General features: G+C 74.0%; 42 protein-coding genes and 1 pseudogene. 24 read left to right on the forward strand and 19 right to left on the reverse strand.

Annotated elements, in window-relative coordinates; all coding sequences use genetic code 11:
• The first annotated feature begins 166 nt into the window (after nucleotides 1-166).
• Nucleotides 167-610: a hypothetical protein gene (locus tag ACFOX0_RS26140; protein WP_377550719.1), complete on the forward strand. Its 444-nt coding sequence runs from the start codon at nucleotides 167-169 to the stop codon at nucleotides 608-610.
• 531 nt (nucleotides 611-1141) lie between these two features.
• On the opposite strand, the gene ACFOX0_RS26145 is transcribed toward ACFOX0_RS26140, so the two are convergent.
• Nucleotides 1142-1828: a response regulator gene (locus tag ACFOX0_RS26145; protein WP_377550858.1), complete on the reverse strand. Its 687-nt coding sequence runs from the start codon at nucleotides 1826-1828 to the stop codon at nucleotides 1142-1144.
• Nucleotides 1807-2985: a sensor histidine kinase gene (locus ACFOX0_RS26150; RefSeq protein WP_377550720.1), complete on the reverse strand. Its 1179-nt coding sequence runs from the start codon at nucleotides 2983-2985 to the stop codon at nucleotides 1807-1809. The genes ACFOX0_RS26145 and ACFOX0_RS26150 overlap by 22 nt, the downstream gene beginning before the upstream one ends.
• 210 nt (nucleotides 2986-3195) lie before the next feature.
• On the opposite strand from ACFOX0_RS26150, the gene ACFOX0_RS26155 reads away from it, so the two are divergent.
• The 3 genes from ACFOX0_RS26155 to ACFOX0_RS26165 all read left to right on the forward strand — a co-directional run bounded on the left by ACFOX0_RS26155 (nucleotide 3196) and on the right by ACFOX0_RS26165 (nucleotide 6340).
• Nucleotides 3196-3942 (forward strand): hypothetical protein, encoded by a 747-nt coding sequence (locus tag ACFOX0_RS26155; RefSeq protein WP_377550722.1) that lies wholly within the window; start codon nucleotides 3196-3198, stop codon nucleotides 3940-3942.
• A 150-nt stretch (nucleotides 3943-4092) separates the two neighbouring features.
• The gene (locus ACFOX0_RS26160) at nucleotides 4093-5238 is read left to right on the forward strand and encodes a LacI family DNA-binding transcriptional regulator (RefSeq protein ID WP_449288870.1); all 1146 of its coding nucleotides are present in this window, start codon (nucleotides 4093-4095) and stop codon (nucleotides 5236-5238) included.
• A gap of 79 nt (nucleotides 5239-5317) precedes the next feature.
• Nucleotides 5318-6340: a LacI family DNA-binding transcriptional regulator gene (locus ACFOX0_RS26165; RefSeq protein WP_377550724.1), complete on the forward strand. Its 1023-nt coding sequence runs from the start codon at nucleotides 5318-5320 to the stop codon at nucleotides 6338-6340.
• 121 nt (nucleotides 6341-6461) lie between these two features.
• On the opposite strand, the gene ACFOX0_RS26170 is transcribed toward ACFOX0_RS26165, so the two are convergent.
• Nucleotides 6462-9074, reverse strand: a complete 2613-nt coding sequence (locus ACFOX0_RS26170; protein ID WP_377550726.1) for a CHAT domain-containing protein — start codon at nucleotides 9072-9074, stop codon at nucleotides 6462-6464.
• Between the two features lie 300 nt (nucleotides 9075-9374).
• Between ACFOX0_RS26170 and ACFOX0_RS26175 the strand changes: the two genes are divergently transcribed.
• The 3 genes from ACFOX0_RS26175 to ACFOX0_RS26185 are packed head-to-tail and all read left to right on the forward strand — an operon-like array spanning nucleotide 9375 to nucleotide 11822.
• Nucleotides 9375-10685 carry a S8 family peptidase gene (locus ACFOX0_RS26175; RefSeq protein WP_377550728.1) on the forward strand — a complete coding sequence of 437 codons (1311 nt, stop codon included), beginning with the start codon at nucleotides 9375-9377 and terminating at the stop codon, nucleotides 10683-10685.
• Entirely contained in the window at nucleotides 10682-11383 is a 702-nt protein-coding gene (locus tag ACFOX0_RS26180) for an RNA polymerase sigma factor (RefSeq protein WP_377550730.1), read from the forward strand. The genes ACFOX0_RS26175 and ACFOX0_RS26180 overlap by 4 nt, the downstream gene beginning before the upstream one ends.
• Complete coding sequence (locus ACFOX0_RS26185) at nucleotides 11358-11822, forward strand: hypothetical protein (RefSeq protein WP_377550732.1); 465 nt, start codon at nucleotides 11358-11360, stop codon at nucleotides 11820-11822. Before ACFOX0_RS26180 ends, ACFOX0_RS26185 begins: the two co-directional genes overlap by 26 nt.
• Before the next feature lie 111 nt (nucleotides 11823-11933).
• Here the strand turns inward: ACFOX0_RS26185 and ACFOX0_RS26190 are convergent, their stop codons facing one another.
• Nucleotides 11934-12965 carry a hypothetical protein gene (locus ACFOX0_RS26190; protein ID WP_377550734.1) on the reverse strand — a complete coding sequence of 344 codons (1032 nt, stop codon included), beginning with the start codon at nucleotides 12963-12965 and terminating at the stop codon, nucleotides 11934-11936.
• A gap of 148 nt (nucleotides 12966-13113) precedes the next feature.
• The gene (locus tag ACFOX0_RS26195; RefSeq protein WP_377550736.1) at nucleotides 13114-13944 is read right to left on the reverse strand and encodes an SAM-dependent methyltransferase; all 831 of its coding nucleotides are present in this window, start codon (nucleotides 13942-13944) and stop codon (nucleotides 13114-13116) included.
• Nucleotides 13945-14320: 376 nt separating this feature from the next.
• Here ACFOX0_RS26195 and ACFOX0_RS26200 point away from each other — a divergent pair, with 376 nt between their 5' ends.
• The 4 genes and pseudogenes from ACFOX0_RS26200 to ACFOX0_RS26215 all read left to right on the forward strand — a co-directional run bounded on the left by ACFOX0_RS26200 (nucleotide 14321) and on the right by ACFOX0_RS26215 (nucleotide 17470).
• Entirely contained in the window at nucleotides 14321-15409 is a 1089-nt protein-coding gene (locus ACFOX0_RS26200; protein ID WP_377550862.1) for a DegT/DnrJ/EryC1/StrS family aminotransferase, read from the forward strand.
• A 1-nt stretch (nucleotide 15410) separates the two neighbouring features.
• Nucleotides 15411-16373, forward strand: coding sequence for a glycosyltransferase family 2 protein (locus tag ACFOX0_RS26205; RefSeq protein ID WP_377550737.1), 963 nt, complete (start codon nucleotides 15411-15413; stop codon nucleotides 16371-16373).
• 104 nt (nucleotides 16374-16477) lie between these two features.
• Nucleotides 16478-16897: pseudogene (locus ACFOX0_RS26210) on the forward strand (acyltransferase); the annotation flags it as partial.
• A gap of 51 nt (nucleotides 16898-16948) precedes the next feature.
• Complete coding sequence (locus tag ACFOX0_RS26215; protein WP_377550864.1) at nucleotides 16949-17470, forward strand: sugar 3,4-ketoisomerase; 522 nt, start codon at nucleotides 16949-16951, stop codon at nucleotides 17468-17470.
• Here ACFOX0_RS26215 and ACFOX0_RS26220 read toward each other — a convergent pair.
• Nucleotides 17459-18103: a class I SAM-dependent methyltransferase gene (locus ACFOX0_RS26220; RefSeq protein ID WP_377550739.1), complete on the reverse strand. Its 645-nt coding sequence runs from the start codon at nucleotides 18101-18103 to the stop codon at nucleotides 17459-17461. The two genes, ACFOX0_RS26215 and ACFOX0_RS26220, sit on opposite strands and share 12 nt — an antisense overlap.
• Nucleotides 18104-18344: 241 nt before the next feature.
• On the opposite strand from ACFOX0_RS26220, the gene ACFOX0_RS26225 reads away from it, so the two are divergent.
• Entirely contained in the window at nucleotides 18345-20597 is a 2253-nt protein-coding gene (locus ACFOX0_RS26225) for a hypothetical protein (protein WP_377550741.1), read from the forward strand.
• 89 nt (nucleotides 20598-20686) lie between these two features.
• Here ACFOX0_RS26225 and ACFOX0_RS26230 read toward each other — a convergent pair whose 3' ends face one another.
• From ACFOX0_RS26230 to ACFOX0_RS26240, 3 genes are all read right to left on the reverse strand, one after another.
• A complete protein-coding gene (locus tag ACFOX0_RS26230) occupies nucleotides 20687-21793 on the reverse strand; it encodes a hypothetical protein (RefSeq protein ID WP_377550743.1) in 1107 nt (368 codons plus the stop codon).
• A 149-nt stretch (nucleotides 21794-21942) separates the two neighbouring features.
• A complete protein-coding gene (locus ACFOX0_RS26235) occupies nucleotides 21943-22098 on the reverse strand; it encodes a hypothetical protein (RefSeq protein ID WP_377550745.1) in 156 nt (51 codons plus the stop codon).
• Between the two features lie 126 nt (nucleotides 22099-22224).
• Nucleotides 22225-23535, reverse strand: coding sequence for an extracellular catalytic domain type 1 short-chain-length polyhydroxyalkanoate depolymerase (locus ACFOX0_RS26240; RefSeq protein ID WP_377550866.1), 1311 nt, complete (start codon nucleotides 23533-23535; stop codon nucleotides 22225-22227).
• 239 nt (nucleotides 23536-23774) lie between these two features.
• On the opposite strand from ACFOX0_RS26240, the gene ACFOX0_RS26245 reads away from it, so the two are divergent.
• Entirely contained in the window at nucleotides 23775-24755 is a 981-nt protein-coding gene (locus ACFOX0_RS26245) for a PaaX family transcriptional regulator (protein ID WP_377550747.1), read from the forward strand.
• Nucleotides 24756-24811: 56 nt separating this feature from the next.
• Here the strand turns inward: ACFOX0_RS26245 and ACFOX0_RS26250 are convergent, their stop codons facing one another.
• A complete protein-coding gene (locus tag ACFOX0_RS26250; RefSeq protein ID WP_377550749.1) occupies nucleotides 24812-25675 on the reverse strand; it encodes a PaaX family transcriptional regulator in 864 nt (287 codons plus the stop codon).
• 110 nt (nucleotides 25676-25785) lie between these two features.
• Between ACFOX0_RS26250 and ACFOX0_RS26255 the strand changes: the two genes are divergently transcribed.
• Genes ACFOX0_RS26255 through ACFOX0_RS26290 form a run of 8 tightly spaced genes read left to right on the forward strand, consistent with a single transcriptional unit; the run spans nucleotide 25786 to nucleotide 34499 of the window.
• The gene (locus ACFOX0_RS26255; RefSeq protein ID WP_377550751.1) at nucleotides 25786-27405 is read left to right on the forward strand and encodes an ATP-binding cassette domain-containing protein; all 1620 of its coding nucleotides are present in this window, start codon (nucleotides 25786-25788) and stop codon (nucleotides 27403-27405) included.
• Nucleotides 27402-28295: a branched-chain amino acid ABC transporter permease gene (locus ACFOX0_RS26260; protein ID WP_377550752.1), complete on the forward strand. Its 894-nt coding sequence runs from the start codon at nucleotides 27402-27404 to the stop codon at nucleotides 28293-28295. Before ACFOX0_RS26255 ends, ACFOX0_RS26260 begins: the two co-directional genes overlap by 4 nt.
• On the forward strand, nucleotides 28288-29523 hold the full coding sequence (locus ACFOX0_RS26265; RefSeq protein WP_377550754.1) for a branched-chain amino acid ABC transporter permease: 1236 nt from the start codon (nucleotides 28288-28290) through the stop codon (nucleotides 29521-29523). The genes ACFOX0_RS26260 and ACFOX0_RS26265 overlap by 8 nt, the downstream gene beginning before the upstream one ends.
• Nucleotides 29432-30691: an ABC transporter substrate-binding protein gene (locus ACFOX0_RS26270; protein WP_377550756.1), complete on the forward strand. Its 1260-nt coding sequence runs from the start codon at nucleotides 29432-29434 to the stop codon at nucleotides 30689-30691. The genes ACFOX0_RS26265 and ACFOX0_RS26270 overlap by 92 nt, the downstream gene beginning before the upstream one ends.
• A 41-nt stretch (nucleotides 30692-30732) precedes the next feature.
• Nucleotides 30733-31659 (forward strand): SDR family oxidoreductase, encoded by a 927-nt coding sequence (locus tag ACFOX0_RS26275; protein WP_449288869.1) that lies wholly within the window; start codon nucleotides 30733-30735, stop codon nucleotides 31657-31659.
• A complete protein-coding gene (locus tag ACFOX0_RS26280; RefSeq protein WP_377550758.1) occupies nucleotides 31656-32537 on the forward strand; it encodes an amidohydrolase family protein in 882 nt (293 codons plus the stop codon). Before ACFOX0_RS26275 ends, ACFOX0_RS26280 begins: the two co-directional genes overlap by 4 nt.
• Nucleotides 32530-34047, forward strand: coding sequence for an acyl-CoA synthetase (locus ACFOX0_RS26285; protein WP_377550760.1), 1518 nt, complete (start codon nucleotides 32530-32532; stop codon nucleotides 34045-34047). Before ACFOX0_RS26280 ends, ACFOX0_RS26285 begins: the two co-directional genes overlap by 8 nt.
• A complete protein-coding gene (locus ACFOX0_RS26290) occupies nucleotides 34044-34499 on the forward strand; it encodes a MaoC family dehydratase (RefSeq protein WP_377550762.1) in 456 nt (151 codons plus the stop codon). Before ACFOX0_RS26285 ends, ACFOX0_RS26290 begins: the two co-directional genes overlap by 4 nt.
• A gap of 31 nt (nucleotides 34500-34530) precedes the next feature.
• On the opposite strand, the gene ACFOX0_RS26295 is transcribed toward ACFOX0_RS26290, so the two are convergent.
• The 6 genes from ACFOX0_RS26295 to ACFOX0_RS26320 all read right to left on the reverse strand — a co-directional run bounded on the left by ACFOX0_RS26295 (nucleotide 34531) and on the right by ACFOX0_RS26320 (nucleotide 42190).
• A complete protein-coding gene (locus ACFOX0_RS26295; RefSeq protein WP_377550764.1) occupies nucleotides 34531-35388 on the reverse strand; it encodes a MauE/DoxX family redox-associated membrane protein in 858 nt (285 codons plus the stop codon).
• 78 nt (nucleotides 35389-35466) lie between these two features.
• Entirely contained in the window at nucleotides 35467-36069 is a 603-nt protein-coding gene (locus ACFOX0_RS26300) for a cell wall protein (protein WP_377550766.1), read from the reverse strand.
• A gap of 14 nt (nucleotides 36070-36083) precedes the next feature.
• A complete protein-coding gene (locus ACFOX0_RS26305) occupies nucleotides 36084-36494 on the reverse strand; it encodes a hypothetical protein (protein WP_377550768.1) in 411 nt (136 codons plus the stop codon).
• A gap of 219 nt (nucleotides 36495-36713) precedes the next feature.
• Nucleotides 36714-39716 carry a hypothetical protein gene (locus ACFOX0_RS26310; protein ID WP_377550770.1) on the reverse strand — a complete coding sequence of 1001 codons (3003 nt, stop codon included), beginning with the start codon at nucleotides 39714-39716 and terminating at the stop codon, nucleotides 36714-36716.
• A 1-nt stretch (nucleotide 39717) separates the two neighbouring features.
• Entirely contained in the window at nucleotides 39718-41508 is a 1791-nt protein-coding gene (locus tag ACFOX0_RS26315) for an HSP90 family protein (protein ID WP_377550772.1), read from the reverse strand.
• A gap of 97 nt (nucleotides 41509-41605) precedes the next feature.
• Nucleotides 41606-42190 (reverse strand): helix-turn-helix domain-containing protein, encoded by a 585-nt coding sequence (locus ACFOX0_RS26320; protein WP_377550774.1) that lies wholly within the window; start codon nucleotides 42188-42190, stop codon nucleotides 41606-41608.
• Between the two features lie 96 nt (nucleotides 42191-42286).
• On the opposite strand from ACFOX0_RS26320, the gene ACFOX0_RS26325 reads away from it, so the two are divergent.
• Nucleotides 42287-43870: an FAD-dependent oxidoreductase gene (locus ACFOX0_RS26325; protein WP_377550776.1), complete on the forward strand. Its 1584-nt coding sequence runs from the start codon at nucleotides 42287-42289 to the stop codon at nucleotides 43868-43870.
• A 120-nt stretch (nucleotides 43871-43990) separates the two neighbouring features.
• Here ACFOX0_RS26325 and ACFOX0_RS26330 read toward each other — a convergent pair whose 3' ends face one another.
• The 3 genes from ACFOX0_RS26330 to ACFOX0_RS26340 all read right to left on the reverse strand — a co-directional run bounded on the left by ACFOX0_RS26330 (nucleotide 43991) and on the right by ACFOX0_RS26340 (nucleotide 48890).
• Nucleotides 43991-45232, reverse strand: a complete 1242-nt coding sequence (locus ACFOX0_RS26330; RefSeq protein ID WP_377550778.1) for an MFS transporter — start codon at nucleotides 45230-45232, stop codon at nucleotides 43991-43993.
• A gap of 122 nt (nucleotides 45233-45354) precedes the next feature.
• A complete protein-coding gene (locus tag ACFOX0_RS26335; RefSeq protein WP_377550780.1) occupies nucleotides 45355-47268 on the reverse strand; it encodes a hypothetical protein in 1914 nt (637 codons plus the stop codon).
• Between the two features lie 8 nt (nucleotides 47269-47276).
• The gene (locus tag ACFOX0_RS26340; RefSeq protein WP_377550782.1) at nucleotides 47277-48890 is read right to left on the reverse strand and encodes a ricin-type beta-trefoil lectin domain protein; all 1614 of its coding nucleotides are present in this window, start codon (nucleotides 48888-48890) and stop codon (nucleotides 47277-47279) included.
• 398 nt (nucleotides 48891-49288) lie between these two features.
• Here ACFOX0_RS26340 and ACFOX0_RS26345 point away from each other — a divergent pair, with 398 nt between their 5' ends.
• Together ACFOX0_RS26345 and ACFOX0_RS26350 are read left to right on the forward strand one after the other, a co-directional pair.
• Nucleotides 49289-49846, forward strand: a complete 558-nt coding sequence (locus ACFOX0_RS26345; protein ID WP_377550784.1) for a sigma-70 family RNA polymerase sigma factor — start codon at nucleotides 49289-49291, stop codon at nucleotides 49844-49846.
• Between the two features lie 72 nt (nucleotides 49847-49918).
• The coding region (locus ACFOX0_RS26350; protein ID WP_377550786.1) for a zf-HC2 domain-containing protein at nucleotides 49919-50273 on the forward strand (355 nt) is incomplete at its 3' end.

Genomic DNA, 50273 nt, shown 5'->3' on the forward strand with positions numbered 1-50273 from the left:
ATCCCGGCGAGCCTCGACCGCCAGCCGCGTCGCACGCTCACGCAACTCATCGTTGTACTTCTTCGGTGCCGGCATCGCTGCTGTTCCTCCCAGGTTTCGATATCTCCATCAAACCCGGTGCGGGACACACCGTCGCAGACCTTGACCGGCCCACACCGTGCGCGGAGTGGAACCTGGGCCGCTCTCCGGTGTGGGCGCCGCCATGCTGATAACCCGCTGGACGCCCGGACCAGCCGCCAGCACCGTGGGCCCGGTGCTGATCAGCGTCACCGACTTCCAAGCCAACCGGCTACGCGACCTGCCCGGCATCTACCAGGCCGGGCTTACCCTGCGCCGGGCCTGGCCCCACCTGCCGGGCGCAGTCGGCATGTGGCTGTGGACGAGCCCCCGGCAGGGCAGGTGCGGCTCGGTGTCGATCTGGCAGGACGAGGAGTCCCTGCACCGGTTCGTGGCCTGGCCGGACCACGTCACGATCATGCGACGTTATCGTGGGCGCGGACAGCTCAGGGCTACCACCTGGCCGGGCACCCACCCCGACCCCGCCGCCTGGGCCCAAGCCCGGTCGTACCTGTCCGGCAACAAACTCGGGAACAGCAACCCACGCCACTGAAGCGACCGGTCGGCCGCCAGCGCGGAACACACCCCACTCTGCGACAGATCCGCCTCAGTAGCGGCGCGACGAGCCAGACGAGAGAAAAGAGGACGAATGCGGGGGAACCAGTGACCGTGGCCGGCGGGCACGAAGTGCTGCGCGTCATAGCCGATCGAGTGCGCCGCGGCGGCCGTCCCGGCGAGCGCCAGGACGGTCTGCGGGTGGCACTGGCCATTGAGGGCGGCGGCATGCGCGGTACAGTCTCCGCCGGCATGGCCCTGGCCCTGCACGAGACCGGGGTGGCGCACGCCTTCGACGCCGTCTACGGAGCGTCCGATCACCCCTCCGTCCGGCGCCAGCCAGACCCGGGTCGAACCGGCAGTACTGTCCGTGCGCCCCGCACCTGACGCGCCGCACGTCGGGCGCCTCGCCCGCGACGGCAAGGTCCTCAAAGCCGCACTCGAAGCCGGCCGCGCGGCGGTCGAACGCGTACTACAAACCCTCAGACTCGAATGACCAACCGTGAACCACCCGGCCGACAGAAATCTCCTACCGCGGCAGTTCGGCGTCGTGCACGAGCAGCGCCACCTGGACCCGGTTGTTCAATCCCAGCTTGGTCAGCAGGCGGGACACGTGTCCCTTGACGGTCGGCACGCTCATCCCGAGTTCGGCGCCGATCTCGGCGTTCGACAGTCCGCGGCCGAGGGCGAGGGCCACCTCGCGTTCCCGGTCGGTGAGCGCGGCCAGGTGGCTGCGGGCGCGGGCCCGCCGGGGACCGGCCAGCGGATCGGCGACGTGGTCGATGAGCCGGCGGACGACCGTCGGGGACAGGGTCGCCGCGCCGGCCGCGACGGTCCGGACGGCCGCGATGATGTCGTGCGGCGGGGTGTCCTTCAGCAGGAAGCCGCTCGCCCCGCCGCGCAGCGCCTCCAGGACGTACTCGTCGGCGTCGAAGGTGGTCAGGACGATCACCTGCGGGGGCGACGGTCGGCAGCGGATGCGTCGGGTGGCGATCAGACCGTCGAGCCGGGGCATCCGGATGTCCATCAGGATCACGTCCGGCCAGTGGGCGTCGGCCAGCGACACCGCCGCCGCGCCGTCGGCCGCCTCGGCGACCACCTCGAGGTCGGGTGAGCCGCCCAGCAGGATCCGCAGCCCGGCCCGGACCAGCGGGTCGTCGTCGACGATTGCCAGCCGGATCGGCCGGTCCCGGGTCAGGTCGGCCACGGCAACCAGGCCCGCAGCCGGAAGAGGCCCCGGTCGACGCCGTACTCGACCCGGCCGCCGGCCAGGGCGACCCGCTCGCCGAGCCCGACCAGTCCCAGGCCCGCACCGGGGACGACCGGACGACCGGACCCACCGGTGCACGGGTTGGTGACGGTGACCCGCAGTTCCCGGCCGGCGGTGCCGTCCAGGTGCACCCGTACGGCGCTGCCGGGTGCGTGCTTGCGGGCGTTGGTGAGGCCCTCCTGCACCAGCCGGTACGCCGTGCGGCCGAGCAGCGGCGTCGGACCGTCCATCGGCACCCGGCAGGTGTAGCCGACCGTCATGCCCGTGGTGCGGGCGCTGTCCACCAGGTCGGGCAGGTCGCGCAGGCCCGGCTGCGGCGGCTCGGGCCGGCCGGGCTCGCGCAGCGCCCCGATGACGCCGCGCAGTTCGCGCAGGGCCTCGTGCGCGGTGGTCCGGATCGCCCCGGCCGCCAGGGCGGTCTCCTGCGGCCGGGCGTCGGTACGGATCTCCAGGGCTCCGGCGTGCAGGCTGATCAGGGAGAGGCGGTGCGCCAGGACGTCGTGCATCTCCCGGGCGATCCGGTTGCGTTCGGTCAGCCGCGCCTGCTCGACCCGCAGGCCCTGCTCGGCCTCCAGCCGGCGCGCGTGCTCGCGCAGCGACCGGGCCAGCCGCCGGTACGCCCGCACGAACAGTCCCCACCCGACGGCCGCGTAGCTGATCACCGCGCGCACCACCAGGTCGACCCAGAGCGGAAACGGCGGCCGCTCCTGCGCCAGGAAGTAGCCGACACAGGTGACGACGTTCCCGCCGGCGAGCAGCAACGCCACCCGCGCCCGGCAGCGGACCGCGACGGTGAACAGCGCGACGACCGCGGCACCGGTGGCCATCACCGACACCACGCCGAGCGGCAGCACCGCGAGCGCCACCCCGAGCGGCCGGTGCCGGCGTACCACCAGGGCGAGCGCGCACAGCGCGCCGAGACCGACGTCGACCGGCCACGGCACCGCGGACCCCGGCGCGGCCGCGTCGCCCAGCGGCACCAGCAGCGCGCCGTAGCCGACGGCGAGCGCCACGGCCAGGCCGTCGGCCAGCCGGTCGCGCCGCGCGGCCAGCCGGCCGTCCGCGGTCTCCGGTACCAGCAGGGCATGCAGCAGGGCCGGCATGGGCGCAGCCTACGAGGTTCGGCCGGCGGGCGGGACCTACCAAAGTCGTGGTCCGGGCCGGTTCCCCGGACGGGGGCCGGCCCGACCGTCGGCCGGTGCGCGGACCCGGGCGCCGGCGCCATCCTCGGTGCCTCACCACAGCCACCCGGGCCTCGTCGGCCGCCGGTCGACCCGGGCGGCGCGACCTTACGCACCGGAAGGACCACGACGATGCAACCTCGACGGGACAGCGCGAACCGCGCGGACGCGACGGCCACCGGCCCGGACGCCGCGACGATCGGCGCCCTGCGCCGGACCGTGGCCACCCGGCCCCGCCGGTGGTTGGCCATCAGCACCCTGCTGCTCGGGCTGCTGGCCGCCGTGGTGACGGCCGCGCTTGGTCGGCCGGACGACCGTACGTTCGCCGGGCTCGCGACGCCGGTCCAGTTGCTGATGTCGGTCACGGTGCCGTTCCTGGGTGTCCTGCTGGTCCATGACCTGCGACGGGCGGCGACGGCCCCGGTCGCCCGTACCGTGCTGGCGGCGGCCGTGCCGGCCGCCGCCGTCGGGGTGTTCGGCGCCGTGGTCTGTGCCGTCGCCCTCGCCCTCGCCCGCACCGCCCCGGGCCCGGCCGACGACCCGTGGCGGCACGCCGGAACCGTCGCGGCGGGCGGTGTGCTCGTCCAGGTCCTCGCCCAGTCGGTCGGTACCGGGCTGGGTCTGCTGCTGCGCCGGCCCGTCGTCGCGTGCCTGGCCACCATCGCGCTGCCGACTGGCCTGTGGCTGCTGCTGGGCGGGGTGGCGTCGCTGCGGCCCGCCCAGTCCTGGCTCACCCCGTACGCCGTCGCGTCGCCCCTGCTCGCCGGCGGGATGACCGGGCAGAACTGGGCACAGTGGCTCGTCGTCGTGGCACTGTGGGGCGTCGGCCTGAACGTCCTCGGCGCGGCCGTGGTCCACAGTCGACGGGCCGCGCGGTGACGACTGTCTTTGGGATGAATGTTGCCGAAAACGCTTTCGGCGTTCATTGTCTAAGGCCAGGACACCGTTGGAACCCATGACGGCGGGCGCGGCTCCTCGACGAGGCGGACCGGCCGTGCGTCGGCGATCCCGGAACGGGGACAGTTGGCTGTGTTCGAGGACGACGACCAGGTACCGGACGGCGCCGTGCGTACGCACGCCTCGGGTCGGGCCGACCGGAACGGCGGCTCCACCGACGGCTCGACCGGACGCCCCGGCTTCTCCGTCATGCGCGACGTCGCACGCCTCGCCGGTGTGTCCACCCAGACCGTCTCGCGGGTGGTGAACAAGCATCCACACGTCGCGGCGGAGACCCGGCAACGGGTGCTGACGGCGATGCGGGCGCTCAACTACCGGCAGAACCTGGTGGCCCGGGCGTTGGTGACCCAGCGCACCGGCACGATCGGGATCATCGCCTACGAGACCTCCCTGTACGGCCCGACGTCGATGCTGTACGCCATCGAGGGGGCGGCCCGGTCCGCCGGCTACTTCGTCAGCGTCGCCAGCGTCCGGCACCTCGACCGCCGCTCCGTCCTCGACGCGGTCGACTGGCTGCGCCGGCAGCAGGTCGAGGGGATCATCGCCATCGCGCCCGCCACCGCCGTGGCCAGCGCGCTGGCGGAGGTGGCCGGCGGAATGGCGACGATCAGCGTGGGCGGTGGCTACGACGAGGCGGTGCCGAGCGCGCAGATCGACAACGCCGCAGGTGCCCGGCAGGCCGCCCGGCACCTGCTGGAGCTGGGCCACGCCACCGTGCACCACGTCGCCGGACCGGCGGAGTGGCCGGAGGCGGGGGAGCGCACCGACGGTTGGCGGGAGGCGCTCTCCGCGGCGGCCCGGCCGGCCCCGCTGCCGCTGCGCGGCGACTGGAGTTCCCAGGCCGGCTACGAACAGGGCCGGCTGCTCGCCGAGGATCCGTCCGTCACGGCGGTGTTCTGCGCCAGCGACCAGTTGGCCCTCGGCGTGCTCCGGGCCCTGCACGAGGCCGGCCGGCGGGTACCGGAGGACGTCAGCGTGGTGGGCTTCGACGACACCCCGGACGCGGGGCACTACCTGCCGCCGCTGACCACCGTCCGCCAGGACTTCGCCGAGCTGGGCCGGCGCAGTCTCGGGCTGTTGCTCGCCCAGCTCGACCGGTCCGACCGGGAACCCGCCGCGCGGCGTACCGTGCAGGTGCCCCGGCTCATCGTCCGGTCCAGCACCGGCCCGCCGCCGGGCCGCTCAGCGACGCCGGCCACGGGTCTTCGGGCGCCTTGAATCGGCCGGATCCACTGCGTACGCTCAGCGCGCCGCGTTCTGCTCACCCTGGGCGAAAGGCGTACGGAAAGGCTTTGGGATGGGCCGGAAACGACCGCAGGTCGTCACGCTCAGCGACGTGGCCAAGCGCGCCGGCGTGTCGGTCTCGACGGCGTCGAAGGCGCTGAACGCCAAGCAGGAGGTCGCCGAGGCGACCCGTCGACGGGTCCAGCGCGCCGCCGCCGAGCTGGCCTTCCAGCCGAACATCCTGGCCCGTGGCCTGATCTCCGGCCGGGCCCGCATGATCGGCCTGTTGACCGACGAGCTGAGCGGCCGGTTCTCGATCCCGGTGCTGCTCGGGGTCGAGAACACGGTGGGCAACGAGGACGTGTCGGTGCTGCTGTGCGACGCGCGCGGGGACGCGATCCGGCGCCAGCACTACGTGCGGAGCCTGCTCGGTCGTCAGGTCGAGGGGTTCATCATCGTCGGCGCGAGCAACGACGTCGTGCCGACGCTGACCCGGGACATCCCGGTGCCGGTGGTCTACGCCTACGGCGAGTCCACCGATCCGGAGGATCTGTCGGTACTCGCGGACGACGCCGGCGGTGCGCGCCTCGCGGCCGAGCACCTGGTCTCGCTGGGACGGCGCCGGATCGGGCACATCACCGGACCGTCGAGCTACCGGGCGGCGCGGGACCGGGCGGCGGCGACCGTACGGGTGCTCGAGGAGGCCGGTCTGCGGCTGGCCGGCGGGATGCCGATGTACGGCGAGTGGTCCCGGCGATGGGGTCGGCGGGCCACCCGGATGCTGCTCACCGCCAATCCCGAGGTGGACGCGATCTTCTGCGGCAACGACCAGATCGCCAACGGGGCCTGCGACTCGCTGATGGACCAGGGTCGGCGCGTCCCGCAGGACGTGGCCGTGGTCGGCTACGACAACTGGGACGTCTACGCCGCGGACGGCCGGCCGGCGCTGACCACTGTCGACCTGAACCTCGAACTGCTCGGTGCGACGGCGGCGCACCACCTGCTCGCCGCGCTCGACGGCGCACGGCGCGGCGGCGTCATCCGCCAGCCCGGCTCCCTGGTCGTCCGCGAATCCACCGTCGCCACGCCGCGCTGACCCGCCCGACGGCCACCCGTCGCGCGGTCGGGCGGCGACCGAGACCGCGGGGGCGGGCCGGGTGGCCCACCCCCGCGCCGCGCACGGCTGGCCTGGACCGCGTACGGCCGCCGGGCCGCCGTCAGCCCGCACCGAGACAGACGAACGCCGCGGCGGTGGCCCGCGCGGTGCCGTCGCCGGACGCGACGAAGGCCCGCTGCGCGTCGGCGAGCGCCCGCGCCGGCCGGGCGCCGGCCCGCATCCGCCGGTGCAGGTCCACCATCAGCGCGATGGTCGGCTCGGCCGGCACCGGCAGCACGGTGGCGACCAGGCAGCGGGTGCCCAGGGCCAGCAACACCGCGGCGAAGCCCAGCACCTCGTCGCCGGGGCGTACCCCGGTCAATCCCGACTCGCAGGCGGACAGCACCACGCAGTCCGGCGGCCGGGCCACCCGCTCCCACTCGTAGGCGAACAGTGGACCGTCGGCGAGTTCCAGGGTGGAGAACTGCGGATTGTCGGCGCGGAACCGGCCGTGCGCGGCGATGTGCACCAGGCCGGCGCCGTCCAGCGCCTTGCTCAACGCCTCGGCCGTGGCGTCCGCCCCGGTCAGCAGCCGGGCGCCGGGCAGGACCCCGGCCAGCCGGTGGACCTCGGCCCAGCCGGCCGGCAACCGTGGCCCGGCGGCCAGCACGGCCGCCCCGGTGGGCGCCTCCCGCCGGTCCGCCGCCAACCAGGCGGTGCTCGACGGGGCCACCGTCACGGCCCGGCCGGCGCAGGTCGGCAGGCCGGACCAGGCGACCGCGTGCAACGCGCCGACCGGGACGACCACCAGGTCCCGGTCGGCCAACTGCCGGCGTACCGGGTCGAAGAGTTGCCGGTCGAGCGCGGCCGCCGCGTGCACGGCACCGGCCCGCGCGGCGGCGGTGTCGCCGGTGGTGACCAGCCGGCGCAGGCCGAACCGGTGCCACCGGGCCAGGTTCACCGCCTCGGCCAGCGGGCCCAGGTCGTGCAGGCTGGCCCGGCCGTCCCGGACCAGGACCGCCCGCAGCCGGTCGCCGTGCGCCACCAGTTCGATCAGCACCCGCGGGCCGAGCCGCTCGGCCAGCCGGCGCACGCCGGGCGGGCGTACCACGTCCGTGCCGCCGGGAGCGCGGCGGGACAGGTCGCGGATGCGCTGCTCGAGCCGGGCCTGCCGGCCGCGCAGGGCACCGGCCGGCCGGCCGGCCAGCACCGCGTCCTCCAGCAGGCTGCTGACCAGCCGCAGTTCGGTCAGCGCCGCCACCAGGTCCGGGTCGTCGGGCGGCAGCGCCGGGCGCATCCGCAACGCGTTGGCCCGCCACCGTTCCGCCCACGCCAGCACCCGGGCCGGCGCACCGGCCCGGACCGCGACGTCCAGCCCCTCGGCGGCCAGTTCCTGCCCGTACGCCCCGCTGTGCGCCCGCAGTTCGGTCGCGCCGAGCGAGGTCCGGTGCCGGTCCAGCACGGCCAGCCCCCGGCGCAGCGCCCGGTCCGCCCCCGGGTCGTCGCCGGCCAGTCGACGGGACAGCGCCAGGGCGTACCAGCCCTGGGCGCGTCGGGGGGCGGTGCCCCGGCGGCGGGCCCCGGCGGACGCCGCGAACAGGGCAGCGGCCCGGTCGGCCCGGCCGCAGGCGGCGGCCAGCAGGCCGGCCTCGATCCGGGTGGTCAGCGCCGGGTCCGGCCACCCGGTGGCGTCGAGCTGGTCGGCGGTACGGATCATCGCCGTGAGCAGCGCCGCCGACCGGGTGCCGCGGCGGAACTCCGCCCGCAGCTCGACGTGCCGGGCGAACGCGGCCCAGGTGCGCCGGCCCTGCCGCCGGAACCGGTCCCTGGCCTGCGCGGCGGCTCGGGTGGCGGTGTCCAGGTCGGCGGCGAGCAGCGCGGCCCGGGCCCGGGCGAGCAGGGCCTCCGCGAGGTCGGAGGCCATCCCGCGGCGCCGCAGTTCGTCGATCGCCACCGTGGCGACCTCGACCGCCTCGTCGACCAGGGGCACCGACAGCAGCAGCTCGAACCGGTCCAGCAGCAGCGCGGGCCGGGGCACGGCGAGCCGCCGGTACTCCTCGTCGACGTCGGCGAAGCAACGCAGGGCGCCGGCGATGTCGCCGCGTTGACCGGTTGCGATCCCCCCGTTCCAGCGGGCGTCGGCCGCCGCGAGGTCCAGGCCGAGCTGGTGGAACACCGCCGCCGCCCGGGACAGGTCGTCGTCGGTGCCCCCACCGGCGCGCCGGTGCGCGTTGAGCAGCCCGCGGTTGTTGCGGGCCCGCGCCTCCAGCAGCGGATCACCCTCGCGCTGGGCGATCTCGATGGCGCAGCCGTAGTCGCGTACCGCCTCGTCGTACCGTCCGCAGAAGTGCAGCACGACGCCGCGCTGCATCCGGGCCCGTCCCGCGTCGGCGCCGGTGAGCTGGGGGAGCGCGGCGGTCACGGCACCCAGCGCCGCCCCGGTACGCCCGGCGTTGGCCAGCACGTAGCCGAGGCTCATCTGGGCCAGCGCACGGGTGCGCGGCGTGCCCGCGACCCGTACCGCGCGGCGCAGGTGCCGCAGCGCGCCGGGCAGGTCGTTGAGTTCGCGCAGGGCCAGGCCGGTGGCCCGCTCGGCGGTGGAGCGCTCGTCGTCGTCGACCCGGTCGGCGGCAAGCACCCGGCGGGCGATCGTGATCGCCTCGCCCGGATCCCGTTGGACCGCGTCGAGGGCCGTCTGGGCCGCCCCGCCGCCGGGACCGGTGCTGTCGGGCATGTCCAGAGAGTCCACTGTGCCCGGCCGGCAGTCAATGAACCTTTTTCAACCTCCCCTTGCGCTCCGGCGTCGGCCGAGGTCGAAGACGCGGCTTGCGCACCGCGCGGTTCAGGTTGAAAAAGGTTCAATGTCATCGCCGTCGGCGTGGCGGGCGTGTCGGGCGGCGTGTCGGGACGCCGTGTGTCGGTATTCGGTCGGCTGATTGACACCTGTCGACCCTTTGGAAGAATCGGCGAGGTAGGGGGAGACCGGCACCCAACCCACGGTGGGCGGGTTCCCTCCCCGGCCCATGGAGGACCGGTGTCTGACCAACCCTTCGTGCCGCGCCCGGTCGGCCGGCTGTCCCGACGGCGCCTGCTCGCGGTGTCCGCACTGGCCGCGGCGGCGGTGCCGCTCGGTGCCGGGCCACGACCGGCGCCGGCGCTCGGCGACGACACCGACGACAGCGCCTACCAGAAGGTGTTCGACGACGCGCTCGCCGCCGACAAGGACGTCCGGCGTTACCAGGTGCGGGGTCGGGAGATCCTCTACCGGCCCCGGCAACTGCTCGCCGCGGACACCGACGTCAAACGGGTGGCCACCTGGCTGCGGGAGCAGGGCCTGCCGCCGACGGTGGAGGGCCGCTTCGCCGGCGTCACCCGGCTGCTGTTCGCGACCGAGGTCGACGTGCCCGGCATCGTCACGAAGCTGCGCGACCCGCGCCAGTGGCCCGGCCAGTCGGTGCCGGCGGTCCAACCGCACCACGTGCTGCTCGGCCTGGGCAACATCATGGGCAACCCCGGCGGGCCGCCCCGGGTGGCCGCCCCGCTGGCGGCGCCGGACCCGGCCCGCTCGGGCGAGGGCGCGGGCGTCACCGTCGGCATCTGCGACACCGGCATCTGGCGGCTGGCCGGGAGCTGGCACCCGCTCTGGCTCGGCGGGGCGTACCTGCCGGAGGTCGACGACGAGGACGCGCTCTACGTCTCCGCCGACCTGCTCGCACCGCAGGGCGGGCACGGCACCTTCGTCGCCGGCGTCGTCCGGCAGGCCGCCCCGGGCGTACGCGTCGACCCGGAGCAGGCGCTGAATCCCACCGGGATCGGCGACGAGTCGACGGTGGTGGCCGCCCTGGGCCGGCTCGGGCCGGACGTGTCCGTCATCAATCTGTCCCTCGGTGGGTTCACCCTCGACGACCTGCCGTCGTTGCCGCTGGCCAACGCCGTGGCCGCCCTGCCGAAGACCACCGCCGTGGTCGCCGCGGCCGGCAACGCGGGCATCTCCCGGCCGGTCTGGCCCGCGGCCCTGGACCGGGTGCTGGCGGTCGCCGCCGCCACCGCGGACAAGAACGGTGTCCGACCGGCGCCCTACAGTGGCTTCGGGCCGTGGGTCGACGCCTGCGCCCTCGGCGAGCGGGACAGCACGTACGTCGAGGGGGAACTGGTGCTGCCCGGCCGGCCGACCCGACTGTTCCACGGCTTCGCCACCTGGGCCGGCACCTCGTTCGCCACCGCACACGTCTCAGGGCGGCTCGCCGCCCTGATGACCAGCGGCGGTCTGAGCGCCGACGACGCCCGGCTGGCGCTGCTCGCCGCGCCGGTCTGGCAGCCCGGCTACGGCGTGCTGGTCCCGTGAGCGGCGGACCTGTCCGGCGGGGCGCCGAGCGGGACTCCGGTCCGGCGATCGACCCGGCGGTGACCGACCGGAGCACGACCAGCCTGGTCGCCGCCGCCGGGGGCGGGGACGAGTCGGCCTGGGCCGAGCTGGTCCGCCGCTACACCCCGCTGGTGTACTCGGTGATCCGGTCCTACGACCTGAGTCGCCCCGACGCGGCCGACGTCAACCAGACCGTCTGGTTACGCCTGGTCGAGCACCTCGACCAGGTACGCCAACCCGAGGCGCTGGCCGGGTGGCTGGCCGTCACCACCCGGCGGGAGTGCTACCGGATGTCCCGCCTCGGCCGGCGTACCCGGCCCGTCGACCCGTACGACGGCGCACTCGACGCGTACCACGGCTCGTGGGGCGCGGCGGACCCGGTCACGCCGGACGAGGAACTGCTCCGGGTGGAGCGGCAGCAGGCACTGCGCGAGGGCTTCGCCCAGCTCCCGTCGCGGTGCCAGGAACTGCTGGCCCTCTTGACGGCCGATCCGCCGGCGAGCTACCGGGAGGCGGCCGAGCGGCTGGGCGTACCGGTGGGTAGCATCGGACCGACCCAGGCCCGCTGCCTACGCCGGCTGCGCGACTGTCCCGCCCTGGCCGCCTACCGTGAGGTACGCCCGGCCGCCCGGACGAACGGGGGTGAGCGCGATGGAGCCGTGGCCGCCAACCGATGACTCCGCGCTGACCGCGGAGCTGGGCGCGGCGCTGTGGGGCGCCGGACCGGTTCCGGAGGAGTTCCTCACGGCGGCGCTGGCGGCGTTCACCTGGCGGACGGTGGACGCCGAGCTGGTCCTCGCCGAGCTGACCTTCGACTCGGCGTGCGACGCGGAACCCGCCGGGCTGACCCGCTCGGCCGGTGCCACCCGGACCCTGTCCTTCCGCGCCGGCCCGGTCGTCCTGGAGATCGAGGTGAGCGAGGCCGGCATCGTCGGCCAGCTGTTCCCGCCCGGCGGTGGTCGGGTCGACGCCCGGACGGCGGCCGGCAGTTACGACCAGGCGCCGGTCGACGAGGTGGGCTTCTTCTCGCTGGGGACCCCGCCGCCCGGCCCGGTCCAGATCCGGGCCCGGGCCGGCGGGTACGCGGTGGCCACCCCCTGGGTCAGCCTGCGCTGACCGGCGATCCGCCGGACGGCACACGCCGGACGGCACACGCCGGACGGCACGAGACGACGCCGGGTCGTGGACCCCCCTTCGGTCCGCGACCCGGCGCTCGTCAGCGGTTCGCTACTGGTCGTCCTTACCGGCGCTGATCAGGTACTGCACGCCGCCGAGGTCGGCCCGCTTCTCGCCGGTGCTGTCCGGCCCGAACTGGGTCACCTCGAACGCGATCTCCTTGTCGGTGGGCGCCTGGGCCGAGAAGACGATCGAGAACTCCAGCCGCTCACCGGGGTTCAGCAGCAGGTTGCCCAGGACCGCCTTGGACGGTTCCAGCAACTCCAACTGGGTCTCGCCGACCTGCCGGACCTCCGTGCCGACCTTCCCGCCGGCCTGCCAGCGCTCGAACAGGTCCTTGCCGAGGTCCACGATCACCCGGCCGCCGATGTCCTGCAACGGCTGCTGGGCGGTGAAGACCAGGTCGCTGAAGGCCCGTTCCTTGAGCGCGTTGCCGATGGCGAACGGTCGCACGACCGGCTTGCCCGGCACCAGCCGCACCGAATCGACGTTGCGCCAGGCGATGTTGTTGTTGTAGCGGGTGTTGACGTTGATGTCCGGCCCCTCGACGGTCATCGGGTCGGTGCCGGACACCCACCGGGCCAGCAGGCAGAAGTGTCCCGGTCCGGGGACCCCGGTCCACGGGATCGTCACCGTCGTGACACCGGGGTAGATCACGGCGCCCACCGCGCCGATCGCGGTCCAGTTCGTCGGCCAGATCGCCCCGCCACCCGGCGTCGTCCGGTACAACCGCAGCGTGCCGGTGCTCGGTCCCGAGCCGTACGGGCCGGGGTTGCGCAGCTTGACGAAGACGTAGTTCGTCACGCCGACGATCGGGTTCTGGCTGACGGCGCATTCGATGGCGGTCGGGCAGACCTTGATGTCCGGGCTGGCCCACAGCGGGTTGTACGAGTGCGGCTGGACGCCGGTGTCGGCGGCGACGTCCTTGATGTACACGTCGGTGCGGTCCGCGGCGATGCTCTTCTCCGACCGCGCGGTGGCGGGCGCCGCGGTGGCCGCGGTGATCGTCAGCAGGCCGACCAGCGCCGCACCCGTGAGCACGACGAACACCGTGCGCCGGACACGTTTTTCAAGATCGCCCATGGCGGGCTCCTCCCATCGGACAGGCGCCGAGCGGTACGGGTCCTGCGTACCGGGTCGGCGCGATGACGTCCTTCCAGAGCCGGCGACCGGGCCGGAAATACCGGCCACCGCACGCGGCTCCTTCAGATGACGAGAGAAGCGGCAAATATTATCGAATTCGCGCCACCGCGCCGTAGACGGCGGTGTCGGCCGCGCTGGGTCGGGGCTGCACCTCGTCGTCGGCACGCCACTGCGCCACCGACGTGATGCCCGGCGCGACGAGTTCCGTCCCGCGCAGGAACCGGGCGAACTCGTCCCGACCGCGGAACTGGAACGGCACCCGGGCCCGGTTGTCCGCGTCGTTCACCGCCGAACTGGTCTCCGGCGGCATGTGGTCGTTGGTGGCGTGGGTGACGGTGAGGTAGCTGCCGGCCGGCATGGCGGAGACCAGCTTCCCGACCGCGCCGTACGGATCGTCCGCGTCGGTGAGGAAGTGCAGGACCGCCACCAGCATCAGCGCCACCGGCTGGTCCAGATCGAGGGTGGCGTGCAGGTCGGGGTGGGCCAGGATCTTCTCCGGCTCCCGCAGGTCGGCGTCCAGATAGCTGGTCCGGCCCTGCGCCGTGCTGGTCAGCAACGCCCGGGCGTGCACGAGCACGATCGGGTCGTTGTCGACGTAGACGACGCGGGATTCCGGGGCGATCGCCTGCGCCACCTGGTGGGTGTTGTTCGCGGTGGGAATGCCGGTGCCGATGTCGAGGAACTGCCGGATGCCGGCCTCGCGGGTCAGATAGGTCACCGCCCGGCGCAGGAAACGCCGGTTCTCGATCGCGGCCGTGCGTACCGTCGGGAACGCGGCGGCCACGGCGTCACCGGACTCCCGGTCGGCGGCGAAGTTGTCCGCGCCGCCCAACCAGTAGTCGTACCGGCGGGCCGGATGGGCCACCGTCGTGTCGATCCGCGCCGTCGCCGCGGCCTTGGCCGGCTGATCCTCGATCACCAGGTCTCCCGTCCGTCGTCGGTCCCGACGGTCCGGCTCTCGACCCCGGTGGTGCCCGCCGTCGGACCGCCATCGTACGTCCGTCCGGGTAACGGGGATTCCCCGACCACGACCCGACCCGACCACGACCCGACCCGACCACGACCCGACCCGACCACGACCCGACCACGAGCCGGGCCGGGCCGTGCCGTCCGGTCCGCGACGGCGCCGGACGACACGGCGGGCGTCGCTGCGCCGGAATGGTCACCGGCCCAGCGTCACGGATCCGCGCCCGGCATCGTTGGACAAACCGTGATTGATCGCCGGGTATCAACGTGAGCGCGACATCGGCCCCGTTTCGCATCCGCCGTCACCCTGAGGCGCACCGGTGATCGCCATGAACGACCTGGCGGCGCAGGACCGGGAGGTCGCGGGTGAGCTCGCCGCCGCGCTGTCCCGGGTGCTGGACCGGGGCCGGTACGTCCTCGGCCCCGAGGTGTCCGCGTTCGAGCAGGAATTCGCCGCGTACTGCGGAACACCGCACGCGGTCGGCCTGGCCAGCGGTACCGACGCCCTGGCCCTGGCGCTGGCCGGGGTGGGCGTCGGACCGGGCGACCGGGTCGCCCTCGTCGCGAACGCCGGCGGGTACGGCACCGCCGCGGTCGACAGCCTCGGCGCGATGCCGGTGTACGCGGACGTCGACGGGGAGAGCCGGCTCATCGACCCGACCGACCTCGACCGGGTGCTCGCCGCCACCGGCGCGCGGGCGGTGATCGTGACCCACCTGTACGGCGCACTCGCCGACATGGCAACGGTGACAGGGCTGGCGGCCCGGCACGGGGTGAAGGTCGTCGAGGACTGCGCGCAGGCGCACGGTGCCGGTCGGGACGGCCGGCGGGCGGGATCGTTCGGCGACGCGGCGGCGTTCAGCTTCTATCCGACGAAGAACCTCGGCGCACTCGGCGACGCGGGCGCGGTCGTCACCGCCGACCCGACGATCGCCGAGCGGGTCACCCGGCTGCGCCAGTACGGCTGGGACCGCAAGTACCGGGTGGCGCTCCCGCACGGGCGTAACAGCCGTCTCGACGAGCTCCAGGCCGCCGTGTTGCGGGTCAAGCTCACCCGGCTCGACGCCGGCAACGCCCGCCGGTCGGCCCTGGCCCGACGGTACGGATCGGCGATCGCCCATCCGAAGGTGGAGTTGCCCGCGGTGACCGGGCCCGACCACGTGGCCCACCTCTACGCCGTGCTCACCGAGGACCGGGCCGGCCTGGCCGCCCACCTGCGCGCCCACGGCGTGGCCAGCGAGGCGCACTTTCCGATTCCCGACCACCGCCAACCGGCCGTGGGCGACCGGTACGCCGGCACGTCGCTCCCGGTGACGGAACGCCTGTGTCGCCAGGTGCTGTCGCTGCCCTGCCATCCCGGAATGTCCGACGCCGACGCCGATCGGGTGGCCGACGCCGTCAATTGTTGGGGGGCCTGACATGTACTCGCTGGTCGTCCCCGTCTACCGCAACGAGGACTCGATCCACGACCTGCTGGACACCGTCGCGGCCCTGGACGTCGAACTCGGCGGCGAGTTGGAGACGGTGTTCGTGGTCGACGGCAGCCCCGACAAGTGCGCCGACCTGCTCGTCTCGCTGCTGCCGCAGCGGCACTGCACGGCCCGGGTGGTGGTGCTGTCGCGCAACTTCGGCTCGTTCGCCGCGATCCGGGTCGGGCTCGAACACGCCACCGGCCGCTATTTCGCGGTCATGGCGGCGGATCTGCAGGAGCCTCCGGGGCTCGTCCTGGAGTTCTTCCGGATCCTCGCCGGGGGCGGCCATGACGTGGTGGTCGGCACCCGGGAGGCACGCGCCGATCCGTGGGGCAGCCGGGTGTCCGCGCGCCTGTTCTGGGGCGTCTACCGCCGCTTCGTCAACCGGGAGATGCCGCGCGGCGGTGTCGACGTCTTCGGTTGCACGACGGAGTTCCGTGACGTGCTGCTGTCCTGCGGCGAGTCCAACAGCTCGCTGGTGGCGCTGATCTACTGGCTCGGCTTCCGGCGCAAGGAGATCGCCTACACCCGTCTTCCCCGGGCCCGTGGTCGCTCCGGCTGGACGCTGGGCAAGAAGCTGGGCTACCTGTCCGACAGCGTCTTCGCGTTCACCGACCTGCCCTTGCGGGTGCTGATGCTGTTCGGCGCGGCCGGACTCGCCGTGTCCGTCCTGCTGGGCCTCGGCGTGCTCGGCGCCCGGATCGGTGGCCTCTTCGACGTGCCCGGCTACGCCGCGACGATCCTCGTCGTGCTCTTCTTCGGCGGCATCAACGCCCTCGGACTCGGCGTCGTCGGTTCGTACGCCTGGCGTGGCTACGAGAACACCAAACGGCGTCCCCTCGCCGTCGCGATGCGTTCGGTCGCCTTCCGTCCCCGTCGTCAGTTGCAGCAGGAGAAGGCCGACCAGTGACCCGGTTCCCACCCGAGCCCCGCGGCGCTCGCGTCCCACCGTCCCCCCGGCCCGTCGTCGGACCACGCGGGAAGAACGACGCCCGCTTCGTCCATCCCCAGGCCCTGTGCGAGAGTGCCGACGTCGGTCCGGGCACCCGCGTCTGGGCGTTCGCACACGTCCTGCCCGGCGCCCGCATCGGTGCCGACTGCAACCTGTGCGACGGCGTGTTCGTGGAGAACGACGTGGTGTTGGGCGACCGGGTCACCGTGAAGAGCGGGGTGCAGCTGTGGGACGGCGTGACGCTGGAGGACGACGTCTTCGTCGGGCCCAACGCCACGTTCACCAACGACCACATGCCCCGCAGCAAGCGGTACCCGGCGCAGTTCCTCCGTACCCGGGTCGAGGCCGGCGCGTCGATCGGCGCCAACGCGACCATCCTGCCCGGGGTGACGGTGGGGCGGTCCGCGATGGTCGGTGCGGGTGCGGTCGTGACCCGGTCCGTCCCGCCCTACGCGATCGTGGTCGGCAACCCGGCGCGACTCACCGGCTACGTCGACTCGTACCCGGCGCCGGCGCCGGCGTCGTCAGCGCCGGTGACCGCGGAACGCGTCAGCGGCACCAAGGTCGCCGGGGTGACGCTGCACCGCCTCGACTTCGTCCGGGACCTGCGCGGTGACCTGTCGGTCGGCGAGTTCGAGCGGGACGTGCCGTTCCCGGTGCGGCGGTACTTCGTGGTCCTGGACGTGCCGAGCGAGAAGGTCCGCGGGCAACACGCGCACCGGACCTGCCACCAGTTCCTCATCTGCGTGAAGGGGCAGTGCAGCGTGGTGGCCGACGACGGGGTGTCCCGTCACGAGTTTCTCCTGCGGGGCCCGGCGACCGGTCTTCATCTTCCACCCATGACCTGGGCCACCCAGTACCGCTACTCCGCCGACGCGACCCTGCTGGTCTTCGCGTCGCATTACTACGACCCGGACGACTACATCCGCGACTACGCCGAGTTCGTCGCCCTCGCCGACCGGTGCCGGGACGCCGGGTCGGACCGGCGGCCCGGGACGGATGCCCGGCCGCCGTCGCGGGGCGGACCCGCGACGGCGTCCGGGTCACTCGACTGACCGGTCCAGGTCGGGGCGGGGCAGCGGGTTCCCCATCCGCATCATCCAGAAGCTGTACGGGATTCGGGTGATCCCCCTGATCACCGTGCCGTCCACGGTCTTGAAGACCTTCTGCGCCAAGGCGACGAGCGACTCGGGCTCGCGTACGTGTTGGCCCCGGTCGTGGGCGGACATCCACCGGGCGACCCGGCCCTGTTCGGGCTCGAAGCAGTTGTCGACGCTGACCACCGTTCCCTCGGGCGCCAGCGCCCGGGCCGCCAGTTCCAGCAGGTCCTCCGCCTCGCGGTCGGACAGGTGGTGCAGGAGACCGACCATCATCACCGCGTTCACCGGGGGGAGCGTGGCCAGCTGCGCCTCGGTGAACGTCCCGTTGACGAACCGGGCCCGGTGCCCCCAGCGTCTGGTGGCGTAGTCGACGTACCGCGTCGAGATGTCGAAGCCCAGATACCGGACCCCCTCCGGCAGACGGTCCAGGTAGTACGCCGGCCCGCACCCGACATCGAGGAGCAGATCACCGGGTCCGAGGCCGAGGCTGTCCAGACATCGCTGGCACAGCCGGTCCGTGCCGATGCCCCGCTGGAGGGCGATGTACAGCGGCGGATAACCGAGCAGGTCTCTCAACTTGGTCAACATCACAGACATCCTTCGGAGAAGGTTCGAGACCGCACCTGGTGTCCGGTGCGGACGTGCTCCGAGGGGTGCCGCGGAAGCCGGCCGGTCGGGTACGTCGTCGGGTGTGGCGTGGGTGGGTGCCCGGACCGGCAGGTCGCGCCGGGGGTCAGATTGCCACACGCGGGCGCCGGGGACCAGTTTCCGCGCCATCGGAAGGTGGTGTCGGCAGTTGCCCGGTGCCGGTCCCGTTGGTTAGGAGGGTATGAGCGTCACGGTCGGTTCGGAGCCGCGAACCTCGCCGGCGGCCGGCCGGCCGGCGACCCGAAGCCGGATCACCGGTTGGCTACCCGCGTTCGTGCTGCTGGTCGCCCTGGTCGTGGTCCTGGTCGGGACGGGAACCTCGTGGGTCGACATCGCGCGGTACGTCGGCTACCTCGGTTGGTCGGTGCTGCTGCCCGGGACCCTGGTGTACCGGGCACTGCGGGGCCGGCCGCACAGTCTCGTCGACGACCTGACGATGGGTGCGGTGGTCGGTCTCGCGCTGGAGATCGTCGCGTACGTCGGGTTCTCGGTCGCGGACCTGCGTACCGTCCTCCCGGCCTGGCCGCTGCTGGTCGTCGTGCCCTTCGCCGCGGTGCCCCGGCTGCGCCGGCACTGGCTGCCCACGGGCTACCGGCCCGCGCCACCGGGCTGGTCGTGGTCGGTCGTCACCATCGCGCTGTTCCTGCTCGGTTACCTCACCGTCGCCTTCCTCGGCGCGCATCGACCGGTACCGACCGACGGCCCGCAGGCCTACTTCGGCGACGAGCCGTTCACCCTCGCCCTCGCCGGTGAGGCCAAGCACCACTTCCCGCTCCACGAACCGTCGGTGGCGGGGGAACCGCTGGCCTACCACTGGTTCAGCTTCGCGCATCTGGCGGTCGGCAGCACCATCGGCGGGATCGACCTGCCGGTGGTCGTGTTCCGCCTGGCCCTGCCGACCCTCTGCGTTCTGGCCGTGGTACTCCTCGCCACGGTCGGCTGGCGGATCTCCGGTCGCCCGTGGGTGGGCGTCGTCGCGGCGGCCCTGACCTACGCGGTCGGGGAGGTCGCGGGAAACAGCGTCGCGCACACCCCGCTGGGTGGCATCACGGCGTTCGTCGTGTGGGCGAGCCAGTCGGTGATCTACGGCGCCGTGATCACGATCGCGCTCCTTTTCGTCGTGGTCGACCGCCTGCGGGACCCGGCGGAGGGCTCGCCGGGCCGAGGCGGATGGTGGCTGCTGGCGCTGCTCACGTTCGCGGCCTCGGGTGCGAAGTCCAGCGTCCTGCCGGTGCTGCTGGCCGGTGTCGGCGTGGTCTGCCTGGTACAGGTCGTCCGTCGGCGCTGGGCCCGGACGCCGTGGATCGTCGCGGCGGTCCTGTTGGCCGGTCAGGTCTTCGCGCTGGCGGTGTGGTACCGGTTCGAGTCGCAGGGGCTCGTGGTCCGTCCGCTGGGCATCTTCACGCAGTACGCGAACCTGGCCGGCGACTGGCCGTGGTGGCTGCGGGCCGGGGTCTTCGTGGCTGCCTTCGGGGCGCACCTGATCTGCGTGTTCCCCCGACTCGCCGGCATCCCGGTGCTGGCCCGGCTGCGTAGCGGCGACTGGGGCGTCACCGAATGGTTCATGCTCGGCGGCCTGCTCGGCGGGGTGGTGCTGACGTGGTCGCTGTGGCATCCCGGTTGGGGTCAGTACTACTTCCTGCGTTCGGCGTGGCCGTTCGGCGCCATCCTGTCGGCGATGGGTCTCGTCGCCCTGATCGACCGCCGACGGGCGTCCCCGCGCACGGTCGCGGTGCTGGCGGTCGGCGTCGTGTCCGGCTCGACGGCGTTGTCGCTCGTCGCCGCGCGGTTCGCGCCCGGCGCGATCGCCACCGTCCTCTTCGTCGGCCTCCCGCTGACGGTCGTGGCGGCTGTCCTGCTGCTCGCCGCGCGATACGGCAGGACCCGTCGCCACCGTCCCACCCTGGTCCTGGCGGCGCTGCTGCTGGCACTCGGCGCGGGAACACCCGGACTGGTGGTGGACGCCTGGCGGTACCCCGCCAACTCGTTCTGGACCACGGTGATCGGTCCGCGGCAGGCGGAGGCGGCGCGGTGGTTGCGCGCGCACAGCGGACCGGATGACGTGGTGGCCACCAACGGCCACTGCCTGAGCCCTCCGCCCGCCCCGTGCCGAAGCCAGTCGTTCTGGCTGTCGGGCTTCGCCGAGCGCCGGGTGCTGGTGGAGAGCTGGGCCTTCGCGACGAGGACGGTGCGGCAGGGCATGCGGACCGGCACGGACATCGCCACCGTGCCGTTCTGGGACCCGGACCTGTTGGCCACCAACCAGGCCGTCTTCGTCGACCCTTCGGAGCGGGTCGTCGCTGTTCTGCGGACCCGGAAGGTGCGCTGGCTCGTCGCCGATCGACGGTACGGCCGGGAGTCGGTCGCGCTCGGCAGGTTCGCGCGCCTCCGCCTGGACAACGGGGACGTGGCGGTCTATGAGCTGCCCGACTGACCGGCACGCTTTCTCCGGAGGGCCGGAAGACCCACCACTTGCAGAACTCGCCCCGGACGGTGCCACCCGTGCCGGCCGCCGCCCTCCTCCTACCGGCGGTCCCCGCCACGGCGGGACCGCCACGCCAGACCGACGACGAGCAGCGCCAGACCGGCGACCCCGGCCACCGTGGCGCCACCGGCCAGGAACGAACCGGACCGGCCGCGACCGGCGGCCCGGCCGTCGGCGGAGGCGTGCGACCCGGCGGTACGACCGGCGGCGTCCCCGCTCATGGCCGGGGTGGTGGCGGCCGGCGCGGCGGTGTCCGGCAGGGCATAGCGCAGGATGGTGGGCCGGGTGCCCGGTGGCTGTCCGGCGGTCTCCGAGACGGTGAGCAGCGACCGCCCGTCGCGGCTGTAGCTGACCGACTCGCCCTGCGGTTCGTCCGGCAACGGAACGGTCCGCGGTCGTCCGTCGGTCAATGCCTTCACCACGTCCCCGTCGGGCACGTCGAACTCGAACGCGTCGGCGTACGTGCGCAGCACCACCCGCCGCCCGTCGGGCGCGGTGGCCCCGCCGGTCACCAGCCGTCGGCCGAAGATGGAGAACGGGTTGCCGGTGGTGGTGATCGGAAGGCGGACCTGGCCGGCCTTCGTCAGGGGCGTCGTGGCGCCGGCTCGGGGCGGGGCGGCCGGGGCGTACACCCCGGCCGTGCCGGCCTGTTTCGTCACGATCACCGGCCGGCCGTCGCCGGTCAGCAGCAGCGCCTCGGCGTCGTGCGGCCCGTCCGGGTACGCCATCCGGCGCAGCGTGGGGCGGCTCGCGCCCGGCGGTAGCGTCCACACCGCGACCGTCTCCCGGATCTCGTCGTTGTCGCCGATGTCGGCCACCCAGACCGTCCCGTCCCGGCCGATCGCCAGGTCCTCGGTGTCCCGGGGCGGCGTCGGGTAGCGCACCGTCCGGACCACCGCACACCGCGCGTCGAGGAAGAAGATCCGCCGGCGCGGCTCCTCGTCGGCGCTGTCGTTGACCACGACGTAGCCGGTGTCCGTGGCGACCATGCCGGAGATCTCGTTCAGCCGTTCGTCGCGTACCTGGCACACCGGCGTCCCGGGTCGCGCGGTGGGCGCCCGCCCCGCGACGGCGGCGCCCGGCGCCGCCACCGGCAGGACGGCCAGCGCGCCGCAGGCGACCGCTGCCGGCCATCGCCGTGCCACCCGGCCACCATCTCCCATTGCCGCCCCCGTCCGTCGCGGTCGCACCGGTACACGGTGGCACGCCCCGACCACCCGCCGGACCCGAGGTGACGAATTCGTCTCCGGTCCGCGCCGGCACCGCGGGCTGGCGCGGACCGACGGCCGGGGCGTCAGCCGCGCCTCACCGCGGGCAGGAGTACGTCCGCGCACCACTGGCGGAAGGTGGTGGGGGTGGGATGGCGGGGATCCCGGGACTCCGTCCGGTAGATGCCGCCCGCGACGGCGGCGGCCATGTCGACGAGTCCCTGGGCGGACGCCTCTGACATCCCGTGTCGGGTCAGGTTCTCCCTGTACGCCGGGCCGGACAGCGCCCGGGGCCGTGAGGCCGGCCCCGCGCGGCGGCGACGTCGATGGCGCCGCCGCGTCGGGAGGTGTGCCGGTTCATCCGCCCGTCAGGCGACGGAGCAGGGCTGGCCGTTGAGGCTGAACGAGGTGGGGGCGGCCGTGTTGCCGGTGTGGTTGGCCTGGTAACCGATGCTGGTCGAGCCACCCGGCGGGATGGTGCCGTTGTAGTTGACGTTGCGCGCCGTGACCTGGCCGCTGCTGGGGCTGTAGGTGGCGTTCCAGCCCGAGGTGATGGTCTGGCCGCCGGCCAGGGTGAACGCCAGTGACCAACCGTTGACCGCCGCGCTGCCGGTGTTCGTGATGGTGATGTTCGCGGTCAGCCCGGTATTCCAGGTGTTGGCCACGTAGCTGACCCGGCAGGCGCCGCCGCCGGGTGGCGGGGTGGTCGGCGGCGGGGTCGTGGGCGGCGGCGTGGTGGGCGGCGGCGTTGTCGGCCCGCCGGTGGTGGGCGGCGGCGTCTGGTTGGAGTTCAGCCCGAAGAAGGCGATCGCCTGGGCGGCCATGCCGCTCATCGGCAGCTGGTGCCCGGCGCCGGAGACGCTGATCGCCTCGACCCGTACCGTGCCGGAGGAGTCGGCGAAGCGACGTCGGGTCCAGCTCGGCTGCGGGGTGTCGGTGGAGGTGGGGTTGACGCTCAGGCCGTGCACGTTGGTCCACTGGTCCACCTCCTCCTGCAGCAGCGCGTAGTAGACCAGGTTGTCGTTGGTGCCGTGCCACAGCTGCATCCGCGGGTACGGCCCGCTGTAGCCGGGGTACGCCTGGCGGACCAGGTCACCCCACTGTTGCGGGGACTTGTCGATCCGGCCGGAGGCGCAGTCGCTGTAGCCGGGGGTCGGCTGGTAGTCGCCCTCGTTCGGGAAGCAGGCGAACGGCACACCCATGAACGCCGCGCCGGCGGCGAACACGTCCGGGTAGAGGGCGGCCATGGCGTTGGTCATCATGCCGCCGGACGAGCTGCCGGTGACGAACACCCGGCGCGGGTCCGCGCTGTACCGCTGCAGCGTGTAGGAGACCATGGACGCGATGGAGACCGGGTCGCTGCCGCCGTTCCGCCGCTTCGACGCGTCGGACCAGTTGTCGAAGCAGTTCTGCTTCTTGTTGGACGCCGACGGGTAGATCACGATGAACCCGTACTGGTTGGCCAGCGACGCGAACTCGCTGCCCGAGTAGAACCCCGGACCGTTGCCGCCGCAGCCGTGCATGGCCACCACGACGCCGGGGGAGGGCTTGACCGAGTCCGGCACGTAGATGTGCATCCGGAGATTGCCGGGGTTGCTGCCGAAGTTGGTCACCTCGGTCAGCGAGGCCGCCGACGCGGGTCTGGTCAGCGCGGGAACCGTGACGGTCACGCCGACCATCAGGGCAGCGGCGGACACGATGGTCAGCACCGCTCTGGGGAATCTCACCTTCTGCTCCTCACTCCCCGTCGCCGGGGACCTGGCCGGTCGGGCGAGCGGGCTCCCACCCACCGACTATTCGACGTATGTCAATGACTATCGTTGCCGGTCAAAAAACTGTCAATCGATGGGCGCCGATGATAGTTTCGGTCGGCGGCGACGGTCTTGACTAAGGTGGCCGGTCGTCGGAGGGTCTGGGGATGATCCCGTTCCGGCTGGAGGAGATCCTTCCCGACATCGCGTTCGGGCCGGTCCGGTTGCCACGTCAGCAGAACGGCGGATCGCCGCAGAGCACGGCGGTGACGCTGCTGGCCGACTACAGCCTGCGCGACCGTTCCTGGCTGCCGTCCGCGGCCATCGTGGCGTTGCTGGCGGAGTCCGACGTCACGCAGGCCGGGGCGCGGACCGCGATCAGCCGGCTGGCCCGCCGGGGCGTGCTGGAGAGCACCCGCCAGGGGCGGCGCACCTCCTACCGGCTGACCCCGCCCGCCGCCACCGCGCTGGCCGTCGGCGGCAGGGGCGTGGTCGGCTTCGCCGCCGCGGCGGAGGCCTGGGACGGCTGCTGGACGCTCATCGCCTTCTCGCTGCCGCAGGAGGGGGAGGCCGAGCGCCGGGCGCTGCGCGGCCGGTTGCGCTGGCTGGGCTACGCCCCGCTGTACGACGGTCTCTGGGTCTCGCCGCACCATCCACCGGCCCGGGCCGCGTCGCTGGCCGGGATCCGGCTCGGCGCGATGACCATGTTCCGGGCCCGGAGCGTGCAACTGTCCACGGTGACCAGCCGCGACCCGCTGGACGCCTGGGACCTGACCAACGTCGGCGAGCACTACGCGTCCTTCGTCCGGCGCTGGCGCACCCTGCTGCCGCGGATCCGCGCCGGCGACGTCGTCGGCGCGGACGCGTTACGGGCCCGGACCGAGGTGATGGACAGCTACCGGCGGTTCGTCAGCCTCGATCCGTGGTTGCCGATGCGGCTGATGCCGGCGGGCTGGCCGCGGGTCGAGGCCCGCGACGTGTTCGTGGCCGTCTACGACGGCCTGGCCGAACCGGCGCTGCGTCACGTGCGGCGCACGGTGGCCCGGTTCGTGGCCGGGCCCCGGCCCGTCGTCCACGCGCACACCGTCGCCGACCTGCTCGACGGCCTGCTGCCCGCCGACGCCGCACCCGCCCCGGCCGGCCGGTAACGGGTCCCGTCCGGGAACCGGTTCGTCGCGGGGCATGGCCGCCGGGCACGGCCGGGTCAGCCGCGTCGCTCGCGTTCCTGCCACCAGGTCCGGGCCAGCGGGCGCCACCGGGCACGCCGGTCGAGCAGGACCCGGCGGGCCGCCTCCCCGCTCCACCCGTCCGGCAACAGGTCCGGCGGCAGCCCCGGATCGGCCAGCAGCAGCCGGCGCCACTGGTGGACGAGGTGGGCCAGCTCGGCGAGCGCCTGGTCGGGCGTGGCCGGGCTCGGGTCCGCGAACCGCTCGGTGAAGGCGCGGTACTGCCGGTCCAGATCCGCGACGTTCCACGCCTGGGCGGCCAGGTGCTGCCGTTCCCCGTCGTCGGTGAGCCGGGCCTGCAACAGCGTCCCGTGCACCGCCTCGCCGAGGTCGTCCAGCACCTGGCGGGCCTCGGCGGCCCGGGACGGGTGCGGGCTGAGCCAGACCCCGGGGCCGAGCGAGCCGAAACCGGCCCAGCCGAGCGCGGTCCGTAACCGGTGCCGGAGGTTGCGGTGCGTCTCCGGGACGGTGGTGAGCAGCAGCAGCCAGTCGCCGGTCCAGTCGCTCTCCGGGCCGGTCGCGAAGAGCCGGCCCTTGGCGGCGGTCAGCGCGTCGCGCCCGGCCGGGGTGAGCTGCCAACGGGTCCGGCGACCGAGCCGGACCGGGGCGAGCAGACCTGCGGCGGCGGTCCGGGCCAACGCCTGCCGGACCGCCTTCTCCTCGAACCCGACCAGGTCGAGCGCGTCCACGACGGTCTGGGTCCAGGCCCCGTCGTCCTCGTCCAGGACGCAGTCGCCGAGCACCAGCAGCAGGTAGGCGCGGGCGCTCGGACCGCGGGCGGCCCCGGGGGTACGCGGGCCCCGGTCGGTCCCGTCGGGCGCTCGCGCGGAGGTCGACGTCACCGGCTCCTCCTGACTCGGCGAACGAAACATTCCCCACTATCTTGACGTACGACCATAGCTGTGTCGCATTATAGGGGTGCCTCGTCGTCGATGAAACCGAGGTGAGGCCCATGTCGACCGGTCCGGTGTCCGCCCCGTCCACGCCCGACGCCCCGCGGGTGACCCCGACGCCGCCCCTGCTACGGGTGCGGGAGTTGGACGTCTGCTACGGCGGCGGGTTGCGGGCGTTGCGGCGGGTGTCGCTGGAGGTGCCGGCCGACGGCCTGGTCGCCGTCCTGGGCGGCAACGGCGCCGGCAAGAGCACCCTGCTGCGAGCGGTCTCCGGGACGCTGCCCTTCGTCGGCGGCCGGGTCACCGCCGGAACCGTCGAGTTCGCCGGCCGTCGCCTGGACCGGCTGACCCCCACCGACGTCGTCCGGGCCGGGGTGATCCAGGTGCCGGAGGGCCGGCAGGTCTTCGCCCACCTCACCGTGGACGAGAACCTGCGGGCCGGCGGCCTGGTCAGGTCCCGCCGCGCACGCCGGGCGACCCGGGACCGGGTGTACGAGACGTTCCCGGTACTGCGCGAACGGTCCCGGCAACGGGCCGGCCTGCTCTCCGGCGGCGAGCAGCAACTGCTGGCGATCGGTCGGGCCCTGATGGCCGAGCCGCGCCTGCTGCTGCTGGACGAGCCGTCGCTGGGCCTGGCCCCGCGGATGGTCGACCGGATCGGCGAGGTGATCGCCGACATCCACCGGCGGGGGACGGCGGTCGTCCTGGTCGAGCAGAACGCGGCCTTGGCCCTGGCGCTCGCCGACACGGCGTACGTGTTGGACGTCGGCCGCGTCGCGCTGTCCGGCCCGGCCGACCGGTTGGCCCGCACCGACGAGGTGCGGGACCGGTACTTGGGGGTGAGCGCCGCGGCACCGGCCGCGCCACCGCGCCGCGCCGACCCGGTCCGCCACCCGGAGTTGCCGGCGTTGACCGTCGACCGGATCAGTGTCCGGTTCGGCGGGCTCAGCGCGCTGTCGGAGGTGTCGTTCACCGTCGCGCCCGGTTCGGTGCACGCGCTGATCGGCCCGAACGGCGCCGGCAAGTCCACCTGCCTGAACGTGCTCACCGGCGTACAACGGCCCGCGGCCGGGGGCGTGCGCTACGGCGACGTGCCGCTGCGCGGGCTGCGCCCGGACCGGATCGCCCGGCTCGGAGTCAGCCGGACCTTCCAGAACCTCGCCCTGTCGGCGACCGCCACCGTGACCGACAACCTGCTGCTCGGCCGGCACCGGCTCAGCCGGGCGGGCTTCGTCCGCGCCGGGTTGCGCACCGTCGCCGCCCGCCGGGAGGAGACTGCCCAGCGTCACCGGGTACGTCAGGTCGCCGACCTGCTCCAGCTCACCGACCTGCTGGACCGGCCGGTGGCCGGGCTGCCCTACGGCGTGCGCAAGCGGGTGGAGTTGGCCCGGGCGCTGTGCGCCGAACCGACCCTGCTGCTGCTCGACGAACCGGTGGCCGGGATGCCCGCGGGCGAGTCGGCCGACCTGGCTGCGGTGCTGGCCCGGGTCCGCGCGGAGCTGCCGATCTCCATCGTGCTGGTCGAGCACGACATGACCTTCGTGATGGGACTCGCCGACGAGGTCACCGTGCTGGACTTCGGCCGGCGCATCGCCACCGGTACGCCGGAGCAGGTGCGCCGCGATCCCGAGGTGATCCGCGCCTACCTCGGCGAGCAGGCGCCGGAGGTGTCCCGGTGAACCATCTCGCCACCCTCCTGGTCAACGGCGTCTCGCTGGGCTGCCTCGACGCCCTGATCGCGCTCGGGTTCGTCCTGGTCTTCAAGGCCACCCGGGTGGTCAACTTCGCGTACGGCTCGCTGCTGCTGCTCGGCGCGTACGTGATCGGGCGGACCCACGACGGCCTGGGCTTTCCCGGTGCCGTGCTGCTCGCGGTGGCCGTGACGGCCGCGGTGGCCCTGGTGGTGGGGGTGGTGGTCCTGCGCCCGGCGAGGCTGGCCGACCCGGGCACGCTCGCCATCCTCACCCTCGGCGTGGACATCGTGCTGGCCACCGAGTTGACCCGCCGGATCGGCACTGACCTGCTCACCACCGGCGACCCGTGGGGCGCCCGGGTGGTGACGGTGGCCGGCATCCAGGTGCCGCAGACCCGGGTGGCCGCCGCCGCCGTAGCGGTGCTGCTCATCGCCGCCCTGCTCGTCGCGCTCACCGCCACCGACTGGGGCGTCGGCCTGCGGGCCTCGGCGGAGCGCCCGGCGACCGCGGCGCTGCTGGGCATCCGGCAGAGCCGGGTCGCGGCCGGCGCCTGGGGACTGGCCGGTGGCCTGGCCGCCACCGCCGGGCTGTTCCTGGTCGCCTTCCCGGCGCCCGGTATCGGTGCCGGTGCCGGGCAGGCGGCGCTGGGCGCGGCCATACCGGCGGCGGTGCTCGGCGGTCTGGACTCGACCACCGGCGCTCTGGTCGGTGGCCTGGCGGTCGGCCTCACCGCCACCCTGGCCGCCGGCTACCAGGACCAGTTGGCCTTCCTCGGCCGGGGGATCGGCGACGTCGCGCCGTACCTGGTCATGCTGCTGGTGCTGCTGGTCCGCCCGGCCGGACTGTTCGGCAGCCGGGAGGTCGACCGTGTCTGAGCTGGCGCGTCGCATCTGGTGGCTGCCGGTGGCCGCGGTGGCGGTGGCCGCGCCGCTGTCGCTGACCGGGTTCTGGCTGCAGACCGGGCTGTTCGTGATGGCGGCCGTGATCGGCGCGATCGGCCTCACCCTGCTGGTCGGCGTGGCCGGCCAGCTCTCCCTGGCGCACGCGTTCTTCGTCGCGACCGGCGCCTACGGGTACGCGTTCCTGGCCGGCACCGGCGACGACCGGGTGGCCGGCGCCGGGTGGCCACCACCGCTCGCCGCGGTCGGCGCCGTCGCGCTGGCCGCGCTGGCCGGCGCGTTGTTCAGTCCGATCGCCGGCCGGTTGCGCGGGATCTATCTCGGCCTGGCCTCGCTGGGCCTGGTGTTCCTGGGCCAGCACGTGCTGCGCAACGCGACCGGGCTGACCGGCGGGTTCAACGGCCGGGACGCCGCACCGTTCGAGGCGTTCGGCTTCTCGTTCACCGCGACCGATCCCGACCTCGTGGTGTTCGGCGTCCCGTACGGGCCGCTGGAGCGGCTGTGGTACCTCGGTCTGCTGTTCGTGCTGGTCGCCGGCTGGTACGCGGTCAACCTGCTGCGCGGCCGTCCCGGTCGGGCCCTGGCCGGGCTGCGGGACAGCGAGACCGCCGCCGCCGTCCTCGGCGTCGACGTCCGGCGCTACCGGGCGGCGGCGTTCACCGTGTCCAGCGCCTACGCCGGGCTGGCCGGTGTGCTGCTCGCCCTCTCCTTCGGCCGGATCGTGCCGGACAGCTTCGGGTTCGGCATGTCGGTCGACTTCCTGGCGATGGTCGTCATCGGCGGTTCGGGATCGGTCCCGGGTGCCGCCGCCGGCGCGGTGCTGGTCACCGCGCTCCCGCTGATCCTCGGCCGGTACAGCGACGCGGTGCCGTTCCTGGCCCAGCCGGGGGAGCCCGGTATCGGTGCGGCCGAGGCCGCCCGGCTGCTCTACGGCGCCGCGGTCGTCGCGGTGCTGCTGTTCGCCCCCGGTGGCCTGGCCGGCCTCGCCCGCCGGCTGCGCCCCGCCCGTGCACCGCGTCCCACCCGTGCACCGCGTTTCACCCGTGCACCGACTCCCGCTCCTGCACCGACTCCCGCCCCTTCGCCGCGTCCCGCCACCGAGGAGCCGCACCATGATCCGACGACGACCGATCCTCACGACAGCGATCTGCCTCTGCCTCGCCGCGACCGGCCTGACCGGGTGCGGGAAGGCGACCTCGGGTGACAAGGACTCCGGCGGGGTGAAGTCCGGTCCCGGGGTGACCGCCAGCACCATCAAGCTCGGCAGCCTGGTCGACCTCACCGCCGTCTTCGCCTCCCTCAGCAAGTCGGTGGTGCAGGGCACGCAACTGTTCTGGAAACAGCAGAACGCCAACGGCGGCGTGTGCGGCCGCACGGTCGAGGTCACCGTCAAGGACACCGGGTACGACCCGCAGAAGGCCGTCTCGGCCTACCGCGAGTTGTCCGGCGACGTGCTGGGCTTGCAGAGCGTGCTGGGCTCGCCGGTGATGACGGCGCTGCGCCCGCTGGCCAAGCAGGACGACATGTTCCTCGGCTTCGCCGGGTGGAGCGCCTCGGTGCTGGGCGACGAACACGTCCAGCTGCTCGGCACGACGTACGACGTGGAGGCGGTCACCGGGCTGGACTTCCTGCTGCGCGAGAAGCGGGTCGCCGCCGGCGACAAGGTCGGGCACGTCTACTTCGAGGGCGACTTCGGGGAGAACGCCCTGCGCGGCAGCAGCTGGCTGGCCGGGCAGCGGGGGCTGACCATCGTCGGCCAGAAGATCAAGTCGTCGGACACCGACCTGTCCGCGCAGGTGGCGACGCTGCGCGCGGCCGGCGTGAAGGCCATCCTGGTCTCCGCCGGCCCGACCCAGACCGCGTCGGTGGCCGGCGTCGCGAAGTCGGTCGGCCTGTCCGTGCCGATCGTGGCCAACGGCCCCGGGTTCACCCCGCAGCTGCTCGGCACCCCGGCCGGACCGGCGCTGACGGAGAACCTGCACGTGGTCTCCAGCCTCGCCCCGCCGGCCCTGGACACCCCCGCGGCCCGTGACCTGCAGGCGGCCTTCGCGAAGGAGTACCCGGGCGCGGTGCCGACGCAGGTCGGATCGGTGTTCGGCTACGCACAGGCCCGGGTCGTCCGGGACATGTTGCAGAAGGCGTGCGACGGCAAGGACCTGACCCGCAAGGGCGTGTTGACCGCCTTCCACCAGCTGTCGCAGGTGGACACCGGTGGCCTGGTCGCGGGGCCGCTGACCTTCACCGACCCGGCCGCGCCGCCGACCCGGACGGTCTACCTCAGCCGGGTCGACGGGACCGTGCCGGGCGGGCTGGTCGCCGTCGGCGGTCCGGTCACCGCCGAACCGGCCCGCGCCTACCAGCCGGCGGGCTGAGCCGCCCGCGGACCCGCACCCCAGCGACGCACCGACCGACTGTGACGGGAGAACCAGTGGTGAAGCTCAACGGCCGGGTGGCCGTGGTGACCGGGGCGGCCCGGGGACTGGGCCGCGCCTACGCCGAGGCGTTGGCCGTCGCCGGGGCCGCGGTGGTGATCAACGACGCCGACGCGCGGGCCGCGAGCGAGGTCGCCGACCGGCTCACCGCGGCCGGCGCCGCGGCCGTCGCCGAACCGGGTGCCGTCGGCCCGGCCGAGGTGGCCCGCCGGCTGGTGGACCGGGCCGTCGAGACGTACGGCCGGCTCGACGTGCTGGTCACCAACGCCGGCATCCTGCGCGACCGGATGCTGTGGAAGATGTCCGACGAGGAGTTCGACGCGGTGCTGGACGTCCACCTGCGCGGCACCTTCACCTGTGTCCGCGCGGCCGTGACCCGGATGCGGGAGCAGGGCGACGGCGGGCGGATCATCGCGGTCGGGTCACCGGCCGGGCAGCGCGGCAACGTCGGGCAGACCAACTACTCGGCGGCCAAGGCGGCGATCGTCGGCGCGGTGCGGACCTGGTCGATGGAGTGCGCCCGCGCCGGCATCACCGTCAACGCCGTGGTCCCGGTCGCCGCCACCGCGATGACCGCCACCATCCCGGCCTTCCAGGAGCACGTCGTCGCCTGGCAGGACCAGGGCACCCCGCTGCCGCGCTGGCTACGGGCCGGCGAGGGCTTCGGCGTCCCGGAGGACGCCGCCGGGCTGGTCGTCTTCCTGGCCTCCGCGCGGGCCGCCGGGATCACCGGCCAGGCGATCGGGATCGGTGGGGACCGGCTGTCGGTGTGGTCGCACCCGCAGGAGGTGGCCACCGCGTACCGCGACGGCGGGTGGAGCGCGGAGGCGATCGAGGCCGCCTGGCCGGCCCTGGACCGGTTCACCCAGCCGGTCGGTATCCCCGCCCCGGAGGTGCCCGAGCCGTGAACGTCGACGAACTCGTCGCGATCGACGTGCACGCGCACGTCGAGGTCTCCGCCGCCGGCCACCCGGCCCTGCCCGAGCACCTGATGGCCGGCTCGACCCACTACTTCAAGGTGGCCGGCGACCGGGCGCCGGGCGTACCGCGGATCGCCGAGTACTACCGGCAGCGGCGGATGGCGGCCGTGGTGTTCGCGGTCGACGCCCGGTCGGCGACCGGGCACCCGCCGGTGTCGAGCGAGGAGATCGCCGAGGCGTGCGTGGCGCACGCGGACGTGCTGATCCCGTTCGGCAGCGTCGACCCGTGGACCGGCCGGGCGGCGGCCCGCCGGGCCCGCGAGCTGGTCGAACGGTACGGCGTGCGCGGCTTCAAGTTCCATCCCAGCCTGCAGGCGTTCCACCCGAACGACCGGATGGCCTACCCGATCTACGAGGTGTTGCAGGAACTGGGCGTGGTGGCGCTGTTCCACAGCGGGCAGACCGGCATCGGAGCCGGGGTCCGCGGTGGCGGTGGGATCGCGTTGAAGTACGCCAACCCGCTGGACCTGGACGACGTGGCGGTCGACTTCCCCGACCTGCCCATCGTGATCGCCCACCCGTCGTTCCCGTGGCAGGACGAGGCGCTGGCGGTGGCGACGCACAAGCCGCTGGTGCACATCGACCTGTCCGGCTGGTCACCGAAGTACTTCCCGCCGCAACTGGTCCGGTACGCCAACTCGCTGCTGCGGGACAAGGTGCTGTTCGGCTCGGACTTCCCGCTGCTCACCCCGGACCGGTGGCTGGCCGACTTCGAGACCCTGGACATCAAGCCGGAGGTACGCCCGCTCATCCTCAAGGACAACGCCGTCCGGCTGCTCGGTCTCGGGGCGCGGACCGATGCCTGACCTGAGCCTGGGCTCGTGGACCGGACGCCGGGCCCGGATGTCCCCGGACCGGGTCGCCGTGGCGTACGGGGATCGCGAGTGGACGTACGCCGACCTGCACGAGCGGACCGGTCGGGTGGCGGCCGCGCTGGCCGGTCTCGGCGTCGGGCCGGCCGACCGGGTCGCCTACCTGGGCCCCAACCATCCGGCGTTCCTGGAGACGCTGTTCGGCACCGCGCGCCTCGGCGCCACCTTCGTGCCGCTCAACTGGCGGCTGGCGGTGCCGGAACTCGTCCACATCCTGCGCGACAGCGGCGCCCGGGTGCTGGTCGCCGGGGCGGACCAGGAACCGGCCGCGACCCGGCTACGGGAGCTGCTCGACATCCGTACGGTGCTGGTCGGGGCGGCCTACGAGGGGCTGCTCGCCGCCGCGGGAGCGCCGCCGGAGGCGACCGTCGACGGCACCGCGCCCTGCCTGATCCTCTACACCTCCGGCACCACCGGCCGGCCCAAGGGGGCCGTGCTGACCCACGACAACGTCACCTGGAACTGTCTCAACCTGCTGCTCGACGTCGACCTGGCCGCCGACGAGGTGACCCTGGTGGTGGCGCCCATGTTCCACGTGGCGGCGCTCAACCAGACCGTGCTGCCCACCCTGCTCAAGGGCGGTCGGGTGCTGCTCGTCCCGTCCTTCGACCCGCAACGGTGCCTGGAGCTGATCGCCCGGCACCGGGTCACGTACCTGTTCGGGGTGCCGACCATGTTCCGGGCCATGACCCGGGCGCCGGGCTGGCCCACCGCGGACCTGTCGTCGGTCCGTTCGGCGATCTGCGGCGGGGCGCCGGTGCCGGTGGCGGTGATCGCGGACTACCAGGCGCGCGGGGTGACCTTCATGCAGGGCTACGGCCTCACCGAGGCGTCCCCCGGGGTGCTCATGCTGCGCCGCGAGTACAGCGCCAGCAAGGCCGGCGCCGCCGGCACGCCGGTGTTCTTCGGCGACGTCCGCCTCGTCCGACCGGACGGCCGGCCGGCCGCCCCCGGCGAGCCGGGCGAGATCCTGGTACGCGGACCCACCGTGATGGCCGGCTACTGGGGGCTGGCGGCGGAGACGGCCCGGACGGTGACCGCCGACGGCTGGCTGCACACCGGGGACGTCGGCGTCGCCGACGAGGAGGGCTTCGTCACCGTCCGGGACCGCACCAAGGACGTCATCATCTCCGGTGGGGAGAACATCTACCCGGCCGAGGTGGAGGACGCGCTGTACCGGCACCCGGCGGTGGCCGAGTGCGCGGTCATCGGCGTACCCGACGCGCACTGGGGCGAGGTGGGCCGGGCGGTCGTCGTGGCCCGTACCGGCGCCGAGCCGGAGCCGGCCGAACTGCTCGACTTCCTCGCCGACCGGATCGCCCGGTTCAAGGTGCCCAAGTCGGTGGTCTTCACCGACGTCCTCCCGCGTACCGCCTCCGGCAAGGTGGTCAAGAGTGATCTGCGGGCCCGGTTCGGTCCGGGCCGGAAGGAGACAGCCCCGTGACGACCACCGTCAGCGGCCTCGACGAACTGCGTGGCCTGGCCGGCGCCGAACTCGGCCCGAGCGGCTGGCTCGACGTCACCCAGGACCGGGTGAACACCTTCGCCGAGGCCACCGGTGACTACCAGTGGATCCACGTGGACACCGAACGGGCGAAGGACGGACCGTTCGGCGGCACCATCGCGCACGGCTACCTGACGCTTGCGCTGGTCATTCCGCTCTGGAGCGAGCTGCTGCGGGTGGATGGTGTCGGCATGGCGATCAACTACGGGCTCAACCGGCTGCGCTTCCCGGCGCCGGTGCCGACCGGCTCCCGGGTCCGGCTGTCCGCCCGGGTCGTCTCGGCCGAGGACGTGCCCGGCGGCGTGCAGCTCACCGTCGACCTCACCGTCGAGCGGGACGGCGGCGACAAGCCCGCGGCGGTGGCCCAGGCCGTCTACCGCTACCACGCCTGAGCCCGCGCCGCCGCGTTGTCGGCCGGTCCGGTCACCGCTCGGCCACCGCCGGCGTGTCCGCGACCGACCCGTCGGCGCTCAGCAGGGTGACTCCGGTGCGTTCGTCGACGACGGCCACCCGGACGGCGTCCGGCTGGTACGTCCGCAGCGGCACCGCGAACACCGCCGTGGCCGTACGCCCCTGGTAGCGCGCGGCGTAGCCGACCATCCGCCAGCCCTCGTCGTCCCAGTGCTCGAGTACGTCGGAACTGAGCAGGTGGGCGACCCGCCGGTAGGCCGCGCTCTGCTGCAGCTGCTGCACCGCGAACAGCAGCGGCACGCCGGAGCCGCCCCGCAACGGGTGGGTCAGCGCGGCTCGGAACCGGCGCAACGGGAGCAGCCAGACCGGATCCAGCTCGGCCGAGAGGACCACCACCGCCGCCGCCTCGACCAGCAGCACGGCACCGGCGGCGGCCGGCCGGTCGACGAGGGCGGACAGCCAACCGCCGGTGGCCCCGACGGCGGCCAGACCGGCGAGCACCAGCAGTCCCGCCCGGACGAAGCCGCGCCACCCGACCGGGGTCCGGTGGGCGCTCAGGCACCCGCAGGACGATTCGGGGGCCACCGTCCTGGCGTACCCGAGGTAGCCGAGGAAGCCGACGCAGAGCGCGGTGGCCGCGACGGCCTCGACGCGCAGAGCGGGTGGCAGCACGAGCAGCGCGCCGAGGGTCAGCTCCACGCCGCCGAGCAGGCGGTAGGCGGGTACCACCCGTCGCTCGCCGACGAGTGAGGTCAGTGCCGACCGGCGGGCGCTCGTGCCGGCGTGCCGGCTGAAGAGCTTGTTCGTGGCGGCCCAGACCAGCACGGCGCCGAGGAACAGGGGTTGCACCGCCGCGATCAACGGGAACATCGGGATTGCCTCCTCGTACCGGGTGAGCGGTGGACACCGGGTGGGTGCCGTGCGGCACCCACCCGGCGCGCGGGGTGTCTACGCGGCCGCGTAGACGGTCGCGATGTCGATCTCGTTAGTGTCGGGGTGCCAGGCCCCGATCACCTGGACGTGTTTGCCGACCTTCAGCAGCGACAGGTCCGACACGGCGGGGGTGCCGTTGTAGACGGCGGCACTGCGGTCGGGCACCACGTGTCCGACGATCCGCTTGCCCTTGTGGTCGAGGTGGAGCACGTTCCGGCCGACCGAGGCGATGTGGGCGTGCAGGTTCACGATGTTCACCCAGATCGAGTCGGCGGCGAGCGTGCCGTCGGGCAGGCGTACGCCGCGGGCGTACATCCCGTCACCGATGGCGATCCGGTCGAACGTGGTGGGTGCGAGCTTCCAGATGCTGGTGCCGTCGGTGACCCGGATCGAGTGCAGGACGGTGTCCGAGCCGGTGACGAAGAGCATGCTTCCGCTGATCTTGCTGATCCGGCCCTCGGCGAAGTTCGGGTCTGGCGCGCCGGGTTCGACGCTCAGCGGTTCGGCGGCGAAGGCGGCCTCCGGGGCCAGCGAGCCGAGCGTGGTGGCGCCGACGACGCCGGCGCCGCCGAGGACGGCGGTGGTGAGCAGTCGGCGGCGGTCGATGGTGGTGTCCATGGGATGACCTCCGGTCAGACGGTGTCGACTGAGCAGGGCCGCAGGCCCGCGGACAGGCTGGCGATCGCGCTGTAGGCGGACGGGGTCAGGTCGATGATGCGGTTGGTGCCGCACGCCGACCCGCAGCAGGTCTTCTCGCCGCACCACAGGTCGGTCTGCGGACCGCAGTCGGCGATCGTGGTGCCGACCCTCGAGCCGTTGCAGAGGTTGGTGGTGTAGTGCCGGAAACCACAGGTGCGGCGGGACATGTTGATGCCGCACTTGTCCGGTCGGGTGATCGCGTAACAGGCGTCCGAGGCGTTCGGCCAGGCGTGCTGGTAGTTGCCGGACTTGCAGGTACCACAGGCGCCGCCGCCGGTCGTACTGCACGGACCCCAGGCGCTGCCACAGCAGAACCAGGACACCTCACCCAGTACAGCCGCCATGGGTTGCCTCCCTTCGGGGGGTTGGAGGAACCAACGTGATTGAAAGTGATGAATATTGTCAGCGACAGAAATCGCCAAAGTCAACACTTTCGATGCAGGTTTCCTACGCACCCGGGCCAGTGAACGTGAGACGGCGATGCTCACGCGAGGCAGCACAGAGCCGGCGCGGGTCGACAAGGACATCCACGCCGGTGACGGTCGAGCGGGTGAGGGGTGCGGTCAGTCGTCCGGCAGCCCGTGCTCCTCGCGGAGCGCCCGGGCCTCCGCGGTGCGGCCCAGCCGTTCCAGGGTGGCGGTCAACAGCCAGGCGGCCCGGCCAGCCAACGGCCCGCCGACGGGCAACCCGCCGAGCACGGTACGCAGCAACCGCTCCGCGTCGTCCGGACGGTCGGTCCGCAGCAGCAGTTCACCGGCGAGCAGTTCGGCCTGGGCCGCCTCCGCGAACGCACCGATCGACCGCAGCCGGTCCGGCACCCCGGCCAGCCGGTCGAGGGCCTCGGTGAGTCGTTCGTCGCCGGTCAGCACGCGGGCGACGATGTCGGCGGCCAGCGCCACCTCGTAGGTCACCACCGGCGGCTCGTCCGGCTGGCCGGCGAGCGCCGCCACGGCCCGGTCCACCACCTCGACCGCGGCCAGCGCCGCCGGTAGGTCACCGGACCAGAACAGGGCGGCCGTCTCCCGGCGCCGGGCCCGTAGCTCCTCGACCGGCAACCCGGCCAGCCGGTACGCCGTCGCCGCCGCCGCGAACCGCTGTGCCGCCAGCACGTCGCGATCGGCGTCGTACAGGATCCCACCGGCCTCCTCCAGCACCTGGGCCCGGTGCGGCAGGTTGTCCGGGCCGTCCAGGTTGTCGGCGAGCCGGTCCAGCAGGGCGAGCGCGGGTTCGGTGTCGCCGAGCCGCTCGTAGACGCCGGCCAGCAGGTGCCGGCACCGGTCGGCCTCGGCCTGGGCGCCCAGCCGGTCGAGCCCGAGCACCGCCTCCTCCGCCACCTCGGCCGCCTCGCTCAACCGGCCCGCGGCCTGGTAGGCGTTCGCCAGTTCCCAGCGCAGGAAGGCGTCCCCGGGTGCCTGCTGCTCCACGCAGAGGGTGACCGCCTCGGCGTAGTCCTCGACCGCCTCGTCGGCCCGGTCGGCGGCCAGCAACGCCCGGGCGCGGGTCACCCGGGCGGGTAGCTGGACCGCGGCCGACCCGACCCGGAGCACCTCGTCGCAGTCGCGTACCGCCTCGGCCGGGTCGTCCACGGCCCGGGCGTGCGCCAGGCCGGCCGCCGCGACCAGTTCGTCGGCCGCCACCTCGCGGGCGAGCCGACGGGCCTCCGCGGCGGCCGAGCGGAACTCGTCCGGCCGGTCCAGCTGTTCGAGGACCGCGGTGCGGTGCAGTGCCACCCGGGCGGCCAGATGCGGGTCGACGGCCGCCCCGGCGGCAGCCCGATCGACCTCGGTGAGCGCCTCCGCTGCCCGGTGTGCCTGCAGCAGCGCCATCGCCAGCCGGTCCCGGGCGGCGACCCGCTGGCGGGCGTCGCCGTGCCGGTCGAGGAACTCGACCGAACCCCGGGTCAGGGCCAACCCTTCCTCGATGTCGTCCTCGGTCATGCACAGCTGGACGCCGAGTCGGCCGGCGACCACCTGCGCCCGTACCTCGTCCGGCAGGTCCCGGTAGGCGGCCAGGGCGGCCCGGTTGGCCGCCACCGCCGCGGCCGGGTCATCGGCGTCGTTGCCACGTTCGGCGGCGCGCAGTTCCAGCCGCCGGGCCGCGGCGAGCCGCGCCGGCCCGTCGCCGTCCGGCCGGTCGCCGCCGGTCTGGCCCGACCCGGGCCCGCCGTCGCCGGTCGCGTCCGGCCCGGGCCCGCCGGCATCCGGGTCCGGACCGTGCTGACCGACCGGCACGTCCGGGTCGGTGCCGAAACGCTCGTCGTACGCCCGCAGCACCTCGGCGAAGTCGTCCGGGCGGTGTGTCTGCCAGCACGTCTCGGCCAGGTCGAGCAGTTGCTCCCGGGTGGCGTCGGCCGGGACCCGCACCGCCGGCCGGGCCGGTACGGGCGTACCCGTCCAGTCGGTCGTCCGGTCGGTCGTCCCGGACGGCGCCGGGGCGGCGGGTCGGGCCGGGCGGCGGCGCAGGCTGGCCGACAACGGCAGGTGTTCGCCCGTCGGTCCGGCGGCGAGCCGCAGGGCGACCAGCTCGGACTGGTGCGACGTGCCGTTGCGTCGGTCGAACCGCTCGGCCAGCGCGGTCGCCGTCTCGGCGAGCTCGGCGGCGAGCGTCTCCGCCGGCACCGCACCGGCCGGCCGGTCACCCGCGGCCCGCCGGTGGAGGGTCACCCCGGCACCGCCGGGAACCTGCCGCAGGGCGGCCGAGGCGCTCGCCGCGAACTGCATCGCGGCGCTCGGCGACGGTGCCCGGTCCAGCCAGTCCAGGTGCCGCTCGACGATCTCCACCGCCCGCGCCTCGTTGCCGGTGACGGTGCAGAACTCGACGTGGTCGGCGATGTCACCCAGGTCCGCGAGATTGCCCCGCAGCCGCCGGTAGGCCTCCCGGTGCGCGTCCCGCGCGGCGTCCCGCCGGCCCGAGCGCAGGTACGGCCAGAGCAGGGCGGTGAGGATGGCCTGCGGCTGCTCGGTGCAGGTGAGTCGACCCGCCAGCACCGGCTCGGCCAGCGCCACCGCCTCGTCGTACCGGCCGGTGCGGGTCAGGTGCTCGACCTGGGTGGTCGGGTCGCAGCCGGCGCAGTCGGACAGGTCGTCGCGGGGCGTCGTCTGCCACAGCCGGTACCACCGCTCCGCGTCGTCCGTCGCGCCCAGGTGGTCGGCGACCCGGTACCGGTGCTTGTGGACCGCCTGCAGGCTGTGTCCGCCCTCCCGGTAGCGCCGTTCCATGTCGTCCAGCACCGCGTACGTGCGGTCCAGCGGCACCTCCGGGAACTTCAGCATCCCGTTGACCATGTACTTGAACGACCAGAGCAGGTTGTGCGCGTACCGCTCGTGGTAGGGCTGCGGGTCGCGGTCGAACTCGGCCAGGCACCAGGAGAAGGTGACGAACGACTTCGCCGGCTCGCCGCCGTAGATGTACGAGGTGGTGGCGTGCATCCGGGTCGCGAAGGCGAGATGCCGGTCGGTGCCGGCGTCCACCCGGCGCAACATCTGCTCCAGCCCGGCGATCTGCCCCGCGCCGTACGGCATCGCCGCGATCTCGTGCAAGGTCCGCCACAGGTCGTCGTCGCCCACGTCACTCACCCCGTCCGGGTACGGCCCGGCCGAGCAGGCCGAGGAAGGAACTGTTCAGCAGCGCGGCGTCGGCCGGCCGGATCGGATGGTGGCCCAGCAGCAACGCCTGCCCGTAGAGCCCTTCCACGGCGAGCCCGACCAGCTCCGGGTCGGTGAGCGTGCTGATCCGACGCACCAGCGGGTTGCGATGGTTGAGCACCAACTGCGGCCGGTCCGGCGGCGCGCTGGACGCCAGCGCGTCGAGTACCCCGCCCCACAGCTCGTCGGCCCGGTCCCGGCTCGCGGCCAGCTGGTCGTTGAACGCGGCCGACCGGCTGACCAGGTACAGCGCCGGCAGCGACACCGGGTCGTACGCCCGCAGCACGACCTCGCAGCCGGTGCGCTCCAGGGCCCGCTGGGCCGCGCTCAGGAACGGCCGCAGGGCCAGCTCGACCCGCGGGTCGACGGTGTCGAACCGGGTGGTCAGGTCGCTGGGCTCCAACCGCTCGATCAGGATCGACCGGTCCACCGCCGGCAACCGCTCGATCAGCTCCGTGTCGTACGTGTAGCCGGCGTTGACCACCGCCAGGTCCTGCGCCGCGGCCACCGCGGCGAGCTGACGGAACTCGTCCAGGCTGGCGGCGTACCGGATCACCCCGTGCCGTTGCCGGAACTCGGCCAGGGTGAGCGTGCCGGTGTTGGTCTCCATCGGCCACCACTGGTCCACCAGGCGCAGCATCTCGTCGTCGTGCAGGGCGAGCGCCTTGACCCCGAGGTGGTGCACCTGGAGGAACTCGGCGAGCCGGCGCGGCTCGTGCCGGGCCAACCGGACCAGCCAGCCGCGGACCTGGTCGCCGAGGGCCTCCCGGACGCCGGCCAGCAGGGTGTCCTCGTACAGCGCCTCCCGGCTGGCGGTCGGCCGCAGCTCGGTGGCGTCCACCACGCAGTGGGCGAAGAAGGCCCACTCCGGCAGCAGCCCGTCGGTGTGCTCGGCCAGCAGCATCCGCTTGAGGTAGACCCGGTGGCCGCTGCGGGCCGCCGGGTTCACCGGGGTCGGCAGGATGAACGCGGCACCGGTGAGACCGGCCTCCGGCACCGACAGCGGCAGCACGTCGAACGGGGCGTAGCCGAGGGTCTCGCGGGCGTACCGGGTCAGCGCGGCCCGGTCCGGCGGGGTCCCCGGCCGGGTCGGCCAGGGTGGCGGCCCGGCGGTGGTGACCACGTCGCCGACCCGGACGGTGACCGGCAGCAGTGAGCCGAACAGCCGGGCCAGGTCGGTGACGGTCGCGGTGGCGAACCACTGACCGGCGTCGGGCCGCGGCACCAGCGTCACGGTGGTGCCCGGCTCGATCCGGCCGGCGCCCGGCCCGGCCGGTTCGACGGCGTACCGGCCGTCGGCGTAGCCGGTCCAGCGCACCGTCGGCTCGTCGGCGTGCCGGGTGAGCACCCGGATCTCGTCGGCGACCAGGAAACAGGAGAGCAGCCCGATGCCGAACTGGCCGAGGAAGTCGTGGCGGGAGAAGCCCAGCTCGTCCCGTTTGGAGCTGCGGCCGATGGTGGCCAGCAGTTCGTGCACCTGTCCCTCGGTCAGCCCGATCCCGCTGTCGTGCACCCGCAGCGTGCCGTCGCCGGTCAGCTCCGGCGGCTCGATCCGCACCAGCGCCGGCGCGTCCGGCTCGGTCGCGCGGCGGGCGGTGATCGCGTCCACCGCGTTCTGCAGCAGTTCACGGACGTAGACGCGGGGACTGCCGTAGAGGTGATGGCTGAGCAGGTCGACCACGCCGCGCAGGTCGACCTGGAAGGTGTGGTCCATGTCCGCGCGCTCTCCCCAGGTGCCGGTTGCCGGGGAACACCGTACCGGTGAGCACCGACGGGCGGGTGCCGGTCCCCGGCCGGTGGCGCGGCCGGGATCACCGCCCGGTGGGGCGGGCCCGGACGTGCAGGCGTTCGCCCTGCGGTCCGAACAGGACCAGCAACTCCGCCGGCTGCGGTCCCGGGTTGCTGAGGCGGTGCGGTACCCGGGTGTCGAACTCGGCGACCTCGCCCGGGTCGAGGGCGAGGTCGTGCTCGCCGAGCAGCAGGCGTAGCCGGCCGGAGAGCACGTAGAGCCACTCGTGGCCCTCGTGCGTCTTCTGGCTCCGGTCACCGGTGGGGGAGCCGGGCGGCATGATCAGCTTGAACGCCCGCAGACCACCCGGACGGCGGGTCAGCGGCAGGTACGTGACGCCGTGCCGCACGATCGGGCGAGGATGTACCCGCGGATCGCCGGTGTCGGGCGCGCCGACCAACTCGTCCAACGGCACCTGGTGCGCCCGGGCCAGCGGCAGCAGCAGCTCCAGGGTGGGTCGCCGGCCGCCGGACTCCAGCCGGGACAGGGTGCTGACCGAGATGCCGGTCGCCTCGGCGAGCTGGGTCAGCGTGGTGCCGCGTTGCTGGCGCAGGGCGCGCAGCCGCGGGCCCACCGCGGACAGGGTGGTCTCGTCGTCGTTTGCCATACCGGCAAACATAGTTGCCGAACCGGTGCCCGGCGGCGCACCGTGGCCTCGACGGGGACGACAACTCCGTCGCGCACGGAGATCAGGGAGGTAACGGTGGACCAGACGTACGACGTGGTGGTGATCGGGGCCGGCGCCGCCGGGCTGAGCGGCGCGCTGGCACTGGCCCGGGCGAGACGGTCGGTCCTGGTGGTCGACGCCGGCGAGCCGCGGAACGCGCCCGCCGGGCAGATGCACAACTACCTGTCCGCGGACGGGATGTCGCCGGCGGAGCTGGTGGCGGCCGGCCGCGCCGAGGTGACCGGGTACGGCGGCGAGGTCGTCGCCGGCCGGGTGGTGGGCGCGGACCGCGACGGGGACGTGTTCCGGGTCACCCTGGCCGACGGACCGCCGGTACGGGCCCGCCGGTTGCTGGTGGCCACCGGGCTGGTCGACGAGCTGCCCGACGTCCCCGGGCTGGCCCGGCGGTGGGGGCGGGACGTGCTGCACTGCCCGTACTGCCACGGCTGGGAGGTGCGTGACCGGCGGATCGGCGTCCTGGCCACCGGGCCGATGGCGGTGGAACAGGCGAACCTGTGGCGGCAGTGGAGTCCGCACGTGCTGCTGTTCACGCACCGCACACCGGCACCGGACGCCGGGACCGCGGAGCGACTCGCGGCCCGGGAGATCACCGTCGTGTCCGAGCCGGTGGCCGGCCTCGAGCTGGCCGACGACACCCTGGCCGGCGTACGGCTGGCCTCCGGCGAGGTCGTCGCGGTGGACGCGCTGGTCGTCGCGTCCCGGCTCACCGCCCGGGTCGACGGGCTGGAGCCGCTCGGGTTGAAGCCGGTCGACGTCGAACTGGGCGGGCACGTGATCGGCAGTCAGCTCCCGGTCGACCCGACCGGGGCGACCGCCGTACCCGGGGTCTGGGCGGCCGGCAACGTGGCCGACGTCCGCGCCCAGGTGATCGTGTCCGCCGCGGCCGGGCTCACCGCCGGTGCGGCGATCAACGCCGACCTGATCGCCGAGGAGACCCGGGCCGCGCTCGCCGCGCACCGGCGGACCAGGGCGGAGATGTTCACCGAGGCAGCCTGGGAGGAGCGGTACTCCGCCCGGCCGGCGGTCTGGAGCGGCCGGCCCAACCCGCAACTCGTGGCCGAGGCTACCGACCTGGCGCCCGGTCGGGCCCTCGACGTCGGCTGCGGCGAGGGCGCCGACGCGGTCTGGCTGGCCGGGCGGGGCTGGCGGGTGACCGCGGTGGACATCTCCCGTACCGCGCTGGACCGGGCCGCGACGCACGCCGCCGAGGCGGGCGCCGAGCTCGCCGGCCGGATCGACTGGCTGCACGCCGACCTGCGCGAGCGGCCGCCCGAGGCGGACCGCTACCAGTTGGTGTCGGCGCAGTTCATGCACCTGCCGGAACAGGAGCGTGGGGAGTTGTTCGGCCGGCTGGCCGCCGCCGTCGCCCCCGGCGGCACCCTGCTGATCGTCGGACACCACCCGTCCGACCTGCGGACCACGGCGCACCGGATGCACTTCCCCGAGATGATGTACACCGCCGAGGAGGTCGCGGCGACGCTCGACCCCACCGGGTGGGAGGTGCTGGCCGCCGAGTCCCGGCCGCGTACCGTGACCGACCCGGAGGGACGGCGGACGGTCATCCACGACGCCGTGCTGCGGGCCCGCCGCAGGCCCTGAGCCGCGGCGCCGGCCAGGCTGGCCGCGGCTGCCCGGCCTGCCCCGGTCCGGGCCCCGTGGCTCGTCCCGGAGGTGCCGGCCCGGCCGGGTACGGGTGGGCCGGGTACGGGTGGGCCGGGTCTACGACGTTCGTCCGGCCCGGTCCCGCCGAACGGGTCGAACGCCGCCCGGGTCCCCCGTCGGACCGCTCGGGCCCGCGCCCCTCGCGGCGGTGTCGCTGCGCCGGGTGTCGACGGCGAGCAACCCGACCGCGGCCAGGGTCAGCAGGCCACCGGCCAGCCCGAGCAGCCGCGGCCCCGGGCCGCTCAGCACGGCGGCGCCGAGCAGCGAACCGGCGGCGATGCCGGCGTTGAAGGCGGTGCTCACCCCGGCCGCCGCGGCGTCGGTGCTGTCCGGGGCCAGGTGCAGCGTCCGGTTCTGCACGGCGGTGGCGAACGCGGCGTAGCCGAGCCCGGTCCCGGCCAACAGCACGACCACGGCGGGCTGGACCGTGCCGAACGCGGTCAGGCCGAGCAGGGCGGCGGCACCGACGCCCCCGGGTACCAGCAGCGAGCCGACCGGGCGGCGGTCGAGGGCCCGGCCCACCGCGACCGTGCCGGCGACACCGGCCGCGCCGGAGACGAACAGCAGCGGCGCCAGCACGGCTTCGGTGAACCCGCCGACGTCCAGCAGGAACGGCGTCACGTACGTCTGCAGGATCAGGAAGCCGTTGACCGCCATCGCGGTCGCGACCAGCAGGACCGCGAACCGCCGCCGGTCCGGTGCGCTGCCCCGGGCGGCGCCGCCGGCGGCCGGTGGGTAGGTCGGGATCAGGACCGCCACGGCGACGGCGACCGCCAGGCCGACCGCCACCAGGGCCCAGAACGCCGCCCGCCAGCCGGCCTGCTGTCCCAGCCAGGTGCCGAGCGGCACGCCGACCACCGGGGCCAGCGCCGCGCCGGTGGAGAACATGGCCACCGCCCGGCCCCGCAGGGCGGCCGGGAAGGGCCCGGTCACGGTGGCCGTGGCGACCGACCAGAACAGCGCCTGGGCCAGGGCGGTGACCAGCCGGGCGCCGGCCAGCACGGGGTACGTGGTAGCCAGCGCGGCCACCGCGTTGGCGGCCGCGAACAGGACCATGGTGACGGTGAGCAGGTGCCGGCGGGGCACCCGGCGGGTCAACCGGGTCAGCGGTACGGACGCCAGCGCGACCACCACGGCGTACCCGCTGACCAGCAGGCCGACCTGCGCGCGGGACCGGTCCAGGTCGGGCGCGATGACGGTGAGCAGACCGATCGGCAGCAGTTCGGTGGTGATGAAGGCGAACGCCGCGAAGGACATCACGGCCAGCGCCGCCCAGGCCCGTCGCGGTGAGACGTTCATCGGCCTCCCCGTCCGTGCTGGGTGCGGAACTGTCCCCGCGAAACTATCCCGGCCGGTCGGACCGTCGACGTGCGGGCCGCCCGGTGGGTGATCCGCCGGGCGGCCGGCCGGGTGGGCCCGGGTCAGTCCGCCCGGACGGGTTCGGCCGCGGACCGGGGGGACTGGAGCGCGGACAGCACGGTCGGCAGCGGGCCGTTCGGGGCGTTCCGCCGTCGACGCCAGGAGGATTCCGTGGCCTCGGCCACCCGGTCGACCCGGAGCCGGTCGTAGTGCCGGGCCGGGACGATCAACTCGACGCCCGCCGACCACAGCGTCCCGGCCCGGGACCGGACCGCCGGAAGCCGGGTGAGGGTCTCGGCGGTGGCGCCCACGTCGATGGCGCGTCCGGTCGGTACCTGGACCTCCAGGAGGAGACGACCGGCGACCACCGCGGGCTCCCGCCGGTACAGCCGCAGCCACCGGCGGGGCGGCCCGGAGCCGCGCGCGGGCACCAGCGCGTAGGCCCGCCCGGCCCGGGAACCCGGCCACCTGGGTACGTCGTTGGGCAGACCGGCGACGCCGTGCCAGGAACCGTCGCAGTCGAGGCGGACCGGGGCGGCGTCGAACTCCCCGGCGGCGGTGAGCGCACCGGCCGCGGAGACCTGGTAGCCGGCCAGCAGCCGCAGCCGGTCGAGCCGGCCGGCCGGCAGCAGGTACGCGTCGTGCCCGGCGAGCAGGTGCTGGAGATTCGCCGGTATGTGCGACCGCATGGACGCCATCGGGATGGCGCCACCGGGTTCGACCCGGATCCGGAACAGGTGGGTCGCGGCGCGGGTCGACGGGGCCGGACGCGGTTCCAGCCGCCCGATCAGGAACAGCTCGGGGCTCGGCAGGCCGTTCTCGACCGCCTGCCGCGGCTCCCGGTCGGCGGCCACGAACACGTCGAACGGGTCGGCGTTGACGCACTGTCCGGGCCGCAGCCAGGCGACGCCGGACGCGGGCGCCCGGCGCTGCTCGACCAGCACGGAGGGTCGTTCGGACGGGCGTACGGTGACCGGTTCCGGCCGTCCGGCGGCGACCGGCGCCGGCGTGACCTGGTCGGCGGCCGGCTCCGCCGGGGCGACCGGCACCAGGCGGCCGTCCGGATCCGAGCGGAACGCCGGCGTACCGGTGAGGCCGGTCGGCCGGTGACACCGCCACCGGCCCGGCGTCCCGGTGGAGTCGACGGCCCGCAGGTCGTGACCGTCGTCGAGCAGTTGCGCCGCGCCGCCGACCGGTGGTGTCCAGACGGTCGCCCCGACGGTGTCGGCGAGTTCCTGGACGTTGGCCTCCAACTGCCGCTGCTCGGTCTGCTCCGGCGGCCAGGTCAGCCAGAGCCGCAGGTCGGCGCCGTAGAGGGGGAGTTCGGCGAGGACCGCCGCGAGCCGCAGGCCGGTGTGCGTCCGTTGGGTGCCGCGGTAGTCGCTGGTCAGGAACGCGCCCGCCCGGACCGTGACGGCGACCGTGGCCAGCCCGGGGAAACCGGTACGGAGCCGGTATGCGGCCGACCGCCGGGTGACGAAGTCGGCCCGGGTGGCCAACGCCAGCCCGTCGGACATCGGCAGGCACACGATCCCGTCGCGCGGGCGGACGACGCCGCCGTCGACGGCGAACCAGCCGGGCAGCGGGGTCGACAGGTCCGGCGGTTGGATGACCAGCCAGTCCACCGGCTGGCGGGTGGACCGGTCCAGGGCGACGGCGTCGTACAGCCCGTCCGCCTCGTCGTCGGAACCCTGGTGCCGGATGTCCGCACCCTTCGGGGTGACGAAGACGTCCCTGCCGAGCAACCCGGCGACCTCGCGGAACAGCGCCTCGCGGCCGCCGCCGTCCCCGGCGAGCACCCGGACGTCGTCGGCCGGTTCGGCGGAACGGCGTACCAGGTCGGCCACCTGCCGGGCGTCCCGACCCGCGGCGGAGGACTCCGCCGGGACCGGCTCGTCGAGGATCAGGTCGAACAGCCCCGCCACCCGCCGGTGCCGACGTACGTCGAACCGGCGGGTGGCGGGTCGTCCGGACATCGTGACGACTACCTGGCGGTGAAGGTCTGTTTCGGGTTACCGACGTAGTCCCAGATGTTGATCTCGGTGCCGTTGGTCGGGTTGTTGCCGACGCTGTCGATGCACTTGTTGGCCAGCAGGCTGCGGATCCAGTTCGACTCGACCTTCCACTGCTGCGCCGGGTTGCCGCTGCAGTTCGCGGTCTGCACCAGGGTGCCGGTCGCCGTGTTGCCCCAGGCCACGTCCATGCACAGCCCGGTCAGGACCGAGCGGATGGTGCCGTCGCCGCGGATGTCCCAGCGCTGCGAGGCGGACCCGCTGCTGCAGGTGCGCAGCGTCAGGTGGGTGCCGTCGACGCCGGCGCCGGCGTCGAGGCACTTGCCGGACTGCTTCTGGACGAAGGACTTGCCGGGCAGCGGCGTGTCCGGCTTCCCCGGCGGCGGCGGTGCGGCGGCGGTGGCGGTGGGTTTGGTGGTCGGTTTGGTGCCGGTCGCCTTCGGGGTCGGCGAGCCGGAGGACGGCGCGGTCGACGGCGCGGCGGTGGCGCTGAGCCGGGTGTCCAGCCGGTAGTACGCGGTGAAGGAGGCCACCCGGTCGATGAACGCCTTCGTGGCCGCGTCCGGTGTGCCGCCGGACTGGCGTACCGTCGTCGGCCCGACCCGCAACGCCGCGAGCGACAGCAGATAGGGGTCGCCCGGCAGGCCGGCCAGCTCCGTGATCATGCCGCACATCGCGGTGCCGACGACCGGGATCGCCACGGTCGGATCCCAGGCGGATGCGCCCTTCGGGGCGTACCGCTGCCAGACGTCCGGCAGGAACTGGGCGATGCCCTGCGCGCCGTCGGCGCCGAGCCGGTTCGGATCGAACGCCGACGCCGCCATCAGCACGGACGCCACCTGGGCGGGGGAGACCTGCTGGCAGACCTGGCCGGCGGCCAACACCGACGGGACGTACTGCGCGGGCAGCGGTTTGGCGTCCGCGGGCGGACTGGCGGTGCCGAGTGGCTGGTTGCCGGCCCCGCCGAAAGCCGGAAGCTTCGCGTAGTAGGTCGCGTAGCCGCTGGCCTGGTCGACGTACTTGCCGCTGGCGGAGGTGACACCGCCGGCGTCCCGGACCGCCGGCACGCCGGAGTGGAAGGCGGACAGGGCCAGCCGCCACGGATCGCCCGGGGTCTTGGCCAGCCGCAGTTGCCCGCTCAGGTCGCACATCTGGTGTGCGAGCGCGAGGATGTTGGCGGAGCTGTCCCCCCGCTTGGCGTCCGGCCAGGGGGCCCACTTCTTCCAGTCCGCGTCGCGGAGCCCGGCGATACCCCGGCCCCCCGATGCCGTGCGGGAGGACTTGTTGTCCAGTCCGGACTCGGCCATGAGTTGGCCGGCGACCCGGGCCGGGGTCAGCATCGGGCACGACCGCGCGGCGGAGACGATCGCGGTCATCTGCTCGGCCGTGACGCTGCGCCCGGTTGTCGCATCGTTCCGCGCCGTGGCGATTCCCCAGCTGATGGTCGCCGCGATCGCGGCCAGGACCGCGAGCCCCGCGACGATCGTGGCCGCGGCGCTGCGCGGTAGCCAGCCGATCCGCCGGGTCAACCGGTCGCGGAGCCCGCTGAACCTCCGGCCGACGGGGCTTGACGAGGTGCTTTTCACGGTCCCGGTCCCTTCGGGTGGCAACTTCGTCGTGTGGACGGACGGCGGGGCGGTTCGGTTCAACGTAGCGGGTGCCTGTCGAAGATTTTTTGGCCGGGTCCGGGTGCCGCGGCCCGGCCGGGGCACCGTCGACGTCGATGTTCACCCGCCCGGTGCGGGGCGATCCTAAGGGGACCTAGTAACATCCAAAAGGGATCCTAACAATTACCCGTTGTAGTGATCGTGGCGGTCAGGTCGGGAAAGAACCCGGAACGGGTGACTCGACGTCTCTTGAAGGGAGGCCCGCGGGTCCCGTTCATGGGACTGAAACATCGCTCGTGATAGAGATAGCGGTGGTCGATGCGCGGGCGGTGTCGCATGACCTGGGGAGGCGTTTCGTGGCGGCGGTACCCGACGGCATGGCTGATTCGTTAGGCACCGGCGGCGACGTGGCCGGGGACGGTGGGAATCCGCAGGTGGAGGCGCGGATGCGCCGGATCCACGAGGCGTACGCCGGTCCGTTGTCCCGGTTCCTGTCGCGGTTGACCCTCGGCGACCGTGACCTCGCCGAGGACCTGCTCCAGGAGACCTTCCTGCGGGCCTGGCGCAACATGGACGTCCTGCCGGACGACGTCGAGAAGGTCGGTGGCTGGCTCTACACCGTGGCCCGCAACGTGGCCATCGACGCCGCACGGGCGCGCCGGGCCCGGCCGCCCGAGGTCCGGCTCCCGGACATCAACCGGGTGCCGTCGACGGGTGACGCGGTCGACCGGCTGGTCACGGTGCAGACGGTCCGACAGGGGCTGGGTCGGCTCAGCCCCGACCACCGGGCCGTGCTCATCGAGCTGTACTTTCGCGGCGCATCCACGGCCGAAGCGGCCGCCCGGCTGGGCATCCCCGAAGGTACAGTGAAGTCACGGGCGTATTACGCGGTGCGTTCGCTGCACGCGGTGCTGGGCCCGACGGAGCCGTCATGACCGGCGTCCGGTCGGCGCACCGCCCCGGGCGGTCCGCTCGGGTCGGGAGGACGGCACGCGAGAGGGGGTGTCATGGGAGAGAGCGCTGAACACGCCACGGTCGAGGAGACCAGGTTGGCGCTCTACCTGCTCGGCGCCCTCGACGAGGACGAGCGGACGGTCTTCGAACGCCACCTCGCCGGCTGCGACCGGTGCCTGGCCGAGGCCGGCGAGCTGGGCACGCTGACCAGCGTCTTCGGCGAGTTCTCCGACGCCGACGTGGCGGACCTGCTGGCGGCAACCGAGCCGTGGGCCGAATCCGCCGAGTCGGCTCACGCCGAGTCGGCTCACGCCGAGTCGGCTCACGCCGAGTCGGCTCACGCCGAGTCGGCTCACGCCGAGTCGGCTCACGCCGAGTCGGCTCACGCCGAGTCGGCTCACGCCGAGC

The sequence above is a fragment of the Micromonospora zhanjiangensis genome (assembly GCF_042650605.1).
Taxonomy (GTDB): Bacteria; Actinomycetota; Actinomycetes; order Mycobacteriales; family Micromonosporaceae; genus Micromonospora_J; species Micromonospora_J zhanjiangensis.

Coding starts and splice junctions, on each gene's coding strand:
- ACFOX0_RS26255 (WP_377550751.1), top strand. CDS start 25,786: ATGTCGACCGGTCCGGTGTCCGCCCCGTCCACGCCCGACGCCCCGCGG.
- ACFOX0_RS26170 (WP_377550726.1), bottom strand. CDS start 9,074: ATGCCCGACAGCACCGGTCCCGGCGGCGGGGCGGCCCAGACGGCCCTC.
- ACFOX0_RS26150 (WP_377550720.1), bottom strand. CDS start 2,985: ATGCCGGCCCTGCTGCATGCCCTGCTGGTACCGGAGACCGCGGACGGC.
- ACFOX0_RS26165 (WP_377550724.1), top strand. CDS start 5,318: ATGGGCCGGAAACGACCGCAGGTCGTCACGCTCAGCGACGTGGCCAAG.
- ACFOX0_RS26345 (WP_377550784.1), top strand. CDS start 49,289: ATGGCTGATTCGTTAGGCACCGGCGGCGACGTGGCCGGGGACGGTGGG.
- ACFOX0_RS26235 (WP_377550745.1), bottom strand. CDS start 22,098: ATGTCAGAGGCGTCCGCCCAGGGACTCGTCGACATGGCCGCCGCCGTC.
- ACFOX0_RS26305 (WP_377550768.1), bottom strand. CDS start 36,494: ATGGCGGCTGTACTGGGTGAGGTGTCCTGGTTCTGCTGTGGCAGCGCC.
- ACFOX0_RS26155 (WP_377550722.1), top strand. CDS start 3,196: ATGCAACCTCGACGGGACAGCGCGAACCGCGCGGACGCGACGGCCACC.
- ACFOX0_RS26200 (WP_377550862.1), top strand. CDS start 14,321: ATGAACGACCTGGCGGCGCAGGACCGGGAGGTCGCGGGTGAGCTCGCC.
- ACFOX0_RS26245 (WP_377550747.1), top strand. CDS start 23,775: ATGATCCCGTTCCGGCTGGAGGAGATCCTTCCCGACATCGCGTTCGGG.
- ACFOX0_RS26205 (WP_377550737.1), top strand. CDS start 15,411: ATGTACTCGCTGGTCGTCCCCGTCTACCGCAACGAGGACTCGATCCAC.
- ACFOX0_RS26320 (WP_377550774.1), bottom strand. CDS start 42,190: ATGGCAAACGACGACGAGACCACCCTGTCCGCGGTGGGCCCGCGGCTG.
- ACFOX0_RS26330 (WP_377550778.1), bottom strand. CDS start 45,232: ATGAACGTCTCACCGCGACGGGCCTGGGCGGCGCTGGCCGTGATGTCC.
- ACFOX0_RS26315 (WP_377550772.1), bottom strand. CDS start 41,508: ATGGACCACACCTTCCAGGTCGACCTGCGCGGCGTGGTCGACCTGCTC.
- ACFOX0_RS26185 (WP_377550732.1), top strand. CDS start 11,358: ATGGAGCCGTGGCCGCCAACCGATGACTCCGCGCTGACCGCGGAGCTG.
- ACFOX0_RS26270 (WP_377550756.1), top strand. CDS start 29,432: ATGATCCGACGACGACCGATCCTCACGACAGCGATCTGCCTCTGCCTC.
- ACFOX0_RS26295 (WP_377550764.1), bottom strand. CDS start 35,388: ATGTTCCCGTTGATCGCGGCGGTGCAACCCCTGTTCCTCGGCGCCGTG.
- ACFOX0_RS26335 (WP_377550780.1), bottom strand. CDS start 47,268: ATGTCCGGACGACCCGCCACCCGCCGGTTCGACGTACGTCGGCACCGG.
- ACFOX0_RS26190 (WP_377550734.1), bottom strand. CDS start 12,965: ATGGGCGATCTTGAAAAACGTGTCCGGCGCACGGTGTTCGTCGTGCTC.
- ACFOX0_RS26300 (WP_377550766.1), bottom strand. CDS start 36,069: ATGGACACCACCATCGACCGCCGCCGACTGCTCACCACCGCCGTCCTC.
- ACFOX0_RS26285 (WP_377550760.1), top strand. CDS start 32,530: ATGCCTGACCTGAGCCTGGGCTCGTGGACCGGACGCCGGGCCCGGATG.
- ACFOX0_RS26220 (WP_377550739.1), bottom strand. CDS start 18,103: ATGTTGACCAAGTTGAGAGACCTGCTCGGTTATCCGCCGCTGTACATC.
- ACFOX0_RS26225 (WP_377550741.1), top strand. CDS start 18,345: ATGAGCGTCACGGTCGGTTCGGAGCCGCGAACCTCGCCGGCGGCCGGC.
- ACFOX0_RS26240 (WP_377550866.1), bottom strand. CDS start 23,535: ATGGTCGGCGTGACCGTCACGGTTCCCGCGCTGACCAGACCCGCGTCG.